General features: G+C 71.6%; 50 protein-coding genes and 1 pseudogene (2 of these 51 only partly in view). 25 read left to right on the plus strand and 26 right to left on the minus strand.

All coding sequences use genetic code 11. The annotated features are described in order from the left end of the window. Positions 1-735 carry the 3' portion of a xylan 1,4-beta-xylosidase gene (locus ACIRVH_RS11730; RefSeq protein WP_403951982.1) on the plus strand. It extends 687 nt beyond the left edge of the window, so 735 of the gene's 1,422 nt are visible here — the last part of the coding sequence; its start codon lies off the left edge, out of view; its stop codon occupies positions 733-735. Positions 736-754: 19 nt separating this feature from the next. On the opposite strand, the gene ACIRVH_RS11735 is transcribed toward ACIRVH_RS11730, so the two are convergent. The 5 genes from ACIRVH_RS11735 to ACIRVH_RS11755 all read right to left on the minus strand — a co-directional run bounded on the left by ACIRVH_RS11735 (position 755) and on the right by ACIRVH_RS11755 (position 8,040). Then, positions 755-4,540 (minus strand): lipopolysaccharide biosynthesis protein, encoded by a 3,786-nt coding sequence (locus ACIRVH_RS11735; RefSeq protein WP_403951126.1) that lies wholly within the window; start codon positions 4,538-4,540, stop codon positions 755-757. Continuing rightward, a complete protein-coding gene (locus ACIRVH_RS11740) occupies positions 4,533-5,333 on the minus strand; it encodes a polysaccharide deacetylase family protein (RefSeq protein ID WP_403951129.1) in 801 nt (266 codons plus the stop codon). The genes ACIRVH_RS11735 and ACIRVH_RS11740 overlap by 8 nt, the downstream gene beginning before the upstream one ends. A 34-nt stretch (positions 5,334-5,367) precedes the next feature. Next, complete coding sequence (locus ACIRVH_RS11745) at positions 5,368-6,399, minus strand: glycosyltransferase (RefSeq protein WP_403951132.1); 1,032 nt, start codon at positions 6,397-6,399, stop codon at positions 5,368-5,370. Next, positions 6,396-7,217: a glycosyltransferase family 2 protein gene (locus ACIRVH_RS11750; protein ID WP_403951135.1), complete on the minus strand. Its 822-nt coding sequence runs from the start codon at positions 7,215-7,217 to the stop codon at positions 6,396-6,398. Before ACIRVH_RS11750 ends, ACIRVH_RS11745 begins: the two co-directional genes overlap by 4 nt. 388 nt (positions 7,218-7,605) lie before the next feature. Continuing rightward, complete coding sequence (locus ACIRVH_RS11755; RefSeq protein WP_403951137.1) at positions 7,606-8,040, minus strand: hypothetical protein; 435 nt, start codon at positions 8,038-8,040, stop codon at positions 7,606-7,608. A 281-nt stretch (positions 8,041-8,321) separates the two neighbouring features. Here ACIRVH_RS11755 and ACIRVH_RS11760 point away from each other — a divergent pair, with 281 nt between their 5' ends. Continuing rightward, positions 8,322-9,128: an SGNH/GDSL hydrolase family protein gene (locus tag ACIRVH_RS11760; RefSeq protein ID WP_403951139.1), complete on the plus strand. Its 807-nt coding sequence runs from the start codon at positions 8,322-8,324 to the stop codon at positions 9,126-9,128. A 3-nt stretch (positions 9,129-9,131) separates the two neighbouring features. Here ACIRVH_RS11760 and ACIRVH_RS11765 read toward each other — a convergent pair whose 3' ends face one another. The 4 genes from ACIRVH_RS11765 to ACIRVH_RS11780 form a co-directional block, all read right to left on the minus strand. Beyond that, the gene (locus tag ACIRVH_RS11765; RefSeq protein WP_403951142.1) at positions 9,132-10,733 is read right to left on the minus strand and encodes a serine/threonine-protein kinase; all 1,602 of its coding nucleotides are present in this window, start codon (positions 10,731-10,733) and stop codon (positions 9,132-9,134) included. Between the two features lie 45 nt (positions 10,734-10,778). Next, positions 10,779-12,410 (minus strand): sulfite exporter TauE/SafE family protein, encoded by a 1,632-nt coding sequence (locus tag ACIRVH_RS11770; RefSeq protein WP_403951145.1) that lies wholly within the window; start codon positions 12,408-12,410, stop codon positions 10,779-10,781. Further along, complete coding sequence (locus tag ACIRVH_RS11775; protein ID WP_403951148.1) at positions 12,407-13,891, minus strand: tetratricopeptide repeat protein; 1,485 nt, start codon at positions 13,889-13,891, stop codon at positions 12,407-12,409. Before ACIRVH_RS11775 ends, ACIRVH_RS11770 begins: the two co-directional genes overlap by 4 nt. A gap of 96 nt (positions 13,892-13,987) precedes the next feature. Continuing rightward, positions 13,988-15,529, minus strand: coding sequence for a DUF4331 domain-containing protein (locus tag ACIRVH_RS11780; RefSeq protein WP_403951150.1), 1,542 nt, complete (start codon positions 15,527-15,529; stop codon positions 13,988-13,990). Between the two features lie 211 nt (positions 15,530-15,740). Between ACIRVH_RS11780 and ACIRVH_RS11785 the strand changes: the two genes are divergently transcribed. The 3 genes from ACIRVH_RS11785 to ACIRVH_RS11795 all read left to right on the plus strand — a co-directional run bounded on the left by ACIRVH_RS11785 (position 15,741) and on the right by ACIRVH_RS11795 (position 17,491). Beyond that, complete coding sequence (locus tag ACIRVH_RS11785) at positions 15,741-16,283, plus strand: sigma-70 family RNA polymerase sigma factor (protein ID WP_403951153.1); 543 nt, start codon at positions 15,741-15,743, stop codon at positions 16,281-16,283. Next, positions 16,280-17,098 carry an anti-sigma factor domain-containing protein gene (locus ACIRVH_RS11790; RefSeq protein ID WP_403951156.1) on the plus strand — a complete coding sequence of 273 codons (819 nt, stop codon included), beginning with the start codon at positions 16,280-16,282 and terminating at the stop codon, positions 17,096-17,098. Before ACIRVH_RS11785 ends, ACIRVH_RS11790 begins: the two co-directional genes overlap by 4 nt. Before the next feature lie 126 nt (positions 17,099-17,224). Continuing rightward, entirely contained in the window at positions 17,225-17,491 is a 267-nt protein-coding gene (locus ACIRVH_RS11795; protein ID WP_403951158.1) for a hypothetical protein, read from the plus strand. Positions 17,492-17,544: 53 nt separating this feature from the next. Here ACIRVH_RS11795 and ACIRVH_RS11800 read toward each other — a convergent pair whose 3' ends face one another. The 3 genes and pseudogenes from ACIRVH_RS11800 to ACIRVH_RS11810 all read right to left on the minus strand — a co-directional run bounded on the left by ACIRVH_RS11800 (position 17,545) and on the right by ACIRVH_RS11810 (position 19,538). After that, positions 17,545-18,741, minus strand: a complete 1,197-nt coding sequence (locus tag ACIRVH_RS11800; RefSeq protein WP_403951160.1) for a CaiB/BaiF CoA transferase family protein — start codon at positions 18,739-18,741, stop codon at positions 17,545-17,547. Between the two features lie 45 nt (positions 18,742-18,786). After that, positions 18,787-19,047, minus strand: a pseudogene (locus ACIRVH_RS11805) (ABC transporter permease); the annotation flags it as partial. Positions 19,048-19,244: 197 nt separating this feature from the next. After that, positions 19,245-19,538, minus strand: coding sequence for a DUF1330 domain-containing protein (locus ACIRVH_RS11810; RefSeq protein WP_403951163.1), 294 nt, complete (start codon positions 19,536-19,538; stop codon positions 19,245-19,247). A gap of 188 nt (positions 19,539-19,726) precedes the next feature. Between ACIRVH_RS11810 and ACIRVH_RS11815 the strand changes: the two genes are divergently transcribed. Continuing rightward, positions 19,727-20,629, plus strand: a complete 903-nt coding sequence (locus tag ACIRVH_RS11815) for a LysR family transcriptional regulator (protein ID WP_403951165.1) — start codon at positions 19,727-19,729, stop codon at positions 20,627-20,629. Between the two features lie 240 nt (positions 20,630-20,869). After that, on the plus strand, positions 20,870-21,403 hold the full coding sequence (locus ACIRVH_RS11820) for a nucleotidyltransferase domain-containing protein (RefSeq protein ID WP_403951166.1): 534 nt from the start codon (positions 20,870-20,872) through the stop codon (positions 21,401-21,403). On the opposite strand, the gene ACIRVH_RS11825 is transcribed toward ACIRVH_RS11820, so the two are convergent. The 3 genes from ACIRVH_RS11825 to hmgA are packed head-to-tail and all read right to left on the minus strand — an operon-like array spanning position 21,400 to position 24,722. Next, the gene (locus ACIRVH_RS11825) at positions 21,400-22,563 is read right to left on the minus strand and encodes a type ISP restriction/modification enzyme (RefSeq protein ID WP_403951169.1); all 1,164 of its coding nucleotides are present in this window, start codon (positions 22,561-22,563) and stop codon (positions 21,400-21,402) included. The two genes, ACIRVH_RS11820 and ACIRVH_RS11825, sit on opposite strands and share 4 nt — an antisense overlap. 26 nt (positions 22,564-22,589) lie before the next feature. Continuing rightward, a complete protein-coding gene (locus ACIRVH_RS11830) occupies positions 22,590-23,339 on the minus strand; it encodes a GntR family transcriptional regulator (protein ID WP_403951172.1) in 750 nt (249 codons plus the stop codon). 45 nt (positions 23,340-23,384) lie between these two features. Further along, entirely contained in the window at positions 23,385-24,722 is a 1,338-nt protein-coding gene (gene hmgA / locus ACIRVH_RS11835; protein ID WP_403951175.1) for a homogentisate 1,2-dioxygenase, read from the minus strand. Between the two features lie 154 nt (positions 24,723-24,876). Here hmgA and ACIRVH_RS11840 point away from each other — a divergent pair, with 154 nt between their 5' ends. From ACIRVH_RS11840 to ACIRVH_RS11880, 9 genes are all read left to right on the plus strand, one after another. Beyond that, complete coding sequence (locus tag ACIRVH_RS11840; RefSeq protein ID WP_403951177.1) at positions 24,877-25,410, plus strand: hypothetical protein; 534 nt, start codon at positions 24,877-24,879, stop codon at positions 25,408-25,410. Positions 25,411-25,497: 87 nt separating this feature from the next. Then, the gene (locus tag ACIRVH_RS11845) at positions 25,498-26,115 is read left to right on the plus strand and encodes a TetR family transcriptional regulator (protein ID WP_403951180.1); all 618 of its coding nucleotides are present in this window, start codon (positions 25,498-25,500) and stop codon (positions 26,113-26,115) included. 121 nt (positions 26,116-26,236) lie between these two features. Beyond that, a complete protein-coding gene (locus tag ACIRVH_RS11850) occupies positions 26,237-28,477 on the plus strand; it encodes a molybdopterin oxidoreductase family protein (RefSeq protein WP_403951182.1) in 2,241 nt (746 codons plus the stop codon). A gap of 50 nt (positions 28,478-28,527) precedes the next feature. After that, complete coding sequence (locus ACIRVH_RS11855; RefSeq protein ID WP_403951184.1) at positions 28,528-29,640, plus strand: MFS transporter; 1,113 nt, start codon at positions 28,528-28,530, stop codon at positions 29,638-29,640. A gap of 102 nt (positions 29,641-29,742) precedes the next feature. Then, positions 29,743-30,477, plus strand: a complete 735-nt coding sequence (locus tag ACIRVH_RS11860) for a hypothetical protein (protein WP_403951186.1) — start codon at positions 29,743-29,745, stop codon at positions 30,475-30,477. Continuing rightward, entirely contained in the window at positions 30,464-31,165 is a 702-nt protein-coding gene (locus ACIRVH_RS11865; protein WP_403951188.1) for a class F sortase, read from the plus strand. The genes ACIRVH_RS11860 and ACIRVH_RS11865 overlap by 14 nt, the downstream gene beginning before the upstream one ends. Before the next feature lie 216 nt (positions 31,166-31,381). Continuing rightward, on the plus strand, positions 31,382-32,761 hold the full coding sequence (locus ACIRVH_RS11870) for an ABC transporter ATP-binding protein (protein WP_403951191.1): 1,380 nt from the start codon (positions 31,382-31,384) through the stop codon (positions 32,759-32,761). A 232-nt stretch (positions 32,762-32,993) separates the two neighbouring features. Next, a complete protein-coding gene (locus ACIRVH_RS11875; RefSeq protein WP_403951194.1) occupies positions 32,994-34,382 on the plus strand; it encodes an aldehyde dehydrogenase family protein in 1,389 nt (462 codons plus the stop codon). Between the two features lie 15 nt (positions 34,383-34,397). Beyond that, entirely contained in the window at positions 34,398-35,480 is a 1,083-nt protein-coding gene (locus tag ACIRVH_RS11880; protein ID WP_403951196.1) for a Zn-dependent alcohol dehydrogenase, read from the plus strand. A 3-nt stretch (positions 35,481-35,483) separates the two neighbouring features. Here ACIRVH_RS11880 and ACIRVH_RS11885 read toward each other — a convergent pair whose 3' ends face one another. The 3 genes from ACIRVH_RS11885 to ACIRVH_RS11895 form a co-directional block, all read right to left on the minus strand. Next, a complete protein-coding gene (locus ACIRVH_RS11885; RefSeq protein ID WP_403951199.1) occupies positions 35,484-36,416 on the minus strand; it encodes a DMT family transporter in 933 nt (310 codons plus the stop codon). Positions 36,417-36,630: 214 nt separating this feature from the next. Beyond that, positions 36,631-37,344 carry an ArsR/SmtB family transcription factor gene (locus tag ACIRVH_RS11890; RefSeq protein WP_403951201.1) on the minus strand — a complete coding sequence of 238 codons (714 nt, stop codon included), beginning with the start codon at positions 37,342-37,344 and terminating at the stop codon, positions 36,631-36,633. Positions 37,345-37,390: 46 nt separating this feature from the next. Continuing rightward, complete coding sequence (locus tag ACIRVH_RS11895; protein WP_403951202.1) at positions 37,391-38,032, minus strand: TetR/AcrR family transcriptional regulator; 642 nt, start codon at positions 38,030-38,032, stop codon at positions 37,391-37,393. 90 nt (positions 38,033-38,122) lie between these two features. Here ACIRVH_RS11895 and ACIRVH_RS11900 point away from each other — a divergent pair, with 90 nt between their 5' ends. The 3 genes from ACIRVH_RS11900 to ACIRVH_RS11910 all read left to right on the plus strand — a co-directional run bounded on the left by ACIRVH_RS11900 (position 38,123) and on the right by ACIRVH_RS11910 (position 40,339). Beyond that, positions 38,123-39,274: an acyl-CoA dehydrogenase family protein gene (locus tag ACIRVH_RS11900; RefSeq protein ID WP_403951985.1), complete on the plus strand. Its 1,152-nt coding sequence runs from the start codon at positions 38,123-38,125 to the stop codon at positions 39,272-39,274. Between the two features lie 60 nt (positions 39,275-39,334). Next, on the plus strand, positions 39,335-39,622 hold the full coding sequence (locus ACIRVH_RS11905; protein ID WP_403951205.1) for a YiaA/YiaB family inner membrane protein: 288 nt from the start codon (positions 39,335-39,337) through the stop codon (positions 39,620-39,622). Positions 39,623-39,715: 93 nt separating this feature from the next. Then, a complete protein-coding gene (locus ACIRVH_RS11910) occupies positions 39,716-40,339 on the plus strand; it encodes a TetR/AcrR family transcriptional regulator (RefSeq protein WP_403951207.1) in 624 nt (207 codons plus the stop codon). A gap of 19 nt (positions 40,340-40,358) precedes the next feature. Here ACIRVH_RS11910 and ACIRVH_RS11915 read toward each other — a convergent pair whose 3' ends face one another. Next, complete coding sequence (locus ACIRVH_RS11915) at positions 40,359-40,820, minus strand: MaoC family dehydratase (protein WP_403951210.1); 462 nt, start codon at positions 40,818-40,820, stop codon at positions 40,359-40,361. A gap of 117 nt (positions 40,821-40,937) precedes the next feature. On the opposite strand from ACIRVH_RS11915, the gene soxR reads away from it, so the two are divergent. Next, the gene (soxR, locus tag ACIRVH_RS11920; RefSeq protein ID WP_403951212.1) at positions 40,938-41,396 is read left to right on the plus strand and encodes a redox-sensitive transcriptional activator SoxR; all 459 of its coding nucleotides are present in this window, start codon (positions 40,938-40,940) and stop codon (positions 41,394-41,396) included. 3 nt (positions 41,397-41,399) lie between these two features. Here soxR and ACIRVH_RS11925 read toward each other — a convergent pair whose 3' ends face one another. Next, entirely contained in the window at positions 41,400-42,467 is a 1,068-nt protein-coding gene (locus tag ACIRVH_RS11925; RefSeq protein ID WP_403951214.1) for an RNA ligase (ATP), read from the minus strand. 150 nt (positions 42,468-42,617) lie between these two features. Between ACIRVH_RS11925 and ACIRVH_RS11930 the strand changes: the two genes are divergently transcribed. Further along, complete coding sequence (locus tag ACIRVH_RS11930; RefSeq protein ID WP_403951216.1) at positions 42,618-43,352, plus strand: hypothetical protein; 735 nt, start codon at positions 42,618-42,620, stop codon at positions 43,350-43,352. On the opposite strand, the gene ACIRVH_RS11935 is transcribed toward ACIRVH_RS11930, so the two are convergent. After that, a complete protein-coding gene (locus ACIRVH_RS11935; RefSeq protein WP_403951218.1) occupies positions 43,322-44,026 on the minus strand; it encodes a 3-keto-5-aminohexanoate cleavage protein in 705 nt (234 codons plus the stop codon). The genes ACIRVH_RS11930 and ACIRVH_RS11935 overlap by 31 nt on opposite strands. A 100-nt stretch (positions 44,027-44,126) precedes the next feature. Continuing rightward, positions 44,127-44,729, minus strand: a complete 603-nt coding sequence (locus ACIRVH_RS11940) for a hypothetical protein (protein WP_403951221.1) — start codon at positions 44,727-44,729, stop codon at positions 44,127-44,129. Between the two features lie 258 nt (positions 44,730-44,987). Between ACIRVH_RS11940 and ACIRVH_RS11945 the strand changes: the two genes are divergently transcribed. After that, a complete protein-coding gene (locus ACIRVH_RS11945) occupies positions 44,988-47,777 on the plus strand; it encodes a penicillin acylase family protein (RefSeq protein WP_403951223.1) in 2,790 nt (929 codons plus the stop codon). A gap of 24 nt (positions 47,778-47,801) precedes the next feature. On the opposite strand, the gene ACIRVH_RS11950 is transcribed toward ACIRVH_RS11945, so the two are convergent. Both ACIRVH_RS11950 and ACIRVH_RS11955 read right to left on the minus strand, forming a co-directional pair. After that, positions 47,802-49,076 (minus strand): serine-threonine protein kinase, encoded by a 1,275-nt coding sequence (locus ACIRVH_RS11950; protein ID WP_403951225.1) that lies wholly within the window; start codon positions 49,074-49,076, stop codon positions 47,802-47,804. Positions 49,077-49,156: 80 nt separating this feature from the next. Continuing rightward, a complete protein-coding gene (locus ACIRVH_RS11955; RefSeq protein ID WP_403951226.1) occupies positions 49,157-50,377 on the minus strand; it encodes an exo-beta-N-acetylmuramidase NamZ domain-containing protein in 1,221 nt (406 codons plus the stop codon). Positions 50,378-50,523: 146 nt separating this feature from the next. Here ACIRVH_RS11955 and ACIRVH_RS11960 point away from each other — a divergent pair, with 146 nt between their 5' ends. The 3 genes from ACIRVH_RS11960 to ACIRVH_RS11970 are packed head-to-tail and all read left to right on the plus strand — an operon-like array spanning position 50,524 to position 53,581. Then, positions 50,524-51,297, plus strand: coding sequence for an SDR family oxidoreductase (locus tag ACIRVH_RS11960; RefSeq protein ID WP_403951228.1), 774 nt, complete (start codon positions 50,524-50,526; stop codon positions 51,295-51,297). Further along, positions 51,294-52,964, plus strand: coding sequence for a class I adenylate-forming enzyme family protein (locus ACIRVH_RS11965; RefSeq protein ID WP_403951232.1), 1,671 nt, complete (start codon positions 51,294-51,296; stop codon positions 52,962-52,964). The genes ACIRVH_RS11960 and ACIRVH_RS11965 overlap by 4 nt, the downstream gene beginning before the upstream one ends. A 23-nt stretch (positions 52,965-52,987) precedes the next feature. Then, a complete protein-coding gene (locus tag ACIRVH_RS11970; RefSeq protein ID WP_381667054.1) occupies positions 52,988-53,581 on the plus strand; it encodes a TetR/AcrR family transcriptional regulator in 594 nt (197 codons plus the stop codon). 61 nt (positions 53,582-53,642) lie between these two features. Here ACIRVH_RS11970 and ACIRVH_RS11975 read toward each other — a convergent pair whose 3' ends face one another. Next, positions 53,643-54,857, minus strand: a complete 1,215-nt coding sequence (locus tag ACIRVH_RS11975; protein WP_403951235.1) for an acyl-CoA dehydrogenase — start codon at positions 54,855-54,857, stop codon at positions 53,643-53,645. A gap of 6 nt (positions 54,858-54,863) precedes the next feature. Then, on the minus strand, positions 54,864-55,389 hold the 3' portion of the coding sequence (locus tag ACIRVH_RS11980) for a phosphotransferase family protein (RefSeq protein ID WP_403951238.1). The gene runs 497 nt beyond the window's last position; the window shows 526 of its 1,023 coding nt (coding positions 498-1,023); its start codon lies off the right edge, out of view; it ends in the stop codon at positions 54,864-54,866.

The raw sequence follows: 55,389 nt of genomic DNA on the forward strand, positions 1-55,389 counted from the left end.
AAGAAGGTCGACAAGGACATCATGGTCGGCGGGCCGTACCTGGTCATGGACAGTGTCGACCCGCGGCAGAAGGAGAACGCGTCGACCGTCCTCCGGGGTGCCTGGGGTGCCATGGACCAGCGGGCCCTCGACGCCTTCGGCTACTGGAACAGCCACCGGGCGGGCGCCGACTTCGTGGTCGTCGACGGCTCCAGCTACACCGACGACGACGACCTGCTGCCCGACGAGTTCGCGGCCACCGACAAGCTCACCGCGGTGGGTGCGTGGGTACGGCAGCAGACCCACGACCTGCCCCTGTGGTGGGCCGAGTACTACGTCGAACCCGCCGACGGCAAGGACGAACGCAGGGGCTGGTCCGAGGCCCACCGCCTCGCCGTGCACGCCACCGGAATGATCGCCATGGTCAAGGGCGGCGCCGACTCCGGCTTCTACTGGAACCCGGAGGAGAAGACGGGCACCGACTGCCCCGGCTGCCTGTGGACGCCGACCGACACACCCGGCGGGGGCAGGGAGCTCCCCATGTACGACCTGGTGTCCCGGTTCGACCGGGCGTTCCCGCCGGGCACCCGGTACGAGACGGTGTCCGTCGCCCAGGACGACGTGCCCAACGTGCGGGTGCTGGCCGACAGCAGGACGGTCCTCGTGGTCAACACCCTCGACCGGCCGATCGACGCCCAGGTCGACGGGAAGCGGTTCGCCATGCACGCGTACGAGGTGCGGTGGCTCGACCGCTGAGCCAGCACCCCGTTACCCGTCACTTCATCGTCAGGAACCGCTGCACCAGCGAGGCCAGCAGCACCGCCAGCAGCGGCAGCGAGAACCAGAAGCTGCCCTGCAGCCATCGCAGTTGCCTGGTGCTCGGCCGTGCCGCGACCCGGACCACCTCGCGCGCGGTGAGGAGCAGGATCAGCGCGACGGCGGCCAGCGCGCCGACCACCGACCACGACGTCCACGTCACCTGGGGCCCGATCCGGCCCGGGTTCGGCTTTGGTACCGGGCCCGTCGGCTGCTTGCGCAGCGCGTACACGGTGACGTCGTCGTTGACCAGGGCCTTCGTCAGCTCCTGCCGGTTGTCCAGGTGGTGGATCAGCCGGGACTTCCAGGTCGCCGAATAACCCGCGTCCAGCTCCAGATAGGTGACCTGACTCTCGTTGATCATCAGGTACGAGTTCGGGCCCGCGTCCTTGAGCGCCTTGACCAGACCGGACACCAGCACCGGGTCGGCGGGTGCGAGCGTCGGCACGTAGTTCACCCGCTCCATGTCCCGGGCGCCCCACGGCATGGCCGGGGTCACGTCGTTGACCGTGTCCTGGCTCAGCCACAGCAGTCGTACCGTGGGCCGGTCGTGGGCGTACACCCAGTCCATCGCCGCGACCTCGCCGGGCCGGGTCCGCTCGAACGACTCGTTGCCCCACCGGGCCACCAGGAAGCCGCTCATCAGCAGCAGCCCGGCCAGCAGCGCGGCCGGCGGGGCGAGGCCGGCCCGCTCCTTCTCGCGCTCCTTCGCGGTGGCCCCGGTGCGCGGGAACAGGGCGAGCGCGCCGAGCAGCGCAGCGCCCGGCACCGCGAACATGAAGACACGCAGCGCCATCTCGCCGCCGTACGACTGCATGCCGAAGCCCAGGAACGGGACGAAGGTGAGCACCAGCAGGGACCGCTCGCGGTACCGGTGGAAGCGCCGCCGCCACCAGCCCCAGCAGGCGAGGGCCAGCACCGAGCCGGCCAGCAGGACCCGGGTGTACAGGACCAGCTTGTGCGTCGGGTTCCCGCCCTGGATGCGGCCGGAGACCGAGGTCGAGACGTTGCTGCCGACTCCGCCGACCCCGCCGAAGAGGTCGTCGAAGTGCCCGGACCAGTACGGCTCGGCCATGAAGCCGACCCAGACCGCGACCAGCACCGCGAACAGGATGGGCAGCCCGCGCAGTTCGGACCGGCCGAGCAGCACCAGCGCGGCGAGCACGCCGAGCATCACGAACGGGGTGAGCTGGTGCGCCGGGACGCTGGCCGCGTACAGGCCGATCAGCACCATGAGCAGCACGGCCCGTTGGCCTCTGTCGACGGGTTCGACCTCGGCCTCTCCCGGGCGGAACTTCGTCCAGATCAGGTGGGGAGGGCGGAACCACACCAGCAGGATCGCCACGAAGACCAGGTACAGGAGGAACGTGAAGCCCTGCGGGGAGAAGTAGTCCTGGCCCACCCAGCCGCTGAGCACGAACAGCCACACGCCGGTCCACCTGGCCCGCCAGCTCGCCCGTAGTGACCGGGTGAGCAGGAACATCGGTGCCAGGTAAGCCAGTTGGACGGCCGTCGGCCACCAGCGGATGATCTCCGTGAAGTCGTCGACCCCGCACGCCCGGGCGACGAACGCGGCCACCGCGAAGAATCCCGGCCAGCTCCAGCGGGCGTCCAGATCCGGTACGGCGGACCCGGTGCGGTCGATGTAGTCGATGAAGCCGAGGTGCTGCCAGGCCGTCGCGAACCGCGGCTCGGTCTCCAGCACCGCGGGCAGCGCGTGCAACGACACCACGGTCGCCAGCAGCGTGACCAGCAACAGGGCCCGGTGCTCGCGGCGCAGCCGGAGCAGCGAGGCGAACACCGTGATCAGCAGGGCGGCGCCCACCAGCGTCGGCAGCGGCAGCACGGAGACCAGGCCGAGCCCGCCCATCCCGTCGAGGTCGGCCTCGCCGAGCCGCAGCGCGGGCACCCAGTACAGCAGGAGCGCGGCGATCAGCAGACAGCCGAGGACGACACCGGAGTGGGTGAGCCCCGGACGGGCGGGCGGTGCGGACGGCTCCTCGTCCACGGCTTCGTCCAGGGCCTCGTCCCCGGCCATGTCCATGGATTCGCCGACGACTTCGTCCACCACGGCATTCTCGTGGGCCGCGGCCTGGAACGGCGCGTCGGCCTCCGCCTCCCGCAGCAGCGCCGCCTCGGCCGGCCCGAGCGATGCCTCCGCGCCCGGTTCCGGCTCCTCGACCGGTCGCGGCACGGGTGTGCCCGCGGGCGGGGTGCCGGGGCCCGGGCGGACGTCCGGCCGGCGTTCCACATGGTCGAAGTCGACGTGGATGCCGAGGGCGAGGGTGTCGTTGTCCAGCGCCCAGGCCGGGCTGTGCCGGGGGGCCTGGGCGACGGAGGGGACCTCGCGCGCCCCCAGGTCGGCGAGGTCCCCGTCGGGTGCCACCGCATCCGGCAGGGCAGGAGGTGCGGACCGGATGGTCCGCCACAGCTTCGGTGCGGCGATCGCCACGATCACCGCGAGACTGGAGATCTCGGCGACGCCCGCTCCGGTCAGGCCCATCCGGGGCAGGAGCAGCAGCGTCAGGCTGAGCACGAGCACGCACAACAGGGCCTGCAGCCAGGCGAGTCCGGCGGTACGGCTCTGCGCGCGCAGCACCGCGAAGTACGTCTCCATGACGACCCGCAGCACCGCGCCCACCGCGAACCAGCGCAGCAGCGGGGTCGCCGCGTCCGCGTAGCCGGCGCCGAAGACGCCCAGGATCCAGGGAGCGCCGACGAACAGCACGCTCGCGATCGGCAGCATGATCCGGGCCATTCGTTTGAGCGCGGCACGGGTGTCGGCGGCGAGCCGCCCCGGGTCGTGCGAGCCCTCGACCGTGAGGGACGCGCCCATGTTGATGGCGAGCAGGTTGGTCGTGCCGCCGATGGTGGTGGTGATGTAGAAGTACGCGTTGTCCTCGGAGCTGACCTGCGAGGCGATGATCACCGGGACGAGGTAGACCACGGCGAGCGAGAACAGCGAGCCGGTGTAGTCGCCGGCGAGGAACCGCCCGATCTCCTTCAGCGACGGCGGCCTGGCATGGTCCTCGGTCGCCTTGACGTGCCGGGGCACCAGCCGCCGGAACACCAGCCAGCCCAGCGGCACCACCGAGGTGGCGATCGCGGCGACCCAGGACACGAAGACGCCGGTGGTCGGGATGGCCACGGCGAACGCGACGAGCAGCCCCAGCTTCACCACCGAGAACACGGTGTTGCCCACCGGCACCCAGGGCGCGCTCCGCAGCCCGGTCAGCACGCCGTCCTGGAGGGTGAGCAGGTTCCAGGCGACGACGGCCAGGATGAAGCCGAGCCCGTTGAGCGGCCCGTGCAGGAAGCGGTACGACGGCCCCCACATGTCCAGCGTCAGCAGGAAGATCCCCGCCGCCACCGCCACGACCAGCGAACTGCCCGCGTAGGTGCGGAAGATGAGCCGCCCGGTGCGCTGCCCGGACACCGGGATGAAGCGGGCCAGGGCGCCGGTCAGGGTGACTGCGGTCAGCCCCGCGAGCAGCTTCATCGCGGCGATGGCGGCGGAGCTCTGCCCGACCGCCGACTCGGAGTAGTAGCGTGCCGCGGCCAGCCAGAAGCCCAGTCCGAGGACGGCGGAGATGCCGGTGTTCAGCATCAGCGCGTAGGCGTTGCGGAACAGCTGGTCGCCGCCGGACCCCCGGCCCGTCCCGGGCAGGCGGAGGCGGCGCCCCGACTGCTCGGGCGCCTGGTCCTCGGGCGTTGCGGCCTCGGTTGTGGTGGTCGTGTCAGACACGGGAACGGATGGCCTTCCGGTGGACCTGGCGGGCTCTGCGGACGAGGGCGTACCCCTTGGTCAGAGCGCGGTCCTTGGCGAAGTTACGGGTGATGGCACGGCCCTGGAGCAAGCGCTCGAACTCCTCGACCTCCGTGCCGCGACGGACGGTGACGCGGTGCAGGGCGTACGGCCCCTGGCGGCGGCGGGCGAGCCCGTTGCCGACGGCGAGCGCCTGGGCGTACCCGGCGTGCCGCACCGCGACGCGGACCCGGCGGCTGGAGTAGCCGTACGGGTAGGCGAACGACACCGGCCGTGCGCCCAGTTCGCCGGTGACGATCTCCGTGCTGCGGACCAGTTCCGCGCGCAGGGCGTTGTCGTCCAGCTGGTCCAGCTGCGGGTGGGAGTGACTGTGCCCGCCGATCTCGATCCCGGTGTCGGCGAGGTCGCGCACCTGCTGCCAGTCGAGCATGGCGTCCAGGCCGCCTCCGGTGTCGTACGCGCCCCTGATCCAGCCGGTGGAGACGAACAGCGTGGCCGGGAAGCCGTGCTTGGCGAGCACGGGCAGGGCGTGCCGGTGGACCCCCTCGTAGCCGTCGTCGAAGGTGATCAGCACTGGCCGCTCGGGCAGCGGGCGGCCGGACCGCCAGCGGGCCGCGAGGTCGGCGGTGGTGACCGGGGTCAGGCCCAGGTCACCGATGAGTGCCATCTGCTCGGCGAAGGCTTCCGGCGCGACCGAGAGGCCCCGGGTGGCGTCGTTCGGTGCGCTCGCCACCGCGTGGTACATGAGGATGGGTACGGCGGTGTCGGTCATGGGCGCTCCCCCTCGATCCGTACGCCCGTGCGGCTCATGGACGTTCCCCCTCCTCCGTCCCCGCGCCCGTGTCGCTCCCCGGTGTTCTCGCCGGCCCGACCGGCACGACCGAGAACGTCGGCCCGCCTCGCCGCGCCCGCACGCTGCCCACCACATAGCCGCCCGCCGCGGTGAGCACCCCCGCGACGATCGCGCCCGCGCGTCCTGCGCCGCCCGGGCGGGCGAGCAGGGCGTCCCGCAGACCGCGGGCGATCCCGGCGGGCAGCACCCGGGTGGTGTAGCGGCGTTCGGACTCGAGCCCCTTGCCGACGCCGACGCTGCGGGCCACCAGCGCCTTGGACAGGCCCTCGGCGTAGGCGCGGGTGCGGAAGTACGCGAAGTGCTCACGGGCGGCGGGCACCCGGTGGTGGATCACCGCACGGTCGTCGATGAGCAGGAGCGCGTCGGGGCGGGCCCGGGTGAGGCGGATGCACAGTTCCGTCTCCTCGCAGCCCAGCGGGCGCCGGTCGCCGTCGCGGCCGATGCCGGTCGCGAAGCCGCCCGCCGCGTCGAACGCCGTACGCCGGAACGAAGCGTTTCCGCCCAGCACGTTGCGCACCCGGACCCGGCCCGGCGGCAGCCCCCGGTAGGTGCAGCCCACCACCCAGTCGAACTCCTCCGGGAACCAGGCAGGACGCCGGCCCGAGGCCCAGACGGGCAGCGTGCGGCCGCCGACCGCCAGCACCCGCGGGTCGGCGTATCCCTCGGCGAAGCGGCGCAGCCAGTCCCGCTCGGCCACGGCGTCGTCGTCGAGGAAGGCGATCACCTCGCCGTGGCAGGCGGCGACTCCGGTGTTGCGGCCGGCCGACAGACCGCGCGGGCCGGCGTTGGCGAGCACCCGCACATCGCCGGCCTCCTGGTACGCGCGGCCGAGCCGATTCAGCAGGGCCTGGTTGTGGTCGACGACGAGGAGCGTCTCCAGCGCCGGATACGACTGTGCGCGCACCGAGGAGACTGCCGCGAGGATGTCCTCCCAGCGGTCCTCCGTGTACACGCAGATCACGACGGAGATGCCGGGATCTCTCAAGACACCTCTCCCCGCCCGGTGTTCAGCAGTCGCTCCTGGTGGGCCTGGCGGCGCAGGGCACGCCGGTTGGAGCGCTCCGCGAGGATGACCTTCAGCACCCGGATCCCGTCCCGCACGGCCCGCAGATTGCTCGTGCCGTGGATGCGGAGGTACTCGTGGCTGGGGATCTCCTGTACCTTCAGCCCCGCCTTGACCACTCTGATGTTCATCAGCGTCTCGACCTCGAAACCGGTGCAGTCGAGGTCGATCTTGTCGAGGCAGTGCCGCCAGAACGCGTTGTACCCGTAGCAGAGATCGGTGTAGCGGGCGCCGAACTTGCGGTTGACGACGGTGCACAGCGCCCAGTTGCCGAGCTTGCGGATGAAGGTCATGTCGTCCGTGCCCCCGCCGTTGGCGAAGCGCGAACCCTTGGCGAAGTCGGCGCCCGAGACGAGGGCGGAGACGTACGACACGATCTCGTTGCCGTCGGCCGAGCCGTCCGCGTCGACCATCACGATGATGTCGCCGGTGCAGGCCTCGAACCCGGTGATCAGGGCATCCCCCTTGCCCTTGCCCTGCTGCTCGACGACGCGCACCCCGGGCCACAGCGAGCGGGCCACCTCCACGGTGTCGTCGGTGGAGTTGCCGTCCACCAGAACCACTTCGTGTATCCAGTCCGGAAGGGTCTTGAAGACGTAGGGCAGATTCTCCGCCTCGTTCATGGCGGGAATCACCACGCTCACCGGCGGAGTGATCGCCAGGTGAGAGGAGATGGGCCGGTACTGGGCGGCCATTAACGGATCTTGGCCCGAACTCGGCGGATGCAGGACAGAACTCATGAGTGTGGTCCCTCTCGTCCGGTGGACCGCCCGCCCCTGGGCGGCCCCGCTTTTTGTCCGGTTCGAAAGGGGGGTTCTCATCCGCGGCACGGCGAAACGGTCTCCGTGCCCGCAGACGAGCTGGCAAAGCTGGCCGGGCTGCCGGAAGAAGACGGCAGCCGGTCGCGCGGCACGGCTCGGTCACCAGTGCGGTCACCGAGCACGGCACCCCCCTACCGCGCCCCGCGCCGGAACGTCACGGCCCTGAGCCCTCCCCTGAACCGTGTGCTGACGGACCGATGCGGGTGAGATGTACGACGGTATTGACGATTGAAGCAGAATGGCAAGACCTGGAACGGAGTCTCACGTTTTTATTGGTTTGGCCATTACGTAACTTTGGCCCGACTTCTCACTCTTGCTTCGATTTCCTCGAACGGAATTTCTCCCGGCCGAGGACGAGCAGGAGCAACAGCACGCTGAGCGCGGCCACCGCGATCACACCGCCGTGCACCGACCAGCGGTGCACGGCGAGCATGCCCTGGGCAACCAGCATGTCCAGTACGACCGAGCCCGCAAGCGCGGTGAGTACCCGGCCGAAGGGATCCAGCCCGCGCAGCGCCGCCCCGATCGCCACGGCCGGCGCCGCGAGCAGGAAGAACAGCGTGCAGGGGCCGCGCAGCGGTGAGTCGGCGTCGGTGAGCGCGAGCAGTGCGCCCACCGCGCCCACTGCTGTGGCCGCCCCGGCGAGCAGCGGAGACAGGTCCCTCCCCGGACCTGGCCGCGCCCGCTCGGCATCGTCCTCGGCGCCGTCTGCCGAAGGTGTCTTGATGCGTAAGGTCTGCATTGGCGACTTTGCCCCCCGACGCGCCGGATGTCGGGCTTCAATGTGGCGCAGCCCCCGGTGGGTCGTCAAGATGACACCTCTTCGTACACATGTGTTCCCCAGCAGCCTTGACGCGCCGTCAGCAGGGGTGACGTGTGCACGCAATATCTCGGGCGTGAACGTCCTGAGTCGATCCAGTCGAGACGTCGTTGAGGCCTAAAAAGTCTTGGCATGAACACTTCCAGTCAACACGCGTAGTTGCTACGACAGTTGTGGCAGAGATCCTGCTAAAGGGAGGTTCCATGAGACGTTCCCGATTTGCGGCATCCGTGACCTCACTCCTCCTCGCCACCGGCCTCGCCCTCACCGGGGCCGCCGCGGCGCAGGCCTCCACGGTCGCCGCGAACGGCGGTTATGTGGCGCTCGGCGACTCCTACTCCTCCGGAGTCGGAGCGGGCAGCTACATCAGTTCGAGCGGCAGCTGCGACCGCAGCACCAAGGCGTACCCGTACCTGTGGAACGCCGCTCACAGCCCGTCCTCGTTCGCCTTCAACGCCTGCTCGGGCGCCAAGACGGACGACGTGCTCGCCAATCAGCTCGGCTCGCTCAACTCCTCCACCGCCCTGGTCTCGATCACCATCGGCGGCAACGACGCCGGCTTCGCCGACGTCATGACGACCTGTGTGCTCCAGTCCGACAGCTCGTGCCTGTCCCGGATCAACACGGCGAAGGCGTACGTCGACTCCACGCTCCCCGGCAAGCTCGACGCCGTGTACGACGCGATCAGCGCCAAAGCCCCGTCCGCCCGGGTGGTCGTCATCGGCTACCCCCGCTTCTACAAGCTCGGCCAGACCTGCCTCGGCCTCTCCGAGACCAAGCGGTCGGCGATCAACAGCGCGGCCGACTACATCGACGCCGCCATCCAGAAGCGCGCCCTGGACCACGACTTCGTCTTCGGCGACGTCCGCACCACGTTCACCGGCCACGAGATCTGCTCCGGCGACTCCTGGCTGCACAGCGTCAACTGGCTCTCCATCGGCGAGTCGTACCACCCCACCGCGGCCGGCCAGTCCGGCGGCTACCTGCCGGTGCTCACGAACGCGGCCTGACCGTCACGAGGCCGAAGGTGAAGCGGAGGCCCCGTCCGTCGGGGTCTCCGTCGTTGCGCAGGTCACCGTGAACGGCACCGAGTTCGACGTGGTCCGCACCGGACTGCGCACCTCCACGCTGATCTCGTTCTCGATCGTCCCGCTGTCGGAGTAGGCGGTCACGACCACCTGCACCTGCTGGGTCTTCCCACCGCCCGCGGGGAACGACAGCGTCTTCCACCCCGGGTCGGAGACCGACCCGTGCGCGAGCACCCACCGGTACTCCACCTGCGCGGGCACCCGCCCCACCGTGAACGTCGCCGTGAACGTGGGCGCCTGCGCGGTCGGCGGCGGGCAGCTTCCGTCGTACTCCGTGTGCGCGCCCGCCAGGGTGACCCGCACGGACTGGGCCGGCTGACTGCTCGCCGTGGCGCTGCTGCTCCGGGTGGGAGGCGGCGCCGCGGTGTCCGAGTGGGCGCTCGTGCTCGGGCTGGGGGAGTGCGTCCTGCCGCTCGCCCGGCTGGTGTGCGCGCCGGTGTTCCCGCCACCGCCGCCGTTGTTGTGGTTGAGCAGCGCGTACGTCAGTCCCGCCACGGCCAGGACGACCGCGAGGAGACCGGCGACCAGCACCACGCCGGCCCGCCGGTTGCGTCGCGGCTCGACGGCGGTGGTCTGCGGCTCCGGGTACCCGGTGGGCAGGGGCATCGGCGGTGTGGGAGACGGCCGTCGGGACTCGGCCGCCATCGTCGGGGCGTACGGCGAGGCCTGCACCGGATCCGGGCGCGCCGGCCCGAGGGTCCCGCCCGCCGCCACGATCCGCAGATCGTGTTCGGCCCGTTCGCCGGACAGCCGTTCGGCGGGGTCCTTGCGCAGCAGCCCCTCGACGACCGGGGCGAGCGGTCCGGCCCGCAGCGGCGGCGGCAGCTCCTCGTCCACCACGGCACGCAGGGTGCTCAGCGGAGTGTCCTGCCGGAACGGGGTGTTGCCCTCGACGGCCGCGTACAGCAGCACGCCCAGCGACCACAGGTCCGACTCCGGGCCCGGTGTACGGCCCAAGGCCCGTTCCGGAGCCAGGAATTCGGGCGAGCCGATCACCTCACCCGTCATGGTCAGCGCCGAACTGCCCTCGACCGTCGCGATACCGAAGTCGGTGAGGACGACCCGGCCGTCGTTGGCCAGCAGCACGTTGGCCGGCTTCACGTCCCGGTGCAGCACTCCGACGGCATGCGCGGCACGCAGCGCGGCCAGCACCTCGGCACCGATGTGCGCGGCCCGCTGCGGTGGCAGCGGACCCTCGGCATCCAACTGGTCGGCGAGGGACAGCCCGCGCACCAGCTCCATCACGACCCAGGGGCGGCCGCCCTCCATGGCCACGTCGTACACCGTGACCACGTTGCGGTTGGCGACCCGCGCCGCCGCCCACGCCTCGCGCTCCAGGCGGGCGTACATCCGCTCGACGTCCGAGGCGGCCAGCCCGGCCGGGGCCCGCACCTCCTTGACGGCCACCTCACGGTGCAACACCTCGTCACGGGCGCGCCACACGGTGCCCATGCCGCCCTCGCCCAGCGGGGACAGCAGGCGGTAGCGGCCCGCGATCACACGTTCACGGCCCGGCTCTTCGGACACGGACGACCCCCACGGCATCTCACGTGAATTCTCCACAAAAGTAGCTCAGCCGAGCGCGGATGCGGCCCCCTTGAGCACCAATCCGGCACCCAGGGCGACGACGACCAGCGCGGACGCGAGTGGCAGGGTCCGGCGCACGAGGGTGGCAACCGGGTGGACGGTCCAGCGCGGGCGCCGGTCCAGCGCCCGGGTGACGCCCGAACCCAGCCGGACGACGGCGAACCCGGCCGCGGTGAGCGTCAGCGCCAGCCCGGCGCCGTACGCCACGACGAGCAGCAGCCCGAACCAGGCCTTCCCGAGCGCCGCGGCGCCGACCAGCACGACGACCGCGGAGGGGCTGGGCACCAGACCGCCGGCGAACCCGAGCAGGATCGTGCCGCGGAGAGTGGGGGCGGTGGGGTGGCTGTGGGTGTGGCCGCCGTGGGTGTGCACCACGCCGTGTTCGTGCCCGTGTTCGTGTTCATGCCCGTGTTCGTGCTCGTGGTGGTGATGGTCGTGACCGTCGTGGTGAGGGTGGCCGTCGTGGTGGTGATGGTGCGCGTGGGCTGTTTCCTCGTCCTGGTGCGCGCCCACCAGGGCCAGCGGGCGTTCTTCGGCTTCCCCGTGCGTATGCGGGTGGGGGTGAGGGTGCGGATGTGCGTGGGCGCGGTTGCGCCAGGCCCGTCGTACGAGGTTCGTGCCCGCGACGAGCACCAGGGCGCCACTGGCTATGCCCAGCCAGGCGATGACCGAGGGCGTGGCGGCGGAACCGGCCGTGACGAGCAGGCCCAGGGCGACCACACCGAGGGTGTGGGTCACCGTGACCGAGGCGGCCAGGGGCAGCACGTCCCGCATCCGGGCCCGGCCTCCGCGCGCGGCCGCCGTCGCGGCCATCAGGGTCTTGCCGTGCCCCGGAGCGAGGGCGTGCATCGCGCCCAGGACGACGGCGATGAGCAGGGCGAGCGCGGCGAAGCCGAGCGTGAGGTCATGGCGGGCGACGAGGTCGTCCAGGGCGCGGGTCCAGCGGTCGGCGCCCCGGGGCAGTACAGAGGCGCCCGGGGCGTCCTGCCGCTCCTGCGCGAGGGCCGGTCCGCCGGGCCGCACCCGCAGGGAGGCGGTGGCGGTGTCGGCGGGGGAGGACAGCAAGTCCTTGGGGTAGCTGGTGAGTTCGTGCGAGACCGACTTCTTCGGTACGTCCGTGGCGGTGAGCGTCATGCGGTCGCCGCGCGCGGTGATCTCCCGCCAGCCGGGCCCGGTGGTGGCACCCGCACTGTGAAAGCCGAGGGCGACGGACTTCCCCTGGGGGAGCGGCGCGGTGAACCGGCACTCCACACGCAGCGTGTTGAGCCCGGCCTGCCCGGGCCGCAGGCTCGCACGGGCGGAACCGGGGGTGAGCGGCGTGGAGTGTCCGCCGACGGTGAGACTGCTGCCCTTCGCGGCCGCGGCACACCGCTGCTCGGCCCACGTGGACAGGCCCAGGCGCTTGATGTCCGGCTTGGCCTGGGTGGCCGGGATCTCGGCGAGGTCCTCCACATGGTCGACACGGAGCTGTCCGGGGGCGGCGACGAGACCGTCGTAGCGGTTGACGGTGAAGTTGCCGAGCGGGTGTGCGCTCGCGGCCGTGGCCGGGGTGAGCACGAGGGCGCAGGCGGCGGTGAGGACCGCCGCGGCACAGGCGAGCGGGCGGCGGAGGTTCACCGGGCGGCCTCCAGCGCCTTGCGGGCCCGGGCCGCGCCCAGGGGGGAGAAGCCGGGGTTCAGTTTCAGGGCTGCCTTCAGTGAGGCGCGGCCGTCCTCGGTGTGGCCCGTGGCCAGCTCGATCATGCCGCGGTGGTAGAGGAAGGCGGCGCTGCGGTAGCCGGTGGCCGTGGCCTGGCGGGTGTAGGGAAGGGCTTCCTTGTCACGGCCGTTGACGTGCAGCGCCCAGGCGAGGGCGTCCGCGGTGTGCACGGTGTGCCGGCGGGCCCACTCGGCGCGGGCCGCGTGCAGGGCGGACGCCTTGTCGCCGTGGTCGGCGGCGGCCAGCGCGGTGTCGAGGTCGGCGTTGACGCCGTTGGCGCGGGCCAGGGCGATCCAGGCGTCCACGAGCGCGTACTGGTCGTGCGCCCTGGCCTTGTCGCCGGCGGCGCCTCGGGCCTCGTACAGCTCGCCGAGTTCGACGAGCGGTCCGGGCAGCGGATAGCGGGAGACCACGGTCTCCAGGCCCTTGATCGCCTCGCCCCGGTCGCCGCTCGCCGCCTGGGCGCGGGCCCGGCCCTCCAGCGCGGGGAGGTAGTTCTCGTCGGCGGCCAGGGCGCGGGCGTAGTAGGTCAGTGCGGAGTCGTAGTCGCCCTGGTTCCAGGCGAGTTGACCGAGCTGGGCGGCCACGTACGCGACATCGCCCGGCGAAGTGGCCGCGGCGAGGGCCTGCTTGAGCACGCGCCGGGCGGTCGTCACGTCGCCGCGCAGCTCGTGCACGTACGCGTACCGCGTGAAGACCGGCACGCCCGGCTTGCGCGTGTCGGCGGTCCTGGCGGCCTTGTCCGCCTCGGCGTACCGGCCCAGTTCGACCAGGGCGTCGATGCGCAAGGACAGGGCGCGCTCGCTGTACGGGTTCTGCTGCAGGGCCTGGTCCGCGTAGGTCAGGGCGTTCTTGAAGTCGTGCCGCGCGGCGGCGAGGGCGGCCCGGCCGGCCAGGGCCTGGTCGTTGCCGGGGGACAGGTCCAGGGCCCGCTTCAAGGCCTTCTCGGCCTGCGGGTACCGGGCCGGGTCACCCTTGGTCCGCGCCTGCTCGACGTAGGCCAGGCCGAGGGTGGCCCAGCTGCCGAAGTCCTTCGGCTGGGACCGCAGATGCACCTGAAGCGCGGTGATGCTCGCGTCCAGGTTCCCGCTGCCCAGCACCCCGGGATCGACGGCGGTGGAGGCGGCCGCCACCGCGGGCCCGCCGTCCCGTGCCGCCCCGACGGCGATCGCTCCACCTGTCAGCGCGACCGCCAGCAGCGCCGCACAACTGCCCAGTTGAAGAGCCCGCCAGCGCCGCCCGGTGGCGGCGACCCGGCGGACGGCGGCGACGCGTCGATCCCCCGACTCCGTGTCGGACCCGGTCGGATCGGCCTCGGGAGCGGCAGGTGTCGAAGCGGCATCCCCGCCCGTGCTCACCGGCCGCTCGCCGGCCTCGTCGTCGTTCGTACGCGGGGACATGCCCTCTCCTCGGTCGCCTGGTCGTGCTCGGAAGAAAAAGGGCGCGGCCCGCCGTGGGGGAGGGGATACGGGCCGCGCCGGTCAGTGGGGTGCGGGTCAGTACGGACGCTGCATCCGGCGGCGCCACCAGGCGAAGGCGGTGCCGATCAGCAGGATCCCGGCCGCACCCGAGGCCGCCGAGGCGGCGATCAGCATCGTGTTGCCGGAGCCGTCGGAGGAGGACCCGGCCGGCTGCAGGGCGTCGCCGAGCTGACTGCGGACGTCGGCGTTGCCGGACGTGCCCTTGGCCAGGGCGCCGCGGGAACCGGCCGTCGGCTCGGCCACGTACGGGAAGTACTTCTCGAAGCCCTTGTCGTTCTTGTCGACCGCGTCACCCAAGTCGTTCTTGGAACCGACCAGTTCGCCCTCGACCACCTGGAGGGAGGCGTCGATCACGTCGTCCGTGAGGCGACGGCCGTTCGGGAAGCCCGCGTTGTCACCGTCGAGGACGCCCAGCCGCTTGGGGTGCATGCTCGGCTTGATCGAGGTGTTCAGCCGCAGCTCCTCCGCGGGCTTCACGTACGGCGGCTGGTTGAGGCCCTTGACGCCTTTGAGGAACACGTCGACCAGGTCGTTGCGCGGCTCGGCGGGTGCCTTGATCTTGTAGATCGACTCGATGAGCTTCGGCAGCTCGGGGTTGGTCACGTTCTTCAGGAACTGCGCGTCGTACCAGGGCTGGGACGCGTTGAACTTGTCCTTGTCCTTCTGCGGGTTGACGACCTCGTTCACCAGCGGGTTGCCCAGGCGCGAGACCTGCTCGTAGTAACCCTGCGCGTTCTTTCGCTGCGTCGTCGACCAGATGCCGACGATCGGCTGCTTGGACGACTCGCGGATCAGGTCGTTGGGCACCTGCAGCGCGATCGTGTTGACGTTGTAGCCCTTGAGCGTGTCCCGTCCGACCTCGGAGAGGTTCCCGCCGTAGAGCAGGTCGAAGACGCGCAGGTCGGCGAAGAACGGGTCGTCGGCCTGGCCGGCGAAGGTCGCGCCACCGCCCGCCGTCTTGTAGACGGCCTGGGACCGCAGCTTGGCGTAGTCCGGCATCGACGCCTTGCCCACGTTCGACGGCGCGACCGGCACGTTGTCCGCGAGCCTCGTCTTGGAGACCACCTTCTGGTTGTGCAGCTTGACCAGGTCGATGTCGTAGGTCTGCGTGATGTTCAGGTTCGGGTCGTCGAGGCTCTTCACCGCCCCCGTGTTGTAGAGGAAGGTGTTCTTGTTCTTGACGTGCGTCTTGAACGTGTAGCGGAACAGCAGCTCGCCCTGCGCGTCACCGTTGTTGTCGACGTGGATGTCGTACTGCGCGTCGTCCGCGAACGTGTAGAAGTTCGGTCCGCCGGCCGGCTCCTCGAAGGGGATCCAGTTGGCCACGATCGTCGTGGTGTCCGGCTTGTCCGGGCTCACGAACGCGTACAGGTCCGTGTTGTCGTACTGCGGGGTCCCCGAGATCAGCGGGGCCTCCCGGTGGGAGGAGGCGGATGCCGCCCCGGGTTCCAGCGTGGCGACGCCGGCGGCTGCGAGCCCTCCGGCGGCCAGCGCACCACAGATGAGCGTGACCAGGCCCTTGCGTCCCGTGCCGCTCCTGGAGATGAGAGGTGTCATGCCGTCCGTCCTCCGTGCCAACTTGCCTTGACGGACGGGTATACGGAGCCGAGGAGCCGATCGGATTGGTCCGGCGGAAAAAATCTTTTCGGCTTTTCAGACCCGCGTTTTCGGCATGCTGATCCGTATCACCCGCCGGAGGTGTGCGCTCGTGCGGATGCGTGGAGTCAGAGGCAGGGCGGCCGGCTGCGGCCACGGAAGGGGGACCGGGGTGGAGGCGGACGAACTGCTCGTGCTCGTGGCGGGCGGTGACCAACGGGCGTTCGAGGATCTGTACGCACTGGTGTCCGGACCGGTGTTCGGGCTCGTACGACGGGTGGTGCGCGACCCCGCCCAGTCCGAGGAGGTCGCCCAGGAGGTGCTGCTCGAACTGTGGCGCTCCGCCGCCCGGTTCGACCCCGCCCGGGGCAGCGCCTTCTCCTGGATCCTGACCCTCGCCCACCGTCGCGCCGTCGACCGGGTGCGCAGCGCCCGCGCGGCCGGCGAACGCGAACGGCGCGAGGCCCTGCGCGCCGGGGAACCCGCCTTCGACCATGTGACCGAGGAGGTCGAGGCAGGCCTGGAGCGCGAGTGGGTGCGCCGCTGCCTGGACCGGCTCACCGCGTTGCAGCGCCAGTCGGTGACGCTCGCCTACTACGACGGCTACACGTACCGTGAAGTCGCCGAGCGGCTGAAACTGCCCCTGGGCACGGTCAAGACGCGGATGCGCGACGGACTCACCCGGCTGCGCGAGTGCCTGGGAGGTGCGGCATGAGCATCCTCGGCCGCATGCTGGGCCGCGAGGACCTGCACTCCCTCGCCGCTCCCTACGCGCTCGACGCCCTCGACCCCGCCGAGCGGCGCCGTTTCGAGAAGCACCTCAAGGGCTGTGACCGCTGCGCCGCCGAGGTGCGGGCCCTGTCCGAGGACGCGGTGCGCCTCGCCTGGTCCACGGCGGCCCCCGCGCCGGCCGCCCTGCGCGACCGGGTCCTGGCCGCCGTCCGCACCATCCCGCAGGAGCAGGCGCCCGCGCCCGCGCGGGAACGCTCACCCCAGCTGCCGCCGCACGTCTGGGGCACCCAGCCGCCGCCGTCACGCACCCGTACGCCCCGCGGGCGCCCCCTCTTCGTCCCGTTCGCCACGGCGACCGCCGCCGCGGCCCTCGTCGTCGCCTCCCTCTTCGCGGTCCAGGCGAACCGCACCCGGGACCAGCTCGACGCCGAACGGGCCCAGACACGTGAGATCGCACACGTTCTCGCTGCTCCCGACGCCCGCGCCGCGAGCAGCGAGGACGCGCGGGGGCGCAGTTTCGGAGTAATCGCCTCCGCATCCGAGGGGCGGGCCGTCGTCACCCTCAGCGGATACGGCACCCCGTCCGGCGGCCGCGTGCACCAGCTCTGGCTCATGCGCCCCCATGTGCAACCACGCTCCCTCGGGCTCTTCGCGGGCGACACGCCCTTGGTCGCCAAGGGGCTCGGCAAGTCCTCGACGTCACTCGCTGTAACCGTCGAGCCTGACGGAGGGTCAATACGACCCAGCGGTCAGCCGCTTGTTCAACTCACCCTGAAATCGGTCGGATTCGGAGAGTAGTCATCGAGGGATGGTCAACAGCCTTGCAGGGAAGGTGAATCCTGTGGGCGCGATACACGCGTGCCCCCCTGGGGAGATAGGGTTACTCTGCCCGGGCCGGGTGGACTCGTACGGGTGGGGAGTGACATGGAGCAGATAACACGCAGCAGGGCCAGGGTCCCTGCGATCACCTGCGGGAGCAGCGCGACCAGTTCGCGCCTCGACCGCCATCTCTCGGTGCTGGCGGGTCCCGCCATACCGCACCAGAAGGCGGCCGAGGCGACTTCGCTGATGCTTGAGCTGACGGCACGTGACACCCCGCACGAGCGCAGCGATCGAGGCAGGCGGGTCAGTCGCGTCTCCCTCTTCGCGCCGCTGCGTCGGCTGCGCCGCTCGCTGTTCGGCGGACACTGAGCGGCAACTGAGCGAACCGGCAGTCCCTGGAGCCTGATCCAGGAGGCCCGCGCTCAGGCCGCCACACCCTCCCGGCGCAACGCTGCGATCTCGCCGTCCGTCATCCCCACGGCATGCAGCAGCGCCCCGGTGTGCTGTCCGAGCGCGGGCACATCGCCCATCCGTGCCTCGTCCCCGCCCGGCAGTGTGATGGGAGGCAGCAACGCCTTCAGTGGCCCGACCGGCGAACCCACCTGACGCCACCGCTCCCTGGCCGCCAGCTGAGGGTGTTCCGCGAGCTCGTGCAGATCCCTGAGCCGTGCGCAGGCGATGCCCGCCTGCTCCAGCCGGGTCAGTGCCTCGTCCGCGTTCAGCGCGCCGAGCGCCCCGGCGACCAGGTCATCCGTCCGCTCCCGGTTGGCCACCCGCGCCGCATTCGTCGCACAGGCCGGATCCGTCCCCAGTTCCGGCCGTCCTATGACCTGCTCGGCGAGCCGTCGCCACTCCCGGTCGTTCTGCACCGACAACAGCACCCGCCCGCCGTCGGCCGTCGCATAGGCGTCGTAGGGCGCGATGACGGCGTGGGCGAGCCCGCTCCGGGCCGGGGGCTCACCCCCGTGCATCGCGTGGTGCAGCGGATGTCCCATCCACTCGGCGAGCGCCTCCAGCATGGACACCTCCACCGGTCCGCCCCGACCGGTCGTGCCGCGCCGCACCAGCGCGGCCAGCACCCCCGAGAAGGCGTACATGGCCGCCGCGATGTCCGCCGCCGGAATCCCCGCCTTGACGGGCTCCCCGGGCGTACCGGTCACCGACACCAGCCCCGCCTCGCACTGCACGAGCATGTCGTACGCCCGCTTGTCCGCGTACGGCCCCGAGCTGCCGTACCCCGAGATGTCCACGGCGATCAGCCGCGGATCCGCCGCGCACAGCGTGGCGGCGTCGAGCCCCAGCCGGGCCGCGGCCCCCTGGGCGAGGTTCTGCACGAACACGTCCGCGTCCGCGACCAGTCGCCGTACGACGTCCAGGCCGCGCGGGTCCTTGAGGTCGAGGGCGATGGACTCCTTGCCCCGGTTGCACCACACGAAGTGCGAGGCGAGACCTCCGGCCGCGGTGTCGTACCCGCGGGCGAAGTCGCCGCCGTCGATCCGCTCCACCTTGATGACCCTGGCCCCCAGGTCGGCGAGCTGCCGGGTCGCGAAGGGCGCGGACACGGCCTGTTCGACGGCGACGACGGTGATGCCCTCCAGGGGCAGCGGGAGAAGGTCCATGGGGTGGATGATCTCCCCTGACCGGCGACTTTGTCAGTAGGCGGGTCATCGCTCGCCGTGCGCGTACCGGTATACGGCGAGGGGCAGGAACGCGGCGATCGGGACGAGGCTCCAGAGCAGCGCCCCGGCGACCGGGTGGGCCACCGGCCAGGCGGAGTCCGCCGGGACCCGTGCGTTGCCGAACAGCTTCCGCAGGGCGGTGGTCACCGCGCTGACCGGATTCCACTCGGCGAGCGTGCGCAGCCGGCCGGGCAGGTTGCCAGTGGGAATGTAGGCGTTCGACAGCAGCGGCAGCACGAACGAGGACGGTCTCGGGGATCAATGGAACCGTGATTGGCGCTGAGATTGATCATGGTCGCGAGCCGCCGGCAGGGATCAGGCCGTCGAGGACGTCGACGACGAACTGGGATGCGGGGCATCGCTTCGAACTCGTCTCGTGCGTCGTCGTTCAGCACCGTGTGCGTATCAGGTGACGGATGCTCAGCGATGGTGGGGCCCGCCGGTCAGTCGATGCCTTCGATGATGCGGAAGTCGCGCTCGTAGCCGTCGGGGAGGGCCACCAGCGCCTTCTGGTATGCCTCGCTCTCGTATGCCGCGACGGCCTGTTCAAAGCTGTCGAACTCGATCAGAACGACGCGTTGCGTGATTCCGGCCTCGTGGGCGACGACTCGACCGCCACGGGACAGGGTCCGCCCGCCCGCAGCCCGGACAGCCGGACCGGCCAGCTTGTTGTAGGCAGTCAGCCTCTCAGGGTCGGAAATGGCGGGGTAGACACTGGCCCAGTAGCCCTTAGCCATGGAAACCTCCTGGGTTCGGCCGGACACGTCCGACTTCGGATTGACACTCAGATCGATCGATCCCGGCGGCGGGTACTGCCGTCAGTTGAATCGTCATATGCGCAGGCTAGGGCTTGATGTGCGGTCGGGGGAAAGACCGGTACGGGATAGACTCAGAACGGATCGTTATCAATCGGCAGGGAGGGCACGTGGCGCCGGACACGGTGAGCCTGCGGTACTTCCTGGTGCTGGCGCAGGAGTTGAACTTCACCCGCGCGGCCGCACGGATCGGTATCGCACAGCCCGCACTCAGCGCCCGGATGCGCCGATTGGAGTCGGAACTCGGTACGGCCCTGATGGTCCGCGACACGCGTAGCGTCGTATTGACCACGGCCGGTGCGGCTTTGGCGGAGTCCGCGCCGCCCGCGCTGGCGGCGCTGGACCGGGCATGGGACACCGCCCGGAGCGCGGCGGCCGGTGAACTGGGCACGCTGCGCATCGGATACAGCCTCAGCGCCGGGGCCGAGACGGCACCGGCCCTGGTGGACAGGCTGATTCGCGGCACCAGCGGACTCCAGGTCGGCGCGGTCCCGATGGCGACACCGGAGATCTCCCCCGCGGTCGCCGACGGCCGCATCGATGCCGGGATCACCCGCGGTGAACAGCCGGGCCGTGGCGTGCGCCGGTTCCTGCTGCGGCGTGCGCGCGTCGGGGTCCAGCTGGCGCAGCACCATCCGCTGGCCGAACGCCCGGAGATCGAGATCGCCGACGCGGCCGCGTATCCGCTGCGACTCCCGGACCGCGCGGCCAACCCCGTGATCCACGATCAGCTGTCCGCACTGTTCCGAGACACCCGACCACACCCCCGATTCCACACGCCCGCAGTCTCTTTCGACATGTCTCAGCGCGACCTGCGCGACGGGGTCACCCTCGCCCCGGCCGGAGAAGCCGCGGCCACGGCACAACCGGCCGGTCTCACCTGGCGACCGCTGCGGGGCGCGCCCAGCCTGACGTTCCACCTGGTCCTCCCCCGCGAGCAGTCGCCACTACACCGCCGCATCCGTGCCGTCGCCAAAACCCTGGCGCACGAGCTGCACTGGCTGCCGGACTGACGCGCAAAAGGTCAAGCGCGACGGACGTCTGCGGTGGCGCGGCCGAAGACCCTGCGCCCGGATCCGGGTCCGGTGGATCTGGAGGCGGTCTTTCAGCGGGCGTTGGAGCGGGTGCTGGATGCGTTTTCGCCGCGCTGGCCTGCGTGGTTCGGCGGGTGCGGCTGTGTGGGGGCTGGTCGCGCAGTGCCCCGCGCCCCTTGGGAGTTGCGGTGAGGCTGCCTTGATCGGATCGGTGGATTGGTGCTGGACAAGGAACGTGCTGAGCGCCAACTCAGCCTGATCGCCCAGGACCTGAAGGCGGCTCGCGGCAGCGGTGTCGAGCTGTGGCTGCGTGGCGGTTGGGCCATGGACTTCTTTCTCGGTGAGGTCACCCGCGATCACGAGGACATCGACTGGTTCGCCTGGGCCTGGGATGCGCCGCGCCTTGCCGAGGCGCTGACCCGGCTCGGCCACCGGCCGGTGCCCGGCCCGCCCGCCGAGCTCCAGCTGGACTTCACCAAGGACGGCCTGGACAGCAGTTTCACCCTGCTCGACCGGGACGCGGTGGGGCGGATCACGGTCGCCGGCGGGCCCTGGGCCGGAACTCCCTGGCCCGACGGCCTGCTCGACGTCGAGCCGGGTCGTGTCGGAGCCCTGGCGGTTCCGATCGTCGGTCCGCACGCCCAGATCGAGATCAAGCGGATGATGCCCGTCTGGGATCCGACCCGGCCCCGCCGTGCCAAGGACGTCGAGGACATCGCACGGCTGCAGGCGGCCCTGGACGACCGGCGCTAGAGCAGCGCGAACTGGCCCTCCGGGCCCTCCTCGTGGTGGTCCAGGACCGAGGCGGGGCGGTGGGAGGAGTCCGGCGCCGGGAGGATGCCCGCCGTGCGGAGGTCGGTCGCGGTGATCGTCGAGGTCGGCTTCAAGTCGGCCCGCTGTGGGCGGAGTTCCGACAGCAGGGCCAGGATCGTGATCAGTTCGAGGAGTTCGGAGGTCCAGGGCTGGGGCCAGGTGGCCGGGCGGATGGCGGCCAGGGTGCCCGGCTCGGGCGGGGTCGTGCGGGTGGCGAACCAGGTCTCCAGGACTCGGACCCCGGACACCTCGTAGTCCCAGGCCTCCGGCGGGACGGGGGAGATGCGGCCCTCGTCGAGGTGGAGGGTCTCCTCGTCGCGGTCGAAGTCGAGGGTCGCGGGGCGGGTGGGGAGGGGTGCGCGGACGTAGGGGCGGCGGCCGCCGGGGAGTTTGGGGCGGTCGCCGTCGCGGCGCATCAGCCACAGCATGCGGCGGCCCACCTCGACGCCCCCGGACCACAGTTCCGGGTCCTCGGTGAGCGGCACGGTGAGGTCGGGGCGGATCGTCGCCAGGATCCAGGCCAGCACGTCCGGTGGGGTGGGGCGGGTGCCGAGGCGGGCGGAGAGGAGGTCCAGCAGGCCCGGCGCCAGGTTCGGCTCCGTGCCGCCCGGGCGGCGGTACAGCGGGCGGATGCGGCCGGCGCGGAGGGTGGGGAGGAGGGAGGTCGCGAGGAGGAGGGAGTGCTCGGTCGTCTCCGCGCCCGTCTCCACCACGAACACCTGGTGCTCGTCCGCCACCCGCCACAACTCCGGGCGGGCCGTGTCGATCAGCCGGTGGTCCGGGATCAGCCACTGCTCGTCGAAGGGGGCCGCCAGGACCCGTACCGGTTCGGCGCAGGGGCCCTCGGCACGCGCCAGCCGCTCCGTGCCGGTGGACTGGCCGGGCAGCTGCCCCACGGCGGACTGCGGGGTGCGGGAGCGGGTCGGCTCGAACAGGGCCTCCCGGTCCGGCCCTTCGGACTTGAGCAGGGCGTCCCAGCGGGCCTTCAGGGAAGCCGGGTCGGGTGCCGTCGGCCAGGCGCGGCCCGGCCGCAGCGGTGCGACGGACCACGGCATGAGGTCCGCGAGCAGCGGAGCGTCGTCGCGCGTCACGCTGGGCATGGTACGGCCTGCTTCCGCGCGCCGGGTCAGGTGGCGTCCAAGGTCACCGTGAAGGAGAAGCGGTCCCCCCGGTAGTGGATGACCGCCACGTCCAGGACCCGGCCCGCGGCGTCGTACGTCACGCCCGTGTAGTGCAGGATCGGGCTGAGCAGCGGCACCTCGAGCAGGCGGGCGGTCTCCGGGTCGGCGAGCCTCGCCTCCACGGTGTCCGTGATGCGGCTGATGTCCGCCCCGACGACGTCCCGCAGCACCTTCGTCATCGGCCAGCGGACGAGGTCGTCCACGTCGATGCGCGCGGCCAGTTCGGGGCGTACGTGGTTGAGGGCGTGGTTGGTCGGCTCGCCGGTCTTCTCGTCGCTGCGCAGGCGGTGGTACGTGGCCACCTCCGTGAGGTCGGGGAAGTACTCGGCGAGATCGGCCGGAACGGGGACGCTGCCGTGGTCCAGCAGTTCGGTCGTCATGCCGGACTGCTGGGCCACGATCGCGTCCACCGAGCCGAGCAGCCGCACCGGAGCGCCGCGCCGGACATCCGGCTCGATGAACGTGCCGCGCCGCCGGTGCCGGCTGATCAGCCCCTCGTCCTCCAGTTCCTTCAGCGCCTGCCGCATGGTCAGCACGCTGACCCCGTAGTGCCCGGCCAGCTGCTCCTCGGTGGGCAGGCGCAGCGGATCCCGTGGCGAGCGGCCGAGTATCGAGGCGCGCAGCGACTGCGACACCTGGTACCACAGCGGCAGCTTGCGGTTCAGGACGATCGAATCCGGAGCGAAGGAGGTCACATGGCTATCCGTACCTGTTGAGGAACGTTCCGTGCAACGGAGCTGTCAGAGCGCGCGGAAGTGACGCTCGAGTCCCTGCCACACGTCGTCGTACCGCTGCTGGAGATGGTCCGCCTCGGCCGCGAGCGGGGTGAGCGTCACCGGCCAGCGCGTCTCGAACATGAACGCCAGCCCGTCGTCGATCTTCTGCGGCTTCAGGTCGGCGGCGCTCGCCCTGTCGAAGGTCTCCCGGTCCGGGCCGTGCGCGGACATCATGTTGTGCAGCGAGCCGCCGCCGGGCACGAAGCCCTCCGCCTTGGCGTCGTAGGCACCCTCGACGAGGCCCATGTACTCGCTCATCACGTTCCGGTGGAAGTACGGCGGCCGGAAGGTGTCCTCGCCCACCAGCCAGCGGGGCGCGAAGACCACGAAGTCGACCCCGGCCAGGCCCGGGGTGTCCGACGGGGAGGTCAGGACCGTGAAGATGGAGGGGTCCGGGTGGTCGTACGAGATGGTGCCGATCACATTGAAACGGCGCAGGTCGTAGACGTACGGCACATGGTTGCCGTGCCAGGCGACCACGTCGAGGGGCGAGTGGCCGTACGTCGCCGTCCAGAGGTTGCCGCAGAACTTGTTCACCACCTCCACCGGGCCCTCCACGTCCTCGTACGCGGCTACCGGCGCCCGGAAGTCCCGGGCGTTGGCGAGCCCGTTGGCGCCGATGGGCCCGAGGTCGGGGAGCTGGAAGGGCGCCCCGTAGTTCTCGCAGACGTAGCCGCGTGCAGTCGGGCTCTGCCCGCCATCCGATGCAGTGTCCAGCAGCTCCACACGGAAGCGCACCCCACGCGGAATCAGCGCCACATGGGCCGGTTCCACATGGAGCCTGCCGAACTCGGTGTGCAGCAGCAGCCCGCCGCGCTCCGGCACGATCAGCAACTCGCCGTCGGCGTCGGAGAAGACCCGCTCCATCGAGGAGTTGGCGTGGTACAGGTGCACGGCCATGCCGGTGCGCTGGCTCGCGTCGCCGTTGCCGCCCAGGGTCCACAGACCCGCCAGGAAGTCCGTGCCGGCCGGCGGCTCGGGCAGCGGGTTCCAGCGCAGCCGGTTGGGGTCGGGCACGGTCTCGGTGAAGGGGGCGGTGCGGATCGCGCCGTTGCCGGTCCGGGTGAACGCCGGGTGCGCGGCCGACGGGCGGACGCGGTACAGCCAGGAGCGGCGGTTGTGCGCCCGCGGCTCGGTGAAGGCCGAACCGCTCAGCTGCTCGGCGTACAGGCCGAGCGGCGCGCGCTGCGGCGAGTTGCGGCCCTCGGGCAGGGCGCCCGGCACCGCCTCCGAGGCGTGTTCGTTGCCGAACCCGGACAGATACGACAGTCCCTCGGCGGTCTTCCGTGCATCCCCGCTCATGATCGCTCCCTTGCGCTCCTCATTCCTATGCATCACCGTAGGAATGAGTGGGGGCGGGCGCAAGAGGGTCCTGGGTCGTCCTCCCTCCGGGGTAGGGCCGGAACCAGACTTCAGGGGGATTCGGTTGGAGGAACGTTGTTCTAATCTCCCCGGCATGTCGTGGACGTCGTGGAGGGGCAGAGCCCTGGCCGTGCTCACGGTCTGCGTCCTGCTGCCGCTCGGGGTGCAGGGCTGCGGGACCGGTGAGGCGCACGGGGGTGCCGATGCCATCTCGCCCTCGCCGGTGGGCAAGGTCCTGGACGACACGGACGAGACCGGCCGGCATCTGCGCGAGGTCGGCAAGAAGGACGCGCCCGAGGTCGGCGTCGAGGTGACCCCGGACACCGCCGGCGGCTGGGACGTGCGGCTGAGGCTGCGCCACTTCCGTTTCTCGCCGGCCGGCGCGCGGCCGAAGGCGGTCCCCGGGAGCGGCCTCGCGTCCCTCTTCGTCGACGGCCACCCGGTTACCCGGCTGCGGGTACCCGAGTACCACCTGGCCCCCCGCCTCGTCCCGCACGGCACCCACCACGTCACCGCCCGCCTGTACGCCGACGACGGCACGGTGTGGGCCGTGCACGGCGAACCGGTCCAGACCACTGCCGACATCACGGCGTCCGGCGCGGAGACGGGGTCGGCGGCGACGCCCTGACGAGGGCGGCGGCACCCCGATGAGTGCAACGGGCACCCTTTTCCGTACTGGGGGGCGAGGTTCACCGGACCCCGGCGGAAAGGCATCATGAAGCCCGTGCCCCACGCGACATCGCTTCGTCGCGCGCCTGTCCAGCGGCGCAGCGCCGAACGGCTGACCAGGATCCTGGACGCCTGCGCCGACCTCCTCGACGAGGTCGGCTACGACGAGCTGAGCACCCGCGCGGTGGCCCTGCGCGCCGGAGTGCCCATCGGCTCGGTCTACCGCTTCTTCGGCAACAAGCGGCAGATGGCCGACGCCCTCGCCCAGCGCAACCTGGAGCGGTACACCGAGCGCGTCACCCAACGTCTCGAGGAGGCGCAGCGGGGTGACTGGCGGGGTGCCATGGACGCCGTACTGGACGAGTACCTGAGCATGAAGCGCACCGCGCCCGGCTTCTCCCTCGTGGACTTCGGCAACCAGATCCCGGTCGGCGTCCGCCAGGCCGAACCCAACACCCGGGTCGCCGACCGCCTCACCGACCTGCTCTCCGGCTATCTCGGCCGCACCCCGGACGACGAGCTGCGACGCGTCTTCCTGGTCGCCGTGGAGAGCGCGGACACCCTCGTGCAGCTGGCCTTCCGGATCGACCCCGAGGGTGACGAGGCGATCATCCACGAGACACGGGAGCTGCTGCGGGCGTACCTGGGGCGCGTCCTCGACTGAGCCTTCGTGGCGATCCCGGCGGCAGCAGGGGGCTCCCCTCCATGCCTACCGGTCGGTATGCTCGGCCCGAGCCCGCCCGTGCCCCAGCGGTACGGCTGCCGCCGACCCTCCGGGAGGACCCGTGTCCCGCACCGCCCTGCGAATCTGCCCCCTGTGCGAGGCGACCTGCGGGCTGACCCTCACCATCGAGGGCAGCCGTGTCACCGGCGCCCGCGGCGACCGCGAGGACGTCTTCAGCAAGGGGTTCATCTGCCCCAAGGGCGCCTCCTTCGGTGCCGTCGACGGCGACCCCGACCGGCTCCGCACCCCGCTCGTCCGCGAGGACGGCGTCCTGCGCGAAGCCACCTGGGAGGAGGCCTTCGACGCGGTCGCCGCGGGCCTGCGCCCGGTCGTGGAGCGGTACGGCGCCGACGCCCTCGGAGTCGTCCTCGGCAACCCCAACGTGCACACCATGGCCGGCGCCCTCTACCCGACCGTCCTGCTCGGCGCGCTGCGCACCCGCAGCCTGTTCACCGCCTCCACGGTCGACCAGATGCCCAAGCACGTCTCCAGCGGGCTGCTCTTCGGCGACGCCAACGCCATCCCGGTGCCGGACCTCGACCACACCGACCATCTGCTCCTCATCGGCGCCAACCCCCTGGAGTCCAACGGGAGTCTGTGCACCGCACCCGACTTCCCCGGCAAGCTCAAGGCCCTCAGGGCCCGCGGCGGCCGGCTCACCGTCGTGGACCCGCGCCGCACCCGGACCGCGAAGCTCGCCGACCGGCACATCGCCGTCCGGCCCGGCGCCGACGCCCTGCTGCTCGCCGCGCTGGCCACCGTGCTGTTCGAGGAGGACCTGACCGACCTCGGTGACCTCGCCCCGCACGTCCAGGGGCTGTCCGAACTCCGCGACTCGCTCCGGGAGTTCACTCCCGAGGCCGTCGCGGAGGCGTGTGACGTCGAGCCCGGCCTCATCCGCACCCTCGCCCGCGAACTCGCCGCCGCCCCCACCGCCGCCGTCTACGCCCGCATCGGCAGCTGCACCGTCCCGCACGGCACCCTGGCGAGCTGGCTGGTCGACGTCCTCAACATCCTCACCGGCAACCTGGACCGGCCGGGCGGCGCCCTGTTCCCGCAGGCCGCCACCGACAGGACACCCCGCCCGGCGGGCCCCGGACACGGCTTCGCGCTCGGCCGCTGGCACTCTCGCGTACGGCAACTTCCGGAGGCCAAGGGCGAGCTGCCGCTCTCCGCGCTCGCCGAGGAGATCGACACCGCCACCGAGGCGGGCGAGCCCGTCCGCGCGCTCGTCGTGGTCGCGGCCAACCCGGTGCTGTCCGCCCCCGACGGCCGGCGCCTCGACAAGGCCCTGGACTCGCTGGACTTCATGGTCAGCGTCGACCCCTACCTCAACGAGACCTCCCGCCACGCCGACGTCGTGCTGCCCCCGCCGCCGCCCTCCCAGAGCCCGCACCACGACTTCGCCTTCAACACCCTCGCCGTCCGCAACCAGGTCCGCTACAGCCGCCCCGCCGTCCCCCTGGAACCCGGCCGCATGGCCGAGACCGAGATCCTCGCCCGGCTGACCCTGGCCGCGATCGGCATGCATGGTGCCGACCCGGCCGCGGTGGACGCGATGGTGATCGAGCAGACCCTCGGCAAGTCCGTCCAGGAGCCCCACTCCCCGGTGCACGGCCGCGACCCGAAGGAACTCGCCGCGCAGCTCACCGGGGACACCGGCCCCGAGCGCCGGCTCGACCTGATGCTGCGCCTCGGCCCCTACGGCGACGGCTTCGGCGTACGACCCGACGGGCTGAGCCTGGACCGGCTGCTCGCCCACCCGCACGGCATCGACCTCGGCCCGCTGCGGCCCCGGCTGCCGCAGCCGCTGAAGACCGTGAGCGGCAAGGTCGAGCTGCTGCCCGAGCCGATCGCCGGCGACCTGCCCCGGCTCCGGGCGGCCCTGCGCGAGCGCCCCGCGGGGCTCGTCCTCGTCGGCCGCCGCCATCTGCGCTCCAACAACAGCTGGATGCACAACGTGCCCGCCCTCACCGGCGGCAGCAACCGCTGCACCCTCCACATCCACCCCGAGGACGCGGAGCGCCTGGGCGTGCGGGACGGAGCGGACGTACGCGTGAAGGGGGCCGGGGGAGAGGTGGTCGCCCCTGCCGAGGTCACCGACGGCGTCCGGCCGGGCGTGGTGAGCCTGCCGCACGGCTGGGGTCACGACCGCCCCGGGACCCGGATGAGCCACGCGGTCCGGGAGCCCGGTGTCAACGTCAACCAGCTCCTCGACGGCAGCCTGCTCGACCCGCTGTCGGGCAACGCGGTCCTCAACGGAGTACCCGTCGAGATCGCCGCACTCGCCGCACAGCTGTGACCTGGAGTTTTGCGCTTATTGCTCGCGTGTCAACGTCTTGTTAACGCCGTTTGACGGGACCTAACGTCGTCGCACCGCCAGCCGCCCTGCTCCCGCTCTTCGCCGCCGTACCGCTCGGCCGGCGCACCGACCACGGCCGCTGCGCGCCCCTGCTCCCGGTGGGCGTGGTCCTCATCTCCGGCGGCTGCGTCCTGAGCGGGGCCGTCGGCTCCCTGTGGGCGATGGCCCTGTGGAGCGGAGTGATGGGGCTCGGCCACCTGTGCTTCGTGATCGGTGCCCAGTCCCTGGTGGCCCGCCAGTCCGCGCCGCACGAACAGGACCGCAACTTCGGGCACTTCACCATCGGCGCCTCCTTCGGCCAGCTCATCGGCCCGGTCGCCGCGGGTGCCCTGATCGGCGGCCCCGACATGGCGGGCAGCAGCGCACTGGCGTTCGTGGTGGCGGGCGTGGGGGGTGCGGTCGCATTCACCTCGCTGTGGCGCATCGAGGACCGTACGGCTCTCAACTCCCCTTCCCCGCAAGGAAACCGAGTGCCGGTCGGCGGGATCGTGCGCGCCCGGGGCGTGCCCGCGGGCATGCTCATCAGCCTCTCCGTGCTCTTCGCCACCGACATCCTCACCGCCTACCTCCCGGTGGTCGGCGAGCACCGGGGCATCGCCCCGTCGGTGATCGGCGTCCTGCTCAGCCTGCGCGCCGGGGCGACCATCGGCTGCCGTCTCGTCCTGACCCCGCTGCTCCGGCTGCTCGGCCGGCCCGCGCTGCTCACCGTCACCTGCCTCCTCGCGGCGGTCCTGTGCGCCGGGGTGGCTCTGCCCGTGCCGGTGTGGGTGCTCGGCCTCATGCTCACGGTCCTCGGCTTCTGCCTCGGGGTCGGGCAGCCGCTGTCGATGACGACGGTCGTCCAGGCCGCTCCCGAGGGCGCCCGCTCCGCCGCGCTCGCACTGCGGCTGACCGGCAACCGGCTCGGCCAGGTCGCCGCACCGGCCGCCGCGGGCCTGGTCGCGGGTGTGTCGGGGGTGGCCGCGCCGTTCGTGATGCTCGGGGCGTTGCTGCTGCTGTCGTCGGGGGTGGCGCTGCGGTCACCCGGGCGACCCGAAGGGCCCGGACGTGCGGAGCGTGAGCGGCCCAGGCGCTCGCTGTTGCGCCGCACGAGCGATATCTGACGACGCGCCGGGCGTCGATGCCGCGGGGCGCCGTGCTCGTGCAGCAGAGTCCAGGCGAAAGAGCGATTTGTATGAAAATCGTCTGAACTCGGAGGAATGCGCATGCCCACCCTGACACTCCCACGTGCCGTCGGCTCCCGCGCGGGCGCCACCGTCGTCCTCACCGCCCTCGCCGCGGCCGGAGCGTCCTGGGTGGCGGCGCCGACCGCGGTGGCCCAAGGGGAAAACGGCGACATCAGGGTCCACCGGGTCTTTGCGCTTCCCGGCACCGGGAAGGACGAGTCGCAGGTCTGCCGGTTCTATCTCGACGCCGTCAACTTCGACACCCTGGCCAGCATCCCGTACACCATCACGCCGCAGCCCCCGCTGCCCACGTCCGCCACCGTCACCGGCGCCGTCCCGCTCGCCGGCGGCGCCGGGCACACCGACCCGCTGGGGCTGGCGGACGGTCAGTACAAGATCACCTGGGTGGTCGCGGGTGCCACCAAGGAGAAGGTCTTCCGCGTCAACTGCCGTGACCTGGCCAAGCAGGACGGGGCGCACGCTCCCGGCCAGATCGAGGACCATCAGCAGAACAACCAGCAGGACGGCCAGAAGGACCAGCAGAAGGACCAGCAGAAGGACCAGCAGGGCGACCAGCGCGACGACGCGGCCTGGGGTCAGGGCGGCAACAACAACGACGGCCCGAAGGGCGGTGTGCACGCGGGCGGCGGCGGCCTCGTCGACACCTCGGGTGCCTTCTCGCCCGTGGCCGCGGCAGCGGCCGTGGGACTGGTCGCGGTCAGCGGAGTGGCGTACCTCCGGCTGATCCGCCGACGGCCGCATGGCGCCGCGTAGGCGCAGACGCAGGCCGTGGTACCGGACCCGCGCCTACCGTCTCGCCAGGACGGCCCTGCTCGCGGCCGTCCTGGTGACGGTGGGGGTCAGGTGCGGCGGAGGCGCCGGACCGGCCGCCTCCCTCCAGGCGGGCGGCCCGGCCGCCGACCCGGACTCCGACCGCACCGACGGGCGGGGCGCGGGCCGGGAGGATTCCGCCCCGGCCCGCCCGACGCCCCCGCCCCGCCCGCTGCCGCGGTCCCGCCCGACATCCCTGCGCATCCGGTCCCTCGGGATCGACGCACCGGTCGTCGGGCTACGGCTCGACCGGGACCGGCAGTTGGAGACACCTCCGCTCGACCGGCCGAAGGAGGTCGGCTGGTACCAGGGCGGCGCCACGCCGGGGGAGTCCGGCACCGCGATCGCCGTCGGCCACCGCGACACCACGACCGGCCCCGCCGTCTTCGCCGCACTCGCCCAGGTGAAGCCCGGGAAGCCGATCGAGGCCAAGCGGGCGGACGGCCGTACCGCCGTCTACACCGTGGACCGGGTGAAGGTCTTCGACAAGACCGGCTTCCCCGACAAGGAGGTGTACGGTGCGGCCCGTCGCCCGGAGCTGCGCGTGCTCACCTGCGGCGGCCTGTTCAGCCGGCGCACGGGCTACACGAGCAACGTGGTGGTCTTCGCCCACCTGACCGCGACGAAGTGACCGCCGGCGCGCACGGTGGCCGACCGTACCCGGCGACCCGAATCCCGTCGTCCGTTTCCGCCCCTGCCAGGGGCGCGGCGCCCGATGCCGCGCCCTGTCTTCCCCGGCCGAGCACATTCCGTTAACTTCCGTGACCCACAGGCCTCGTACGACCCGCACGCGGCCTTCGGACCCACGGAGCAGCGGCGCTCCGGACAGCCCCCGGGGGCACCAGCCATGACACGCGCCATCTCTCTGCACGACGTGAGCAAGGCCTACACGCGGGGCACCCGCGTGGTGGACCGGCTCTCGCTGGACATCGCGCCCGGCGAGTTCCTGGTCCTGCTGGGCCCCTCCGGCTGCGGCAAGTCCACCGTGCTGCGCATGATCGCCGGACTCGAGGAGATCGACGAGGGCGAGCTGCTCCTCGACGGCGAGTACGCCAACGACTGGCAGCCCTCCGACCGGCACATCGCGATGGTCTTCCAGAACTTCGCCCTCTATCCGAGCATGACCAGCCGCGACAACATCGGCTTCCCGCTGCGCATCGAGACCCCCGGCACCGACCCCCGCCCGCGCGTGGACGCGACCGCCCGCATGCTCGGCATCGAGGACCTGCTCGACCGCTTCCCCAGCCAGCTCTCCGGCGGTGAACGCCAGCGCGTCGCCATGGGCCGGGCCATCGCCCGCCACCCCTCCGCCTTCCTCATGGACGAGCCGCTGTCCAACCTCGACGCCAAGCTCCGCAACCGCTTAAGGGCCGAGATGTCCCGGCTCACCCGGGAGTTGGGCGTGACCACGGTCTACGTCACCCATGACCAGGCCGAGGCCATGTCGCTCGGCGACCGGGTCGCCGTCCTGCGCGGCGGGGTGCTCCAGCAGGTCGGCAGCCCGCGCGAGGTGTACGCACTGCCCCGCAACGTCTTCGTCGCCGCCTTCATCGGCACCCCGCGCATCAACCTGCTGCGCGGCCTGGTCCGCGCCCCGTTGGACGGCGCCATGACCATCAGCCTCGGCAGACAGGCGCTGCGCCTGCCCGAACCCCTCTCCCTCGACCACCGGTTGCTGCGCGTGCAGCAGGGCCGCGAGGTGATCGTCGGGCTGCGCTCGGAGGCGGTCCGGATCTCCCCCAAGTTCTCGGCTTCGCTCGAACAGGGGGGACCTCCATGGCCCGCCGCCGCCCGGCCCGGCGAGGTGCCGATCAGCGGTCTGGTGGAGCACGTGGAGTTCCAGGGGCACGAGGTCCTCGTCCACTTCAACACCGGTTCGAGCCCGGCCGTCGTACCGGAGCTGGAGGCCCCGCGCCCGTCCGGCCGTCCCGCGCGGCGCCGCCGCCGGGAGGGCTCCACGGTCCTGGACCGGCTCAAGGAGCGGGCGGGTGCCCTGCGCGCGGGGCCGGTCGTGGTCCTGGAGGACCCGCCGGACGACGGCCCCGCACCCGTGCCTCCGGAGGGCCGGCTGCCCGGCGACCTGGTCGTGCGCACCACGCCGGACATCCAGCTCCGGCACGGCATGCAGGTCCCCCTTCTCGTCGACATCGCCCACCTCTTCGTCTTCGACCGGCACGGCGAACGGATCTGCCCGTCCCCGGCGCGGCTGCCGGACCTGGAGGAGTGAGCCCGGCCGATCCTGCTGTACCCGCAGGGGCGGGCGAACCCGAGCGACCGCGGTATCGAGGACATCCGGCGCGCCCGCGCGAAGGCTTTCGGCCAGGAGTCCGTGGGCGGGGTGGACGAACGGGTGCAGGTCGCCTTCTGATATCCCGGGGACGTCCGGTCATGTATGGCGCCTGAAAACTAACGCCGCTAGTTTGTTGCCGGACGACGTAGCCCTGCCGGGAGGAAGCAGCATGAAGGCACATGACGGCCTGTACATCGACGGCGCCTGGCGCCCCGCCGAGGGCCGGGACGTGATCGAGGTCGTGAACCCGGCCGACGAGCAGGTCATCGGTCGGGTCCCGGCCGGGAGCGCCCTGGACGTGGACACCGCCGTACGCGCCGCACGCGCCGCCCTCCCGGCCTGGGCCGCCACACCCCCGGCGGAGCGGGCCGCGCGCCTGGCCGCGCTGCGGGACGCGCTCGTGGCCCGCAAGGACGAGATCGCCGAGACGGTCACCGCCGAACTGGGCGCCCCGCCGCAGTTCGCGCAGGCGGTCCACGCAGGCGTGCCGATCGCCGTCGCGGGCTCCTACGCCGACCTGGCCGCGGCCCACTCCTTCGAGGAGCGGGTCGGCAACTCCACCGTCCTGCACGAGCCGATCGGCGTCGTCGGCGCCATCACCCCCTGGAACTACCCGCTCCACCAGATCGTCGCCAAGGTCGCCCCCGCGCTCGCCGCCGGCTGCACCCTCGTCCTCAAGCCCGCCGAGGACACCCCGCTCACCGCCCAGCTCTTCGCGGAGGCGGTCCACGAGGCGGGCGTCCCGGCCGGTGTGTTCAACCTCGTCACCGGCCTCGGCCCGGTCGCCGGACAGGCGCTCGCCGAGCACCCGGGCGTCGACCTGGTCTCCTTCACCGGCTCCACCACGGTCGGCCGGCAGATCGGCGCGGTGGCCGGAGCGGCCGTCAAGAAGGTGGCGCTGGAGCTGGGGGGCAAGTCCGCCAACGTCATTCTGCCGAGCGCCGACCTCGCCAAGGCCGTCAGCGTCGGCGTCGCCAACGTCATGTCCAACTCCGGCCAGACGTGCAGCGCCTGGACCCGGATGCTGGTCCACCGCGACCGGTACGACGAGGCCGTCGAACTGGCCGCCGCGGCCGCCGCCAAGTACGGCGAGCGCATCGGACCGGTCGTCAGCGCCAAACAGCAGGCACGCGTGCGCGGTTACATCGAGAAGGGCGTCGCCGAGGGTGCCCGGCTGGTCGCCGGTGGCCCCGAATCCCCGCGCGAGAAGGGCTGCTTCGTCAGCCCGACGGTCTTCGCGGACGTCACCCCCGAGATGACGATCGCGCAGGAGGAGATCTTCGGCCCGGTCCTCACGATCCTCCGCTACGAGGACGAGGAGGACGCCCTGCGCATCGCCAACGGCACCGTCTACGGTCTCGCGGGTGCCGTCTGGGCCGGCGACGAGGCCGAGGCCGTCGCCTTCGCCCGCCGTATGGACACCGGTCAGGTCGACATCAACGGCGGCCGGTTCAACCCCCTCGCCCCCTTCGGGGGCTACAAGCAGTCCGGCGTCGGCCGGGAACTGGGCAGCCACGGGCTCGCCGAGTACCTCCAGACCAAGTCCCTCCAGTTCTAAGGAAGTCCACGCCCCATGGCCGTACGAGCCGCCGTCCTGCCCGCCATCGGCGCCCCGCTGAAGATCACCGACATCGAGCTGCCCGAGCCGGGCCCCGGACAGGTCCGCGTCCGCCTCGCCGCCGCCGGTGTCTGCCACTCCGACCTGTCGCTGTCCAACGGCACCCTGCGGGTACCGGTCCCGGTGGTCCTCGGCCACGAGGGCGCCGGAACGGTCGTGGCCGTGGGCGAGGGCGTCACCCACGTGTCGCCCGGCACCCCCGTGGTCCTCAACTGGGCACCGTCCTGCGGCACCTGCCACGCCTGCACGCTCGGCGAGGTCTGGCTGTGCGCCAACGCGCTGAACGGCGCCGCCGACGTCTATGCCCGCACCGCCGACGGCACCGACCTCCACCCCGGCCTGAACGTCGCCGCGTTCGCCGAGGAGACCGTCGTCGCCTCCTCCTGCGTGCTGCCCCTCCCGGAGGGTGTCCCGCTCACCGACGCGGCCCTCCTCGGCTGCGCCGTCCTCACCGGCTACGGCGCCGTCCACCACTCGGCCAGGGTCCGGCCGGACGAGACGGTCGCCGTGTTCGGCGTCGGGGGAGTGGGCCTGGCCACCCTCCAGTCCGCGCGCATCGCGGGGGCGTCGCGCATCGTCGCCGTCGACGTCTCCCCGGAGAAGGAGGAACTGGCCCGCGCCGCCGGTGCCACGGACTTCGTCCTCGCCTCCGACACCACCCCCCGCGAGATCCGCGCCCTCACCGACAAGCAGGGCGTCGACGTCTCCGTGGAGTGCGTGGGCCGCGCGGTCACCATCCGCGCCGCCTGGGAGTCCACCCGCCGGGGCGGCCGTACGACGGTCGTCGGCATCGGCGGCAAGGACCAGGAGGTGACCTTCAACGCCCTGGAGATCTTCCAGTGGGGCCGCACCCTGTCCGGCTGCGTCTACGGCAACTCCGACCCGGCCCGCGACCTGCCGGTGCTCGCCGAACATGTACGGGAGGGCCGGCTGGACCTCTCGGCCCTGGTCACCGAACGGATCGCCCTGGAGGGCATCCCGGCGGCCTTCGAGAACATGCTGGCGGGCAAGGGCGGCCGGTCCCTGGTGGTGTTCTGACGCTCAGCCGACCTTCTCGGGTCGCGGCTCCCCGGCCGCGACCCGCCGGGTCCGCCCGCGCACCCGGGACCGGGACACCGCCACGCCCGCGAGGCACAGCGTCCCGCCCACGAGCGTGAGCAGCCCCGGCACCTCGCCGAGCGCCAGCCACGACATCAGCACGACCAGGGCCGGAACGGCGTACGTCGTCGCGCCCATCCGGCTGGCGGTGGTGCGGGCGAGGGCGTAGGCCCAGGTGGTGAAGGCCAACGCGGTGGGAAAGACACCGAGATACACCATGTCGAGGGTGGCCGAGACCGGCGCGTGGGCCGCCTCCCGCACCAACTGTCCGGCGAACGGCAGGCAGACCACGGCACCGACGAGGCACCCGTAGGTCGTCACCTGCAGGGCACTTCCGTGCCCGAGGGCCGGCTTCTGTGCGACGACCCCGCCGGCGTAGGCCACCGCCGCGAGCAGACACAGCACCACCCCGAACACCGAGGATCCGCCCCCGGCCGACATCGACAGCCCCACGGTCACGGCACCGGCGAACGACACGGCCATCCCCGCCAGCAGCCGGGGCGGCATCGGATCGCCGAGCAGTCTGGCACCGAGCAGGGCTATCAGCAGCGGGCCCACGTTCACGACGAGAGCGGCGGTGCCCGCGTCCACCTGCTGCTCACCCCAGTTCAGGACCACCATGTAGAACCCGAACCACAGCACCCCGGACAGCCCGATGCCCCGCCACGCACTCCTGGGCGGCAACCCCTCCCGCCGTACGACACAGATGACGCCCAGCGCCACGACCCCCGCGACCAGCCGCCCGAGCGCGAGCGCACCCGGCGAGTAGGCGTCCCCCGCGGTCCGGATCGCCACGAAGGCGGAGGCCCAGAGCACGACGGAGACGACGGCTGCGGCGGTGGCGAGCAGCTGTTGACGTGGGGCGCTGTTCATCATGCTCCTGAGACTAGGCAGCGAAGGGGCTGCGAACTGGCGGGAATCGGACGGTGTCACCGGGTGGCCGCTGCGTACGGCATCCATGCAGCCGACGGGGCTGCAACTCCCCAGGGGCGCGGGACTGTGTCGACATGCGGCTCCGCCGCGTGGGCGCGACCAGCCCGCACACACCCGCACGCGGCACACCACACAACCCCCACCCCCGTAGCCGAACTCAACCCAACCCCGCCGCCTCGACACCGAGCAACTCAAATAGCGCCCGCTCCCCCGACGGAGTCACCTTCACGGCCCGCTCGGAGCCGATACGCACGCACCAGCCCACATCCATCGCGTGCCGGCACAGCGCCGCCCCCGCCACCCCCGCGAGATGAGGCCGCCGCTCGGTCCAGTCCAGGCACGCTCGGGCCAGCGGACGCCGGGTCGACCGGTCGAGGGAGATTCCCGCCGTACCGAACCACTCCACCCCCGCGTCCGTCAGCGCGAACCCGGTGTCCTGCCGAAGCAGCCCACGCGACGTCAGGGCATCGGTGACCGCGATCCCGAGCCGCCCGGCGAGATGGTCGTAACAGGTACGGCCGCGAGCCATCGCGGAGCGGGCGCTCGACTCCCGCAGGGTGCGGGCCGTCTGCCGTACCGCAGCCGCGGGCACCTGTGCGGCGAGGTCCTCGACGAGCTGTGCCACGCGGGCGTCGGCCAGCCGGACGTACCGGTGCCGGCCCTGCCGTTCCTCGGTCAGCAGTCCGCCCCCGACCAGCTTGCCCAGGTGCTCGCTCAGTGTGGACGCGGCGACCCCGGCATGCCGGGCCAGTTCCCCGGCGGTCCAGGCCCGCCCGTCCAGCAGCGCGAGCAGGCACGCGGCCCGGGTCTCGTCGGCGACCAGCGAGGCGAGCGCGGCGAGGCCGGCGGCCTGGGAGTCCTTGGTGGTCATGGCTTCAGCATGCGGCACCGACACTTCGGCGCCGGCCGAAGTGTCCTCACACGCTCTGTCGTACCTGTTCGTACTGCTGCGCCAGCCCGTCCAGCAGCGCGCTCAGCCCCGTCTCGAAGGCCCGCTCGTCGATCTTCTCCTGCTGTTCGGCGAGCAGGTGCGCCTGCCCGAGGTGGGGATAGTCGGCGGGGTCGTACGCGCTCGCGTCGTCCACGAAGCCCCCGGCGAACGAGCCGAGCGCGGAGCCCATGATGAAGTACCGCATCAGCGCGCCGATGGACGTGGCCTGCGACGGCGGCCAGCCCGCCGCGACCATCGCGCCGTACACGGCGTCGGCGAGCCGCAGCGCTGCGGGGCGGCGCCCGGGCCCGCGGGCGAGGACCGGGACGATGTTCGGATGGTCGCGCAGAGCGGCGCGGTAGGAGATCGCCCAGTCGTGCAGCGCGGTCCGCCAGTCCCGGACGTTCTCGAACATCGACAGGTCCACCAGACCGCTCACCGAGTCGGCGACCGCCTCCAGGATCTCGTCCTTGGTGCGGAAGTGGTTGTAGAGCGAGGGCCCGCTGACCCCCAGCTCGGCGGCGAGCCGTCGGGTGGAGACGGCCGCGAGGCCCTCCGCGTCCACGAGTTCCCGTGCCGTCTCGACGATCCGGTCGGTGCTGAGGAGGGGCTTGCGCGGTCGGGCCATGGCGCACATAGTAGGGCTGCGAGAGGAAACTAGCAGTGCTAATTTAAATGTCCGGCTTTCAAGATCCATCTGGTGTGGGGTGATCTCGTGGTGAACCTGGGGCTCAGTGCGGAGCAGACCGCGGTACGGCAGCTCGCCCGGGACTTCGTGGAGCGCGAGGTCGCCCCGCACGTGGTCGCCTGGGACCGGGCCGAAGAGGTCGACCGGGGCATCGTGAAGAAACTCGGCGAGGTCGGCTTCCTCGGTCTGACCGTCGGCGAGGAGTACGGCGGCTCGGGCGGCGACCATCTCGCGTACTGCCTGGTCACCGAGGAGCTGGGCCGCGGGGACTCCTCGGTCCGCGGCATCGTCTCCGTGTCCCTGGGCCTGGTCGCCAAGTCGATCGCTGCTTGGGGGAGCGAGGAGCAGAAGCGGCGCTGGCTGCCGGGCCTGACCGCGGGTGAGTACGTCGGCTGCTTCGGCCTCACCGAGCCCGGTACCGGCTCCGACGCGGGCAACCTCACCACCCGCGCGGTGCGCGACGGCGAAACCTACGTCCTCAACGGCACCAAGATGTTCATCACGAACGGCACCTGGGCCGACGTCGTCCTGCTCTTCGCCCGCTCCACGGACGCCCCCGGACACAAGGGCGTCTCCGCCTTCCTGGTGCCCGCCGACACCCCCGGACTGACCCGCCGCGCCATCCACGGAAAGCTCGGCCTGCGCGGCCAGGCCACCGCCGAACTGGTCCTCGAGGACGTCCGGGTGCCCGCCTCCGCGCTGCTCGGCGAGGAGGGCAAGGGCTTCTCCGTCGCCATGTCAGCGCTGGCCAAGGGGCGGATGTCGGTGGCGGCGGGCTGTGTCGGCATAGCCCAGGCCGCCCTGGACGCGGCCGTGCGGTACGCCGGTGAGCGCGAGCAGTTCGGCAGGTCCATCGCCCAGCACCAGCTGGTGCAGGAGCTGATCAGCGACATCGCCGTCGACGTGGACGCGGCCCGGCTGCTCACCTGGCGGGTCGCCGACCTCGTCGACCGCGGGCAGCCGTTCGCCGTCGAGTCCTCCAAGGCCAAGCTGTTCGCCTCCGAGGCGGCCGTCCGCGCCGCCAACAACGCCCTTCAGGTCTTCGGCGGCTACGGCTACATCGACGAGTACCCGGCCGGCAAACTCCTGCGCGACGCCCGCGTGATGACCCTCTACGAGGGCACCACCCAGATCCAGAAGCTGCTCATCGGCCGGGCGCTCACCGGGGTCTCCGCCTTCTGAGTACGCTCCTGAGTACTTCGGCGGATGTGGCGCGGGCCACGTCCGCCGATCCTTGCTCCCATGAGTGACACACCCGTCAAACAGCAGAACACGGCCGCCTACTACGGCCAGGCCGTCGCCTCCTTCTCGGTCGCCATGGCGGCCACCGCCATCGGTATCTTCCGGCTGGACGCCGACGTCTGGGTGCGGGCCTTCCTGGCCATCGCCGTGCTCTATCTCGTCACGTCCGCCTTCACGCTCGCCAAGGTGATCCGGGACCGCCAGGAGGCAGGGCAGATCGTCAGCCGCGTCGACCAGGCCCGCCTGGAGAAGCTGCTCGCCGAGCACGACCCCTTCGAGAAGCTGTGAAAAGCGCGGGCAAGCTCTGAGCGGGCGCTCTAAGCGAGCGCTCACCTTCGGCGGTATGGTGGTGCTCCTGTCACGGAGAGGGGCGAGCAAGCGATGAGTACGGCGGAGGAGACGGCCGGCGGCGAGGTCGAGCCGTGGGAAGAGGTCACCCCTGACGCGGCCCGGCGACTGCTGGTCGCCGCCGTGGAGGCCTTCGCCGAGCGCGGCTACCACGCGACGACGACCCGCGACATCGCGGGTCGCGCCGGCATGAGCCCGGCCGCGCTCTACATCCACTACAAGACCAAGGAAGAGCTGCTCCACCGGATCAGCCGGATCGGCCACGACAAGGCCCTGGACATCCTGCGGACGGCGGCCCGGCGCGAGGGCACGGCCGCGGAGCGGCTCGCCGACGCCGTCAGCTCCTTCGTCCGCTGGCACGCCGGGCGGCGCACCACCGCGCGGGTCGTGCAGTACGAACTCGAAGCGCTCGGCCCCGAGGCCCGCGCCGAGATCGTCGCGCTGCGCCGCGAGGTGGACGCCGAGGTGCGCGGGATCATCGAGGACGGTGTGGCCTCCGGTGAGTTCGACGTGCTCGACGTGAAGGGCACCACCCTCGCCGTGCTGTCGTTGTGCATCGACGTGGCCCGCTGGTTCACCCTGGACGGTCCGCGCACCCCCGAGGAGGTCGGCGCACTGTACGCCGACCTCGTGCTGCGGATGGTGGGCGCCGGGTAGGGCGCCCACCAGTGGAGACTCAGAAGTAGTACCGGGACACCGACTCCGCGACGCAGACCGGCTTGTCGCCGCCCTCGCGCTCGACGGTGAAGGCGACGGCCACCTGGACACCGCCCGGGACGTCCTCGACACCGGTGATCGTCGCGGTGGCGCGCAGCCGGGAGCCGACGGGGACGGGGGAGGGGAAGCGGACCTTGTTGGTCCCGTAGTTGACGCCCATCCGCACGCCCTCGACCTTGATGAGCTGCGGCCCGAAGAGCGGGAGCAGCGACAGCGTCAGGTAGCCGTGGGCGATGGTGGTCTTGAACGGTCCCGCCGCGGCCTTCTCCGGGTCCACGTGGATCCACTGGTGGTCCCCGGTGGCCTCCGCGAACAGGTCGATCCGCTTCTGGTCGATCTCCAGCCAGTCCGTGTGGCCCAGCTGCTCGCCCACCGCGCCCTTCAGCTCGTCGGGGGAGGTGAAGGTCCTCGGTTCTGCCATGTTCCCGGCCTCTCGCTCGCATGTCTAAGCAACTGCTTAGCATGCTCGGGTGCGGGGGTGATGTCAACGGATACCGGCCCGACCGGTCGGATGGTGTCTGTCGGTAGTCTCTGAGGAGTGCCCCAGATTCCCGAGAAGATCCACGAGCTGACCGTCGGCCAGTTGTCCGCGCGCAGCGGCGCCGCCGTCTCCGCCCTGCACTTCTACGAGTCCAAGGGGCTCATCACCAGCCGCCGCACCTCCGGAAACCAGCGCCGCTACGCCCGCGACACACTGCGCCGCGTCGCCTTCGTCCGCGCGGCCCAGCGGGTCGGCATCCCGCTGGCGACCATCCGCGAGGCCCTTGCACAACTCCCCGAGGAACGCACCCCGACCCGCGAGGACTGGGCCCGCCTGTCCGAGGCGTGGCGCTCCGAGCTGGACGAACGCATCAAGCAGCTCAACCGCCTCCGCGACCACCTCACCGACTGCATCGGCTGCGGCTGCCTGTCCTTGGACACGTGCGTCCTGTCCAACCCGGACGATGCGTTCGGCGAGCGGAGGGCGGGGTCGCGGCTGATGGCCGAGGGTCGCTGAGACCTACTCGTACTCGGTCCCGCCCTTACGCGTCAGGTAGGCCGGGCTGACGGCCTTCGCGATCGCCCGACCCCCGGTCACCCCGCTGTACCGCTCCACGAGGGGCCGTATCACCACGCCCTCCCGCAGATGCAGCCCCCGCCCGGACACCGTCTCCCGCCCGCTCGCGACCTCCAGCACCCGCTCGATGTCGTACGGCCCCGAGAACAGCCGAGGCACCAACGGCAGCTCGTCGCCGAGGACTTCGGCCGCGTCCAGCCAGCGCACCGTGCCGTCGATCTCGGCGGAGACGTCGAACACCGCGTACCCCAGCGTCTCCCGCCGCCCGTCGGCCCCGTACGTCAGGTCCTGCACCCCGGCCCCGTACACCTCGCCGAAGATACCGACCCGGCGCGCCCCCAGCCGCCCGGCGAGCCGGGCCGCGACCTCGGCGACGCCGTGTCCGTGCACCGCCCGCCAGTACAGATTGCGTGGATCCTCCTTCAGGGCGAGGGACTTGGCGCCGAAGCCCTTGGAGGAGACGTGCACCCGGTCCTCGTCGGCGAGATACGTCAGCAGGCAGGCCGAGCCGTGCAGCTTCTCGGTCAGGACCACATCCTCGCCCGCTGTAAAGATGTCCGGAAACCGCTGGATGTTCTCGATGTCCACCCAGGGCAGCAGATCGGGCGCGGACTCGACGTCCCCGTCCATCGTGGGCGGGATCGGCGGCACCCACTTGGTGATGTCCAGCCGTTCGGCGAAGTCGGTCCCCTCGGCCGCGGCCCGCGCCAGATCCACGTCCGCCAGCGCCTTCGGCCGGCACACGATGCCCTGCGACAGCTCACCCCGCAGCCGTACCGCCTTGACCCGGTTGGCGTCGCCGCCCGCCAGCCGTCCGGTCAGCCCCAGCTCCTCGATCAGCCCCGGCGGGAGCACGGACTGCTCGGGGATGTAGACGGCGGCCTCACCGGTGCGGTACGCACCCTTGGCGACGACGGCCCGGTACAGGCCCACCTGGGCCAACTCGAGGGCATCGGCGTTCGGATGCTCGTGGACGGTCAGCACTTCGGCGGTGACGCGCAGCGTCGACATCTGGGGACTCCTCGGTTCCTCAGCTCGGTTTCATCGACACCCACTCTCCGTACGGGAAAGGGGTGGAGCGACCGGATTAGAGGCTGGTAACGTCCCGCTCTTCGGCCGGCGGCGACGCCCGGCACGGAGTACCGAACGGGGCCGACTCCCATGCCCACGCCCGACCTTGCCGCCGCCCTCGCGGACATCGATACGGTCTTCAACGGCTTCGCGAGCCCGGACGAGACCGGCTGCAGCCGGTGCCACCTGCCCGAGGAGATCGCGTATCTGCGCGCGCCGTACGTCCGCATGCCCGTCGACGTGGTGCGGAGGTATCTCTTCGAGGTGTCCGACCACTTCGACAACCACGCGGCCTCGATGCGCCGCCTGCTCCCGCAGGCCGCACGGGCGATGGCCGACGGCACCCTCGGCACGATCGGCTACGGCTGCCACGGGCTGAGCCGGGTGGACTGGCGCTCCTGGCCGGCCGAGCAGTCCGCGGCGATCGATGCCTTCCTGCGCGCCTGGTGGCAGGACGCCCTGACGACCGTCGAACCGCCCTACCTCATCGAGGACATCTTCGACACCTGTGTCACGATCGCGCAGAGCGTGACTCCGTTCCTCGACGCCTGGCCCCGCGGACCGGTCGCCGACACCCACCTCATCCACTGCGCCGGCGTGTGGCTCTACGACCTGCTCTCCGACAACTCCCCCTTTTCCTGGTGGTACGACGACAGCGAGGATGCGGGCCTCGCCGAGCTGCGTACCTGGCTGGCCGGCCCCGGCGCCGTCCGCCTGCACGCCCTCGGCGAGTACGACCTCGCCGTCCGCTGCGAACTCCTGGCCCTGCCCTACGACGACCGCTGGACGCACTCCTACTGGGACAGCGCCTCTCCCACCAACTGAGCGTTGGAACGGGCCCGTTCACCGTCCGGCAGGACCAGGGTGTCCTCCAGGCCGATGCGGATGGCCAGGCCCAGCCGTCCGGCCAGACGCAGCACCGGCCAGGTACCGCCCTCTTCGCCGTGCAGCAGCACCGGGCGGCCGTGGGCCTCGCCCAGCTCGGCCAGCAGGGCCAGCGCCGACGCCTCCGCCGTCGCCGGGTCCGGGTCGGTCACCTCCGCGAGCACCCGCAGCACCCTCGGTCCGAGCGGCGAGACCGCGAACCGGGCCGCTCCGTCGGTGCCGGACCGGATGCCCGCCTCCACACCGACACCCCGGGCGAGCAGGTGCTCGGCCACCTCCTCGGCGCCGGGCTCATGCCAGTTGACCGAGGCGAAGTCGGGCAGCGCCGACCAGCTGCGCACCCGGTCGAGCCGGGCGGCCGGGTCGGGCTCGGCCCAGGCGCCGGTGGTCACCCCGACCGGCGCCGGTGCCCGCGCCCGTATCGCTTCCAGCGTCGCGGTGAGCACCCGTGGGGACAGACTGTCGTGCCCGCACGGTGTCTTGGGGTGGACGTGGATCTCCGTGGCGCCGGCCGCGACGGCTTCGGCGGCGGACCGTGCCAAGTCCTCGGGGGACAGCGGCACACACGCGCCGTCCACGGCCGAGCGGCGGCCGTTGAGACACACCTGCATCATGAGTCGATGGTGCCGGACGCCACTGACCGTGCCCAACGGCGCGTCCCGGCAAGGGGTGCGGCATCCCCCTGCGCACCCCCCGGTTCCACCCCCCTGCCGATCAGGCCGAGATCAGCAGCTGTCCCCGTCCGGCACACCCCAGCGTCTGGGGCGTGAGCACGGGCCGGGGCACGAGAATCCCGCAGTCCGTGCAGACCGGACCGGACGAGGGCTCGTGGTCCAGGTCGTACTTCCACACGAGGCGCTCACCGGAACACACCGGGCAGGCCGAGCCCGGTTCCCGCTCCAGCGCGGCGATCAGCCGGCGCAGCACCTCGGCCAGCGGCTCGTCGGGGTGGACCCGCGGGTCGTCGCACCAGGCGACCCCGAACCCGCCCCAGGTCAGCCGGTGCCAGTCGTCCACGGTGCCCGGCCGGCGCAGCCCGTCGTGCTTCTCCTTCTTGCGGCGCTCGGCGAACTCGCCCTCATAGGTGAGCCAGACCTCGCGCGCCTCCTCCAGCTCCTCCAGTGCGGCCACGAGCCGCACCGGGTCGGGGGAGCGGTCCTCCGGACCGAAACCGGCCCGGGAGCACAAGTGGTCCCAGGTCGCCCGATGCCCGTAAGGAGCGAACCGCTCCAGGCACTTACGCAGTGAGTAGCGCCGCAGTGCCAGATCACACCGCGGATCGCGCACCTGTCTCGCCAGACTTCGGAATCCGGCCATCGCCCTGCACCTCCGTCACACCTGCGTCCGCACTTCGGTCACTTCGGCGTCGCCGTACGGCTTTCGCGCGACGTCGCCGAGTAGACGTATCGACACGCGATCCGGCTCCATCCGATTTCCGATGCCCTCCCATAAGGCGCCCCGGGTTGACCGCCGGGCGCACCGGTCTTCGTGACTCCAAAACTTGACGCATGTTCATCTTCAATCCCGGGGATACCGGCGGTAACGTCCGGCCCACCCCCGTCGGGAGGAGCTGCCATGCCACGGCGCACCCCACGCAACGTGTTGTTCGACAAACTGAGAACTCCCCGCAGGCTCACCGGGTTCCTGAAGACGGCATCCGTATGCGTTCTCATCGCGGGAGTCCTTTCCCCGCTCACCCAGGCAGCGGCAGCGGAGAGCGCCACGGCCTCGAACGACTACTGCGGCGGCCAGTGTTCGGACATCCTGCCGCCGGGCGAGAACGGCAACGCCACCCTCGCCCAGATCCTGCTCAACCAGGCCTTCGGCGTCCAGCCCTCCCACGCCGAGGACCAGCTCGGCCCGTACGCCAACCTGGCGACCGGCTACTCGGGGCTCACCGACGCGAAGATCAACACCTTCTTCAACGACGCCTCCTTCGGCGTCCCTTCCGACCAGGTCGCCTCCACCGAGAAGCCGGCCGGGCGCAGCGACGTGACGATCGTCCGTGACAAGAAGGCCGGTGTGCCGCACATCACAGGCACCACCCGGTACGGCACCGAGTTCGGCGCCGGGTACGCGGCCGCCGAGGACCGGCTGTGGCTGATGGACGTCTTCCGGCACGTGGGCCGCGGCCAGCTGACCACCTTCGCCGGCGGCGCGGCCGCCAACCAGGGCCTGGAGCAGCAGTTCTACCGCAACGCGCCGTACACCGAGGCCGACCTGCAGGCGCAGATCGACAACGCCGTGGCGAACAACGGCGCCCGCGGCCAGCAGGCCCTCGCCGACGCCAACGCCTATCTCGCCGGCATCAACTCCTACATCGACGCCTCCGACAGCGGCCGCTACTTCCCCGGCGAGTACGTCCTGACCGGCCACAAGGACTCCATCACCAACGCCGGCACCATAGACCACTTCAAGATCACCGACCTGGTCGCGCTCGGCTCCGTCGTGGGCTCGCTGTTCGGCTCCGGCGGGGGCGGTGAGGTCGACAACGCGCTCTCCCTGATCGCCGCCCAGTCCAAGTACGGCGTGGCGGAGGGCACCAAGGTCTGGGAGTCCTTCCGCGAGCGCAACGACGCCGAGGCCGTCCTGACCGTCCACAACGGCGAGAGCTTCCCCTACGCGTCCAAGCCCGACGACCCCCAGGGCGAGGCCCTGCCCGACCCCGGCTCGGTGACCCAGGAACCGCTGGTCTACGACCGCACGGGCAGCGCCGCCACCGCGAGCGCGACCGGCGCCTCCACCGCGGCGGCCAGGACCACCCTCGGCTCGGCCAGGCGTGGCATGTCGAACGCCCTCGTGGTCGGCGGCAAGTACACCGCCAGTGGCCACCCCATCGCCGTCTTCGGGCCGCAGACCGGCTACTTCGCCCCGCAGCTGCTCATGCTCCAGGAGATCCAGGGCCCGGGCATCAGCGCCCGCGGCGCCTCCTTCGCGGGCCTGAGCATGTACGTCGAGCTGGGCCGCGGTCAGGACTACTCCTGGAGCGCGACCACCTCGGGCCAGGACATCATCGACACCTACGCCGTCGAGCTGTGCCAGGACGACCACCACTACCTGTACCACGGCACCTGCACCGCGATGGACGAGGTCGAGCAGAAGAACGCCTGGAAGCCGACGACCGCCGACGGGACCGCGGCGGGGTCGTACACCATGCGGGTGTGGCGGACGAAGTACGGCCCGGTCGAGTACCGCGCCACCGTCGGCGGCAAGAAGGTCGCCTACACCACGCTGCGCTCCTCCTACCTGCACGAGGCCGACTCGATCATCGGCTTCCAGATGCTGAACGACCCCGACTACGTCAAGAGCCCGCAGACCTTCCAGAGCGCGGCGCAGCACATCAACTACACCTTCAACTGGTTCTACGCCGACTCCCAGCACACCGCGTACTACAACAGCGGCGACAACCCGGTCCGGGCGAGCGGCGTCGACGCCGAGTTCCCGGTGTGGGCGCAGCCGGCGTACGAGTGGAGGAACTGGGACCCGGCCACCAACACGGCTGACTACACCCCGGCCTCCACGCACCCCAACTCGGTCGACCAGGACTACTACGTCTCCTGGAACAACAAGCAGGCCAAGGACTACACGACCGCGTCCTGGGGCGACGGGTCGGTGCACCGCGGCAACCTGCTCGAGGACCGGGTGAAGAAGCTGGTCGCGGCCGGCGGGGTGACCCGCACCAAGCTGGTGCAGGCCATGGCGGACGCGGCGCTCGCCGACCTGCGCGCCGAGGACGTGCTGCCCAAGCTGCTCAAGGTGATCAACTCCTCCCCGGTGACCGACTCCACGGCCGCGGACGCGGTGAACAAGCTCCAGGCGTGGGTGACCGCGGGCGCCAGGCGCACCGAGACCTCGGCGGGTTCGAAGGCGTACGCCAACGCCGACGCGATCCGCATCCTGGACGCCTGGTGGCCGCTGCTGGTGAAGGCGGAGTTCGAGCCCGGCCTGGGCAGCGACCTGTACACCGCGTTCACCGACAACCTGCCCGTGGACGAGGCCCCGTCCGCCGGGCACGGCCCGACCGGCTCGCACGCCGGAAGCTCCTTCCAGTACGGCTGGTGGAGCTATGTCGACAAGGACATCCGGTCGGTGCTCGGTGAGTCCGTGCAGGGCCCGCTCGCCCATCAGTACTGCGGCGGCGGCAGCCTCAGCGCCTGCCGGGACAGCCTGATCGGTACCCTGAAGCAGGCGGCGGGGCTGACCGCCGCCCAGGTCTACCCGGGCGACGACCAGTGCTCGGCCGGCGACCAGTGGTGCGCCGACTCGATCGTCCAGCGCACCCTGGGCGGCATCAAGCACGGCAAGATCAGCTGGCAGAACCGGCCGACCTTCCAGCAGGTCGTGGAGTACACGTCACACCGGTGACGTCCGAACGGCGGCGGGCAGGCCCTAGACGATGCGGCCCGCCGCCAGCACCACCCGCGCCAGCTCCGGGTGCACGATGTCGCTGTGCGCCCCGGAGGGCGGGCCCCCGCGGTGGACGACCGCGGCCGCGTCGACGTTCACACAGCCCGAGCCGGGCAGCGACCCGTTCAGGGCCGCGGCGAGGTCCAGCTTCGCGGTGCCCGGTACCGCCTGCACCCCGTCGTGCCCCATGGCTCCCCACTCGGGGCCCAGCACGCCCGCGACGTCGACGCCGAGGACCGAGTGGTCGTCCCCCGCGAGACGCGAGGCGAGCGGATAGAAGGTGCCGAGCGCGTCGTCGAAGTGCGAGTAGCAGCACACCAGCGGACCGTCGATCCGCTTCTGCCGGTCCTTGAGCGCGCCCGCGGTGTCCCGGTCCTGGGGCAGCCGGGCCGCGAACGCGTAGTGCGAGAACGCTCCCTGCAGCAGCGTCACGGACTTCACCGTGCGTACGCCGTCGGGCAGCCCGCGCAGCGCGAACGCCACCAGCCGCCCGCCGAAGCTGTGTCCGACCAGATGCACCCGCACCCCGGGAGCCGCCTGGGTCAACGTCCCGACGAACGACCCGAGTCCGTGCTCGCCGACCGTTCCGGCCCGCCGTTTCATCGTGTAGTACGTCGCCTGCCGCAGCAGCTCCTTGGCGCCCTCCCAGGGGTTCGGCAGACTGAACTCGGCGTGCGGCCCGGTCAGCGCCGCGGCGAACTCCTCGCACGCGGTCGCCGTGTCCCCGCTGAACATGAGGGGCTCGCCCTGCTGCGAGGTGTCCGCCGCGGCGAGCGGCCGGGCCGTCCCGACCAGCTGCCGCACCAGCTGTCCGAACTCCGCCAACCCCTGTTCCCCGTCCGGCTGTTCGTCCAGCATCCGGGCCAGCCGGTCGAGCTGCTCGGCCCGGTCCGGGAAGGTCGTCAGCAGCGCGCGCCGGGTGTCCGGGTCCAGCGCCGGGCCCGCCGCGAGAGCGGGCGCGGCGCTCGGGAAGTCCGGGATCGGCTCGTCGCAGAACCGCATCGACGGCCAGATCACCCCCACGTACCCGATCCGCGCCTTCGGTGCGAGCTTCGGGATCGGGGCGAAGAAACGCCGGTACAGCGCGGTGGCGCCCGAACGGTCGTTGTTCCAGCCGTGCGCGAAGACGATCAGGTCACGGACGCCCCGGTCCGTGACCTGCGCCAGCAGCCGGTCGCGTTCGGGGCCGTCCACGTCCCCGTCCGCATCGAAGGTCAGCTCCCAGTAGGGAGTCACGCTCATCCCAGGATCCGCCATGCCGGGCTCCCTCGTCCCCCGAACGATGCGATGTGGGCGTATCGTCCTGCGCCGGGGCAGAGTTGGCCATACGGCGCGGGTCACTTGTAGAGCAGATATTCCTTTCGAATGCCCCGGAAAGCGGTCAGTTCGTTCTGCCAGGCGGCGACCACCTCGTCCGGGCCGGCCCCCGCGTCGATCATCGTCCGCACCCGGGTGGAGCCGGTGAGCTTGTCGATCCAGTTGTCCGACCGCCAGGCGAAGCCGTCCCAGACCTTCCGCGCGGTCACCAGCAGGGCGATCCCGGTGCGTACGGGGTCGTAGGCTGCCCGGTCCCGCACATGGATCTGCACGCCCCCGACGGTCTTGCCCTGGAACTTGGAGAACGTGGGCGCGAAGTACGCCTCCCGGAACCGCACACCCGGCAGCCCCAGCTCGTTGACCGCGGCGGCCCAGCGCCCGTCGACGCCCTCGGCGCCGAGGAGTTCGAAGGGCCGGGTCGTGCCGCGCCCCTCGGAGAGGTTGGTGCCCTCGAACATGCAGGTGCCCGAGTACACCAGCGCGGTGTCCGGGGTCGGCATGTTCGGGCTCGGCGGCACCCAGGGCAGACCGGAGGCGTCGTAGAACCGCGTGCGCTTCCACCCCGTCATCAGGACGGTCTCCAGCGGGACGGGCGTGCTCAGGAACTCCCCGTTGAACAGCCGGGCCAGCTCGGTGACCGTCATGCCGTGCGCCTGCGCGATGGGCCGGCGGCCGACGAAGGTGGCGAACTCCTTGTGCAGGACGGGGCCCTGGGCGGAGCGGCCGGTGACCGGGTTCGGGCGGTCGAGTACGACAAACCGCTTGCCCGCGAGCTGGGCCGCCTCCATGCAGTCGTACAGGGTCCAGATGTACGTGTAGAAGCGGGCGCCCACGTCCTGGATGTCGAAGACGATCGTGTCGACGCCGGAGGCGGTGAAGATGTCGGCCAGCGGGCGGCCGCTCTTCAGGTACGTGTCGTAGACCGGCAGGCCGGTCGCCGGGTCGTCGTAGCGGCCCTCGGAGCCGCCGGCCTGGGCGGTGCCGCGGAAACCGTGCTCGGGGCCGAAGACCGCGGTGAGTGTGCAGCGGGGGTCGGCGTGCATGACGTCGACGATGTGCAGGGCGTCTCGGGTGATGCCGGTGGGGTTGGTGACGATCCCGACGTTCTGGCCGGAGAGCAGTGCGTAGCCGTCGGCCGCGAGTCTTTCGAACCCGGTGCGCAGGTCTTCGCGGTGCTGGGGTGTGACGGGAACGGCCGCCATCGTGGCCGAGGCGAGAAGGTTCCGTCTGGACAAGCGCATAGGGTGACCTCCGTTGGTGGGGAAGGTGCCGTCCGTATGTGGTTGCTCGCGCCCTTTAGGTTGGTGCAGTCACCCTTCCTTTTACACATACCGACTGGTTAGTCTGGTGATCGCCGAGCCGAATCCCGCCGTGCCGAAGGAGACCGATGGTGGAAGCCGTGCAGGATGCCGGAGTGGTCGTCACCGGAGCGGGCGGGGGAATCGGGGCCGCGTTGGCCCGTCGGTTCGCGGCGGAAGGGGCCCGGGTCGTCGTCAATGATCTGGACGCCGGGAAGGCCGAGGCGGTGGCCGCGGAGATCGGTGGGATCGCCGTGCCGGGCGACGCCTCCGCGATCGTCGGCGACGCCCGTGACGCGCTCGGCGGTTCCGTGGACGTCTTCTGCGCCAATGCCGGCGTCGCCTTCGAGGACGCGGGTGCCGGTGAGCCCCTCGACGAGAAGGCCTGGGCCCTGTCCTGGGACGTCAACGTGATGGCCCACGTCCGGGCGGCCCACGCACTGCTGCCGGACTGGCTGGAGCGCGGGCGTGGACGGTTCGTCTCCACCGTGTCGGCCGCCGGACTCCTCACCATGATCGGCGCCCCCTCCTATGCCGTCACCAAGCACGGCGCGCTGGCCTTCGCCGAGTGGCTGTCGCTCACCTACGGCCACCGGGGCGTCAAGGTGCACGCCATCTGCCCGCAGGGCGTCCGCACCGACATGCTGGCCGCCACCGGCAGCGCGGGCGACCTGGTGCTGCAGCCGACCGCGATCGAGCCGGAGGCGGTCGCCGAGGCGCTGTTCCAGGGCATCGCGGAGGACCGCTTCCTGATCCTGCCGCACCCCGAGGTCGCCGAGTACTACCAGGCGCGGGCCGCCACCCCCGACCGCTGGCTCGCCGGCATGAACCACATCCAGCAGAAGTGGGAGGCCACCCGGTGAGCGCCTCGCCGTACGCGGAGCGGCCCTGGCTGGCGCTGCTCAACGAGGTGCAGCGCGGGCCGGTCGAACCCGCCGACTCGCTCGTGCACGCCCTGCGCGCGGCCGTCGCCGACGCCCCCGACCGGGCCTTCCTCGCCTACTTCGACGCCCGGCTGAGCTACCGCGAGGTCGACGAGCTGACCGACTCGGTGGCCGCCCATCTGGCCGGGCGCGGTCTGGAGCGGGGCGACCGGGTCGCCGTCCTGCTGCAGAACTCCCCGCACTTCGTCCTGGCCGTCCTCGGCGCCTGGAAGGCGGGCGCGACCGTCGTGCCCGTCAACCCCATGTACAAGTCGGCCGAGGTCGCCCATGTGCTGCGGGACGGCGAGGTCGCCGCGCTGATCTGCTCCGACCGGGCCTGGGAGTCGTATCTGCGGGACACGGCCGCCGACTCGCTGGTACGGATCGTGCTCACCGGGTGCGAGCTGGACTTCCAGACGCGGGGCGACGCGCGCGTGCTCACCTTCGAGCGGCTGCCCCAGGCCCCGGACGCCGACGACCTCGTGGCCGTCGCCCGGCAGGGCGGCACGGCGCCCGAGGGCCGCGACCCGGGCCCCGGCGACATCGCGCTGATCAGCTACACCTCGGGCACCAGCGGCACCCCGAAGGGCGCCATCAACACGCACGGCAACATCATGCACAACGCCGAGCGGCAGCGGACCGGGCTCGCCCTGCCGGACGCACCCGTCTACTTCGCGCTCGCACCTCTGTTCCACATCACCGGGATGGTCAGCGAGTTCGCGTCCTGCCTCACCAGCGCGGGCACGCTGGTGCTCGCCTATCGCTTCGAGCCGGGCGTCGTCCTCGACGCGTTGGCCGAGCACCGTCCGCACTACACCGTCGGCCCGTCCACCGCCTACATGGCGCTGGCCGCCCACCCGGGCGTCACCGCCGAGCACTTCGCCTCCTTCGTGGGCATCGCCTCGGGCGGCGCCCCCGTGCCGCCCGCCCTGGTGGAGAAGTTCCGCGTCCAGTGCGGCCAGTACATCCGCACCGGCTACGGGCTGACCGAGTGCAGCGGGGCCGCCGCGGCCGTCCCGCCCGGCCTGGAGTCGCCCGTCGATCCGGCCTCCGGGACGCTCGCCGTGGGAGTACCCGGCGCCGACACCCTCGTACGCATCCTGGACGAGCGGGGCGACGAGGTCCCCTTCGGCGAGCACGGCGAGATCGTCGTCCGCGGGCCCCAGGTGGTCCCCGGCTACTGGCGGCGGGCCGAGGCCACCGCCGAGACCTTCCCGGACGGGGAGCTGCGCACCGGTGACATCGGCTTCATGGACGCGCAGGGCTGGCTCTACGTCGTCGACCGCAAGAAGGACATGATCAACGCGTCCGGCTTCAAGGTGTGGCCGCGCGAGGTCGAGGACGTCCTCTACACCCATCCGGCGGTGCGCGAGGCCGCCGTCGTCGGCGTCCCCGACGGCTACCGCGGGGAGACCGTCAAGGCCTACATCAGCCTGCGGCCGGGCGCCGAGGCGGACCCGGATGAACTTGCGGTGTACTGCAAGGAGAGACTGGCTGCCTACAAGTACCCGCGCCAGGTGGAGATCCTGCCCGACTTGCCCAAGACGACGAGTGGGAAGATCCTCCGTCGGGAACTGCGTTCCCGCGCCCACGACAATCAGCAGTAACGACGGAAAGGCAGGTGGCGGCAGTGCCCAGGACGACGGACGGAGACGGGACGCCCGTTCCGCAGCGGCTGCTGAACGCCGCCACCCGCCTCTTCGCCGAGCAGGGCTACGACCGCACCTCGGTGCAGGAGATCGTGGAGGCGGCCGGCGTCACCAAGGGGGCGCTATACCACTACTTCGGCTCCAAGGACGACCTTCTGCACGAGGTGTACGCGCGGGTGCTGCGCGTCCAGCAGGAGCGGCTGGACCACTTCTCCACCATGGACGCGCCGGTGGAGCAGCGGCTCAGGGGCGCGGCCGCGGACGTCGTCGTCACGACGATCGAGAACCTCGACGACGCGATGATCTTCTTCCGCTCCATGCACCATCTGAGCCCGGAGAAGAACAAGCAGGTGCGCGCCGAGCGTCGGCGCTACCACGAGCAATTCCGTGCGCTCATCGAGGAGGGCCAGCGCGAGGGCGTCTTCTCCACGGCGACCCCCGCCGACCTGGTCGTGGACTACCACTTCGGCTCGGTCCACCACCTGTCGACCTGGTACCGCCCCGACGGCCCCCTCACCCCCCAGCAGGTCGCCGACCACCTGGCCGACCTGCTGCTGCGGGCGCTGCGTCCGTAGCCCCGTAGACGTACCTGTGAGGGGCGGTCGCCCATGGCGACCGCCCCTCACACACGCTTCCCTAGAGGTACTTCTTCAGTTCCCGTCGCGCCAGCGACCGCTGGTGCACCTCGTCCGGGCCGTCGGCCAGCATCAGGGTGCGGGCACTCGCGTACAGCTCGGCCAGCGGGAAGTCCTGGCTCACACCGCCCGCGCCGTGCAGCTGGATGGCCCGGTCCAGGATGCCGACCACCGCGCGCGGGGTGGCGATCTTGATGGACTGGATCTCCGTGTGGGCGCCCTTGTTGCCGACGGTGTCCATCAGCCAGGCCGTCTTCAGCACCAGCAGCCGCAGCTGCTCGACGGTGACCCGGGCGTCGGCGATCCAGTTCTGGACGACACCCTGCTGGGCCAGCGCCTTGCCGAACGCGGTGCGCGAGACGGCCCGCCGGCACATCAGCTCGATCGCGCGCTCGGCCATGCCGATCAGCCGCATGCAGTGGTGGATCCGGCCCGGGCCGAGCCGGGCCTGGGCGATGGCGAAGCCGCCGCCCTCCTCGCCGATCAGGTTCGACACCGGCACACGCGCCTGGTCGAAGATCACCTCGGCGTGGCCGCCGTGGGAGTGGTCCTCGTAACCGAAGACCTGCATCGCGCGCTTGACGGTCACGCCCGGGGTGTCGCGCGGGACCAGGATCATCGACTGCTGGCGCCGGATGTCCGCCCCGTCCGGATCCGTCTTGCCCATGACGATGAAGATCTTGCAGTCCGGGTTCATCGCGCCGGAGATGTACCACTTGCGTCCGGTGATGACGTAGTCGTCGCCGTCCCGCTCGATGAGCGTGGTGATGTTCGTCGCGTCGGAGGAGGCCACGTCCGGCTCGGTCATCGCGAACGCCGAGCGGATCTCACCGGCGAGCAGCGGCTCCAGCCACTGCTTCTTCTGCTGCTCGTTGCCGAACTGCGCCAGCACCTCCATGTTCCCGGTGTCGGGCGCGGCGCAGTTCGTCGCCGGGGGCGCGAGGTGCGGGGAGCGGCCGGTGATCTCGGCGAGCGGCGCGTACTGGAGGTTCGTCAGCCCGGCGCCGTACTCGGCGTCCGGCAGGAAGAGGTTCCACAGGCCCTGCCTGCGTGCCTCCGCCTTGAGCTCCTCGACCACGGCCGGGGTGTCCCAGGGCGAGGCCAGCGCGGCGCGCTGCTCCTCCGCCACCGCCTCCGCCGGATAGACGTACTCGTCCATGAAGGCGAGCAGCTTGCCGCGCAGCTCTTCCGTACGCGCGTCGAACGCGAAGTCCATGTCCGGTCAGCCTTCCTGAAGAGTGGTCAGTCCGTGGTCGATGAAGACGGGCACGAGCTCGCCGATGCGGTCGAAGCCGCGCCCGACCGTCTGGCCGAGCGTGTACCGGTAGTGGATGCCCTCCAGGATCACGGCGAGCTTGAACCAGGCGAACGCCGTGTACCAGGAGACGGCGGAGACGTCGCGCCCCGAGCGCGCCGCGTACCGCTCGATCAGCTCCTGCGGGGACGGGTGCCCCGGGGCCTCGGCGGTCGTGGACACCGGCGAGTGCGGCATCCCGAGCGGCTGGCTGTACATCACCAGCAGGCCCAGGTCGGTCAGCGGGTCGCCGAGTGTCGACATCTCCCAGTCGAGGATCGCCTTGATCTTGTCGTCGGTGCCGATCAGGACGTTGTCCAGCCGGTAGTCGCCGTGCACGACGGTGGGCGCGGGGGAGGTGGGCAGGGCGCGTCCGAGGGCCGCGTGCAGCTCGTCGATGCCGGCCAGTTCGCGGTTGCGGGAGGCGTCCAGCTGCTTGCCCCAGCGGCGCAGC

This window comes from Streptomyces sp. NPDC101165 (assembly GCF_044768135.1).
Classification (GTDB): Bacteria; Actinomycetota; Actinomycetes; order Streptomycetales; family Streptomycetaceae; genus Streptomyces.

Excerpts from the sequence above, each read along its gene's own strand:
- ACIRVH_RS11740 (WP_403951129.1), bottom strand. The coding sequence starts at position 5,333 with ATGACCGACACCGCCGTACCCATCCTCATGTACCACGCGGTGGCGAGC.
- ACIRVH_RS11750 (WP_403951135.1), bottom strand. The coding sequence starts at position 7,217 with ATGAGTTCTGTCCTGCATCCGCCGAGTTCGGGCCAAGATCCGTTAATG.
- ACIRVH_RS11755 (WP_403951137.1), bottom strand. The coding sequence starts at position 8,040 with ATGCAGACCTTACGCATCAAGACACCTTCGGCAGACGGCGCCGAGGAC.
- ACIRVH_RS11760 (WP_403951139.1), top strand. The coding sequence starts at position 8,322 with ATGAGACGTTCCCGATTTGCGGCATCCGTGACCTCACTCCTCCTCGCC.
- ACIRVH_RS11775 (WP_403951148.1), bottom strand. The coding sequence starts at position 13,891 with ATGTCCCCGCGTACGAACGACGACGAGGCCGGCGAGCGGCCGGTGAGC.
- ACIRVH_RS11780 (WP_403951150.1), bottom strand. The coding sequence starts at position 15,529 with ATGACACCTCTCATCTCCAGGAGCGGCACGGGACGCAAGGGCCTGGTC.
- ACIRVH_RS11790 (WP_403951156.1), top strand. The coding sequence starts at position 16,280 with ATGAGCATCCTCGGCCGCATGCTGGGCCGCGAGGACCTGCACTCCCTC.
- ACIRVH_RS11795 (WP_403951158.1), top strand. The coding sequence starts at position 17,225 with ATGGAGCAGATAACACGCAGCAGGGCCAGGGTCCCTGCGATCACCTGC.
- ACIRVH_RS11800 (WP_403951160.1), bottom strand. The coding sequence starts at position 18,741 with ATGGACCTTCTCCCGCTGCCCCTGGAGGGCATCACCGTCGTCGCCGTC.
- ACIRVH_RS11810 (WP_403951163.1), bottom strand. The coding sequence starts at position 19,538 with ATGGCTAAGGGCTACTGGGCCAGTGTCTACCCCGCCATTTCCGACCCT.
- ACIRVH_RS11825 (WP_403951169.1), bottom strand. The coding sequence starts at position 22,563 with ATGCCCAGCGTGACGCGCGACGACGCTCCGCTGCTCGCGGACCTCATG.
- hmgA (WP_403951175.1), bottom strand. The coding sequence starts at position 24,722 with ATGAGCGGGGATGCACGGAAGACCGCCGAGGGACTGTCGTATCTGTCC.
- ACIRVH_RS11840 (WP_403951177.1), top strand. The coding sequence starts at position 24,877 with ATGTCGTGGACGTCGTGGAGGGGCAGAGCCCTGGCCGTGCTCACGGTC.
- ACIRVH_RS11845 (WP_403951180.1), top strand. The coding sequence starts at position 25,498 with ATGAAGCCCGTGCCCCACGCGACATCGCTTCGTCGCGCGCCTGTCCAG.
- ACIRVH_RS11860 (WP_403951186.1), top strand. The coding sequence starts at position 29,743 with ATGCCCACCCTGACACTCCCACGTGCCGTCGGCTCCCGCGCGGGCGCC.
- ACIRVH_RS11865 (WP_403951188.1), top strand. The coding sequence starts at position 30,464 with ATGGCGCCGCGTAGGCGCAGACGCAGGCCGTGGTACCGGACCCGCGCC.
- ACIRVH_RS11870 (WP_403951191.1), top strand. The coding sequence starts at position 31,382 with ATGACACGCGCCATCTCTCTGCACGACGTGAGCAAGGCCTACACGCGG.
- ACIRVH_RS11875 (WP_403951194.1), top strand. The coding sequence starts at position 32,994 with ATGAAGGCACATGACGGCCTGTACATCGACGGCGCCTGGCGCCCCGCC.
- ACIRVH_RS11880 (WP_403951196.1), top strand. The coding sequence starts at position 34,398 with ATGGCCGTACGAGCCGCCGTCCTGCCCGCCATCGGCGCCCCGCTGAAG.
- ACIRVH_RS11885 (WP_403951199.1), bottom strand. The coding sequence starts at position 36,416 with ATGATGAACAGCGCCCCACGTCAACAGCTGCTCGCCACCGCCGCAGCC.
- ACIRVH_RS11890 (WP_403951201.1), bottom strand. The coding sequence starts at position 37,344 with ATGACCACCAAGGACTCCCAGGCCGCCGGCCTCGCCGCGCTCGCCTCG.
- ACIRVH_RS11895 (WP_403951202.1), bottom strand. The coding sequence starts at position 38,032 with ATGGCCCGACCGCGCAAGCCCCTCCTCAGCACCGACCGGATCGTCGAG.
- ACIRVH_RS11905 (WP_403951205.1), top strand. The coding sequence starts at position 39,335 with ATGAGTGACACACCCGTCAAACAGCAGAACACGGCCGCCTACTACGGC.
- ACIRVH_RS11910 (WP_403951207.1), top strand. The coding sequence starts at position 39,716 with ATGAGTACGGCGGAGGAGACGGCCGGCGGCGAGGTCGAGCCGTGGGAA.
- ACIRVH_RS11915 (WP_403951210.1), bottom strand. The coding sequence starts at position 40,820 with ATGGCAGAACCGAGGACCTTCACCTCCCCCGACGAGCTGAAGGGCGCG.
- ACIRVH_RS11925 (WP_403951214.1), bottom strand. The coding sequence starts at position 42,467 with ATGTCGACGCTGCGCGTCACCGCCGAAGTGCTGACCGTCCACGAGCAT.
- ACIRVH_RS11930 (WP_403951216.1), top strand. The coding sequence starts at position 42,618 with ATGCCCACGCCCGACCTTGCCGCCGCCCTCGCGGACATCGATACGGTC.
- ACIRVH_RS11935 (WP_403951218.1), bottom strand. The coding sequence starts at position 44,026 with ATGATGCAGGTGTGTCTCAACGGCCGCCGCTCGGCCGTGGACGGCGCG.
- ACIRVH_RS11940 (WP_403951221.1), bottom strand. The coding sequence starts at position 44,729 with ATGGCCGGATTCCGAAGTCTGGCGAGACAGGTGCGCGATCCGCGGTGT.
- ACIRVH_RS11945 (WP_403951223.1), top strand. The coding sequence starts at position 44,988 with ATGCCACGGCGCACCCCACGCAACGTGTTGTTCGACAAACTGAGAACT.
- ACIRVH_RS11950 (WP_403951225.1), bottom strand. The coding sequence starts at position 49,076 with ATGGCGGATCCTGGGATGAGCGTGACTCCCTACTGGGAGCTGACCTTC.
- ACIRVH_RS11955 (WP_403951226.1), bottom strand. The coding sequence starts at position 50,377 with ATGCGCTTGTCCAGACGGAACCTTCTCGCCTCGGCCACGATGGCGGCC.
- ACIRVH_RS11960 (WP_403951228.1), top strand. The coding sequence starts at position 50,524 with ATGGTGGAAGCCGTGCAGGATGCCGGAGTGGTCGTCACCGGAGCGGGC.
- ACIRVH_RS11975 (WP_403951235.1), bottom strand. The coding sequence starts at position 54,857 with ATGGACTTCGCGTTCGACGCGCGTACGGAAGAGCTGCGCGGCAAGCTG.